Annotated in this window: 50 protein-coding genes and 1 pseudogene (2 of these 51 running past the window's edge); 27 read left to right on the plus strand and 24 right to left on the minus strand. The window is 57.7% G+C overall.

Going from position 1 to position 57,671, the window contains the following annotated elements:
- A protein-coding gene (gene dapD / locus ACP8J1_RS04470) for a 2,3,4,5-tetrahydropyridine-2,6-dicarboxylate N-succinyltransferase (protein WP_023021842.1) crosses the window boundary here: on the minus strand, positions 1 to 744 show its 5' portion. It extends 228 nt beyond the left edge of the window; the window shows 744 of its 972 coding nt (coding positions 1–744); the start codon lies at positions 742 to 744; its stop codon lies beyond the left edge, outside the window.
- Positions 745 to 761: 17 nt separating this feature from the next.
- Positions 762 to 2,120 carry an amino acid permease gene (locus tag ACP8J1_RS04475; RefSeq protein WP_023021841.1) on the minus strand — a complete coding sequence of 453 codons (1,359 nt, stop codon included), beginning with the start codon at positions 2,118 to 2,120 and terminating at the stop codon, positions 762 to 764.
- 89 nt (positions 2,121 to 2,209) lie between these two features.
- Here ACP8J1_RS04475 and dapE point away from each other — a divergent pair, with 89 nt between their 5' ends.
- The 7 genes from dapE to ACP8J1_RS04510 are packed head-to-tail and all read left to right on the plus strand — an operon-like array spanning position 2,210 to position 6,965.
- On the plus strand, positions 2,210 to 3,298 hold the full coding sequence (dapE, locus tag ACP8J1_RS04480) for a succinyl-diaminopimelate desuccinylase (RefSeq protein ID WP_034656440.1): 1,089 nt from the start codon (positions 2,210 to 2,212) through the stop codon (positions 3,296 to 3,298).
- Between the two features lie 3 nt (positions 3,299 to 3,301).
- The gene (locus ACP8J1_RS04485) at positions 3,302 to 4,066 is read left to right on the plus strand and encodes an LOG family protein (RefSeq protein WP_023021839.1); all 765 of its coding nucleotides are present in this window, start codon (positions 3,302 to 3,304) and stop codon (positions 4,064 to 4,066) included.
- A gap of 14 nt (positions 4,067 to 4,080) precedes the next feature.
- Complete coding sequence (gene folP, locus ACP8J1_RS04490) at positions 4,081 to 4,893, plus strand: dihydropteroate synthase (RefSeq protein WP_034656441.1); 813 nt, start codon at positions 4,081 to 4,083, stop codon at positions 4,891 to 4,893.
- On the plus strand, positions 4,890 to 5,612 hold the full coding sequence (locus ACP8J1_RS04495; protein ID WP_023021837.1) for a glucosyl-3-phosphoglycerate synthase: 723 nt from the start codon (positions 4,890 to 4,892) through the stop codon (positions 5,610 to 5,612). The genes folP and ACP8J1_RS04495 overlap by 4 nt, the downstream gene beginning before the upstream one ends.
- Before the next feature lie 3 nt (positions 5,613 to 5,615).
- Positions 5,616 to 5,909 (plus strand): DivIVA domain-containing protein, encoded by a 294-nt coding sequence (locus ACP8J1_RS04500; RefSeq protein ID WP_023021836.1) that lies wholly within the window; start codon positions 5,616 to 5,618, stop codon positions 5,907 to 5,909.
- Between the two features lie 12 nt (positions 5,910 to 5,921).
- Entirely contained in the window at positions 5,922 to 6,089 is a 168-nt protein-coding gene (locus ACP8J1_RS04505; RefSeq protein ID WP_005323535.1) for a DUF3117 domain-containing protein, read from the plus strand.
- A 9-nt stretch (positions 6,090 to 6,098) separates the two neighbouring features.
- Positions 6,099 to 6,965 carry a methyltransferase domain-containing protein gene (locus tag ACP8J1_RS04510; RefSeq protein ID WP_023021835.1) on the plus strand — a complete coding sequence of 289 codons (867 nt, stop codon included), beginning with the start codon at positions 6,099 to 6,101 and terminating at the stop codon, positions 6,963 to 6,965.
- 328 nt (positions 6,966 to 7,293) lie between these two features.
- On the opposite strand, the gene ACP8J1_RS04515 is transcribed toward ACP8J1_RS04510, so the two are convergent.
- Both ACP8J1_RS04515 and glgA read right to left on the minus strand, forming a co-directional pair.
- Complete coding sequence (locus tag ACP8J1_RS04515; protein ID WP_023021834.1) at positions 7,294 to 8,736, minus strand: GH32 C-terminal domain-containing protein; 1,443 nt, start codon at positions 8,734 to 8,736, stop codon at positions 7,294 to 7,296.
- 12 nt (positions 8,737 to 8,748) lie between these two features.
- Positions 8,749 to 9,903, minus strand: coding sequence for a glycogen synthase (glgA, locus tag ACP8J1_RS04520; protein ID WP_486697196.1), 1,155 nt, complete (start codon positions 9,901 to 9,903; stop codon positions 8,749 to 8,751).
- 109 nt (positions 9,904 to 10,012) lie between these two features.
- On the opposite strand from glgA, the gene glgC reads away from it, so the two are divergent.
- On the plus strand, positions 10,013 to 11,230 hold the full coding sequence (glgC, locus tag ACP8J1_RS04525; RefSeq protein WP_034659827.1) for a glucose-1-phosphate adenylyltransferase: 1,218 nt from the start codon (positions 10,013 to 10,015) through the stop codon (positions 11,228 to 11,230).
- Here the strand turns inward: glgC and ACP8J1_RS04530 are convergent.
- Positions 11,227 to 11,874 carry an O-methyltransferase gene (locus tag ACP8J1_RS04530; protein WP_084279157.1) on the minus strand — a complete coding sequence of 216 codons (648 nt, stop codon included), beginning with the start codon at positions 11,872 to 11,874 and terminating at the stop codon, positions 11,227 to 11,229. The genes glgC and ACP8J1_RS04530 overlap by 4 nt on opposite strands.
- A 151-nt stretch (positions 11,875 to 12,025) precedes the next feature.
- On the opposite strand from ACP8J1_RS04530, the gene sigE reads away from it, so the two are divergent.
- The 3 genes from sigE to ACP8J1_RS04545 all read left to right on the plus strand — a co-directional run bounded on the left by sigE (position 12,026) and on the right by ACP8J1_RS04545 (position 13,764).
- The gene (gene sigE, locus ACP8J1_RS04535; RefSeq protein ID WP_034656442.1) at positions 12,026 to 12,655 is read left to right on the plus strand and encodes an RNA polymerase sigma factor SigE; all 630 of its coding nucleotides are present in this window, start codon (positions 12,026 to 12,028) and stop codon (positions 12,653 to 12,655) included.
- Positions 12,656 to 12,739: 84 nt separating this feature from the next.
- Positions 12,740 to 13,189, plus strand: coding sequence for an anti-sigma factor family protein (locus tag ACP8J1_RS04540; protein WP_023021829.1), 450 nt, complete (start codon positions 12,740 to 12,742; stop codon positions 13,187 to 13,189).
- A 23-nt stretch (positions 13,190 to 13,212) separates the two neighbouring features.
- Positions 13,213 to 13,764 (plus strand): twin-arginine translocase TatA/TatE family subunit, encoded by a 552-nt coding sequence (locus ACP8J1_RS04545; RefSeq protein ID WP_023021828.1) that lies wholly within the window; start codon positions 13,213 to 13,215, stop codon positions 13,762 to 13,764.
- Positions 13,765 to 13,767: 3 nt separating this feature from the next.
- Here the strand turns inward: ACP8J1_RS04545 and ACP8J1_RS04550 are convergent, their stop codons facing one another.
- Positions 13,768 to 14,898 (minus strand): Mrp/NBP35 family ATP-binding protein, encoded by a 1,131-nt coding sequence (locus tag ACP8J1_RS04550; RefSeq protein ID WP_023021827.1) that lies wholly within the window; start codon positions 14,896 to 14,898, stop codon positions 13,768 to 13,770.
- A 105-nt stretch (positions 14,899 to 15,003) separates the two neighbouring features.
- On the opposite strand from ACP8J1_RS04550, the gene ACP8J1_RS04555 reads away from it, so the two are divergent.
- On the plus strand, positions 15,004 to 15,747 hold the full coding sequence (locus tag ACP8J1_RS04555; RefSeq protein ID WP_023021826.1) for a hypothetical protein: 744 nt from the start codon (positions 15,004 to 15,006) through the stop codon (positions 15,745 to 15,747).
- A gap of 440 nt (positions 15,748 to 16,187) precedes the next feature.
- On the opposite strand, the gene ACP8J1_RS04560 is transcribed toward ACP8J1_RS04555, so the two are convergent.
- Together ACP8J1_RS04560 and ACP8J1_RS04565 are read right to left on the minus strand one after the other, a co-directional pair.
- Positions 16,188 to 19,907, minus strand: coding sequence for a multifunctional oxoglutarate decarboxylase/oxoglutarate dehydrogenase thiamine pyrophosphate-binding subunit/dihydrolipoyllysine-residue succinyltransferase subunit (locus tag ACP8J1_RS04560; protein ID WP_023021825.1), 3,720 nt, complete (start codon positions 19,905 to 19,907; stop codon positions 16,188 to 16,190).
- Positions 19,908 to 20,090: 183 nt separating this feature from the next.
- Positions 20,091 to 20,819, minus strand: a complete 729-nt coding sequence (locus ACP8J1_RS04565) for a hypothetical protein (RefSeq protein WP_023021824.1) — start codon at positions 20,817 to 20,819, stop codon at positions 20,091 to 20,093.
- Between the two features lie 116 nt (positions 20,820 to 20,935).
- Here ACP8J1_RS04565 and ACP8J1_RS04570 point away from each other — a divergent pair, with 116 nt between their 5' ends.
- The 3 genes from ACP8J1_RS04570 (at position 20,936) to ACP8J1_RS04580 (ending at position 24,618) form a co-directional block, all read left to right on the plus strand.
- Entirely contained in the window at positions 20,936 to 22,639 is a 1,704-nt protein-coding gene (locus ACP8J1_RS04570; RefSeq protein WP_034656444.1) for a carboxylesterase/lipase family protein, read from the plus strand.
- Between the two features lie 81 nt (positions 22,640 to 22,720).
- Entirely contained in the window at positions 22,721 to 23,569 is an 849-nt protein-coding gene (locus ACP8J1_RS04575) for a hypothetical protein (protein WP_023021822.1), read from the plus strand.
- Positions 23,570 to 23,775: 206 nt separating this feature from the next.
- Positions 23,776 to 24,618 carry a hypothetical protein gene (locus ACP8J1_RS04580; RefSeq protein ID WP_023027839.1) on the plus strand — a complete coding sequence of 281 codons (843 nt, stop codon included), beginning with the start codon at positions 23,776 to 23,778 and terminating at the stop codon, positions 24,616 to 24,618.
- Here ACP8J1_RS04580 and ACP8J1_RS04585 read toward each other — a convergent pair.
- The gene (locus tag ACP8J1_RS04585) at positions 24,615 to 25,133 is read right to left on the minus strand and encodes a hypothetical protein (RefSeq protein ID WP_232212585.1); all 519 of its coding nucleotides are present in this window, start codon (positions 25,131 to 25,133) and stop codon (positions 24,615 to 24,617) included. The two genes, ACP8J1_RS04580 and ACP8J1_RS04585, sit on opposite strands and share 4 nt — an antisense overlap.
- Positions 25,134 to 25,245: 112 nt before the next feature.
- On the opposite strand from ACP8J1_RS04585, the gene ACP8J1_RS04590 reads away from it, so the two are divergent.
- Entirely contained in the window at positions 25,246 to 26,499 is a 1,254-nt protein-coding gene (locus ACP8J1_RS04590; protein WP_023021819.1) for an MFS transporter, read from the plus strand.
- On the opposite strand, the gene ACP8J1_RS04595 is transcribed toward ACP8J1_RS04590, so the two are convergent.
- A complete protein-coding gene (locus ACP8J1_RS04595) occupies positions 26,496 to 26,984 on the minus strand; it encodes a GntR family transcriptional regulator (protein WP_023021818.1) in 489 nt (162 codons plus the stop codon). The genes ACP8J1_RS04590 and ACP8J1_RS04595 overlap by 4 nt on opposite strands.
- A 131-nt stretch (positions 26,985 to 27,115) precedes the next feature.
- Between ACP8J1_RS04595 and ACP8J1_RS04600 the strand changes: the two are divergent.
- A pseudogene (locus tag ACP8J1_RS04600) lies at positions 27,116 to 27,382 on the plus strand (FAD-binding protein); the annotation flags it as partial.
- 740 nt (positions 27,383 to 28,122) lie between these two features.
- Positions 28,123 to 30,078 (plus strand): DNA cytosine methyltransferase, encoded by a 1,956-nt coding sequence (locus ACP8J1_RS04605; RefSeq protein WP_023021816.1) that lies wholly within the window; start codon positions 28,123 to 28,125, stop codon positions 30,076 to 30,078.
- Here ACP8J1_RS04605 and ACP8J1_RS04610 read toward each other — a convergent pair.
- The 7 genes from ACP8J1_RS04610 to ACP8J1_RS04640 form a co-directional block, all read right to left on the minus strand.
- Positions 30,075 to 31,355, minus strand: coding sequence for an ATP-binding protein (locus tag ACP8J1_RS04610; RefSeq protein ID WP_023021815.1), 1,281 nt, complete (start codon positions 31,353 to 31,355; stop codon positions 30,075 to 30,077). The genes ACP8J1_RS04605 and ACP8J1_RS04610 overlap by 4 nt on opposite strands.
- Positions 31,355 to 32,119, minus strand: coding sequence for a DUF6339 family protein (locus ACP8J1_RS04615; protein WP_023021814.1), 765 nt, complete (start codon positions 32,117 to 32,119; stop codon positions 31,355 to 31,357). Before ACP8J1_RS04615 ends, ACP8J1_RS04610 begins: the two co-directional genes overlap by 1 nt.
- On the minus strand, positions 32,120 to 33,025 hold the full coding sequence (locus ACP8J1_RS04620; RefSeq protein WP_023021813.1) for a hypothetical protein: 906 nt from the start codon (positions 33,023 to 33,025) through the stop codon (positions 32,120 to 32,122). It abuts the gene before it with no gap.
- Positions 33,018 to 34,997: a hypothetical protein gene (locus ACP8J1_RS04625; protein ID WP_023021812.1), complete on the minus strand. Its 1,980-nt coding sequence runs from the start codon at positions 34,995 to 34,997 to the stop codon at positions 33,018 to 33,020. The genes ACP8J1_RS04620 and ACP8J1_RS04625 overlap by 8 nt, the downstream gene beginning before the upstream one ends.
- 3 nt (positions 34,998 to 35,000) lie before the next feature.
- A complete protein-coding gene (locus ACP8J1_RS04630) occupies positions 35,001 to 35,993 on the minus strand; it encodes a PD-(D/E)XK motif protein (protein WP_023021811.1) in 993 nt (330 codons plus the stop codon).
- Positions 35,994 to 35,995: 2 nt separating this feature from the next.
- On the minus strand, positions 35,996 to 38,746 hold the full coding sequence (locus tag ACP8J1_RS04635; protein WP_023027840.1) for a Z1 domain-containing protein: 2,751 nt from the start codon (positions 38,744 to 38,746) through the stop codon (positions 35,996 to 35,998).
- Positions 38,747 to 38,875: 129 nt separating this feature from the next.
- On the minus strand, positions 38,876 to 39,307 hold the full coding sequence (locus ACP8J1_RS04640) for a (deoxy)nucleoside triphosphate pyrophosphohydrolase (protein ID WP_023021809.1): 432 nt from the start codon (positions 39,305 to 39,307) through the stop codon (positions 38,876 to 38,878).
- A 133-nt stretch (positions 39,308 to 39,440) separates the two neighbouring features.
- On the opposite strand from ACP8J1_RS04640, the gene ACP8J1_RS04645 reads away from it, so the two are divergent.
- Entirely contained in the window at positions 39,441 to 40,787 is a 1,347-nt protein-coding gene (locus ACP8J1_RS04645) for a YjiH family protein (RefSeq protein ID WP_023021808.1), read from the plus strand.
- Between the two features lie 8 nt (positions 40,788 to 40,795).
- Here the strand turns inward: ACP8J1_RS04645 and hutG are convergent, their stop codons facing one another.
- Together hutG and ACP8J1_RS04655 are read right to left on the minus strand one after the other, a co-directional pair.
- Positions 40,796 to 41,728 (minus strand): formimidoylglutamase, encoded by a 933-nt coding sequence (gene hutG, locus ACP8J1_RS04650; protein ID WP_023021807.1) that lies wholly within the window; start codon positions 41,726 to 41,728, stop codon positions 40,796 to 40,798.
- Positions 41,729 to 41,739: 11 nt separating this feature from the next.
- A complete protein-coding gene (locus ACP8J1_RS04655) occupies positions 41,740 to 43,125 on the minus strand; it encodes an amino acid permease (protein ID WP_023021806.1) in 1,386 nt (461 codons plus the stop codon).
- Between the two features lie 186 nt (positions 43,126 to 43,311).
- On the opposite strand from ACP8J1_RS04655, the gene ACP8J1_RS04660 reads away from it, so the two are divergent.
- The 3 genes from ACP8J1_RS04660 to ACP8J1_RS04670 all read left to right on the plus strand — a co-directional run bounded on the left by ACP8J1_RS04660 (position 43,312) and on the right by ACP8J1_RS04670 (position 46,315).
- On the plus strand, positions 43,312 to 44,019 hold the full coding sequence (locus tag ACP8J1_RS04660; protein ID WP_023021805.1) for an IclR family transcriptional regulator: 708 nt from the start codon (positions 43,312 to 43,314) through the stop codon (positions 44,017 to 44,019).
- A 78-nt stretch (positions 44,020 to 44,097) separates the two neighbouring features.
- Complete coding sequence (gene hutH / locus ACP8J1_RS04665; RefSeq protein WP_023021804.1) at positions 44,098 to 45,651, plus strand: histidine ammonia-lyase; 1,554 nt, start codon at positions 44,098 to 44,100, stop codon at positions 45,649 to 45,651.
- A gap of 73 nt (positions 45,652 to 45,724) precedes the next feature.
- Positions 45,725 to 46,315 carry a flavin reductase family protein gene (locus ACP8J1_RS04670; RefSeq protein ID WP_232212586.1) on the plus strand — a complete coding sequence of 197 codons (591 nt, stop codon included), beginning with the start codon at positions 45,725 to 45,727 and terminating at the stop codon, positions 46,313 to 46,315.
- Here ACP8J1_RS04670 and ACP8J1_RS04675 read toward each other — a convergent pair.
- Complete coding sequence (locus tag ACP8J1_RS04675) at positions 46,298 to 47,083, minus strand: SGNH/GDSL hydrolase family protein (protein WP_232212587.1); 786 nt, start codon at positions 47,081 to 47,083, stop codon at positions 46,298 to 46,300. The genes ACP8J1_RS04670 and ACP8J1_RS04675 overlap by 18 nt on opposite strands.
- Before the next feature lie 188 nt (positions 47,084 to 47,271).
- Here ACP8J1_RS04675 and hutU point away from each other — a divergent pair, with 188 nt between their 5' ends.
- Complete coding sequence (hutU, locus tag ACP8J1_RS04680; protein WP_023021801.1) at positions 47,272 to 48,948, plus strand: urocanate hydratase; 1,677 nt, start codon at positions 47,272 to 47,274, stop codon at positions 48,946 to 48,948.
- On the plus strand, positions 48,949 to 50,118 hold the full coding sequence (hutI, locus tag ACP8J1_RS04685) for an imidazolonepropionase (protein WP_023021800.1): 1,170 nt from the start codon (positions 48,949 to 48,951) through the stop codon (positions 50,116 to 50,118). It begins immediately after the preceding gene.
- Here hutI and ACP8J1_RS04690 read toward each other — a convergent pair.
- A complete protein-coding gene (locus tag ACP8J1_RS04690; protein WP_023021799.1) occupies positions 50,115 to 50,729 on the minus strand; it encodes a hypothetical protein in 615 nt (204 codons plus the stop codon). The two genes, hutI and ACP8J1_RS04690, sit on opposite strands and share 4 nt — an antisense overlap.
- 373 nt (positions 50,730 to 51,102) lie before the next feature.
- Between ACP8J1_RS04690 and ACP8J1_RS04695 the strand changes: the two genes are divergently transcribed.
- Together ACP8J1_RS04695 and ACP8J1_RS04700 are read left to right on the plus strand one after the other, a co-directional pair.
- Complete coding sequence (locus ACP8J1_RS04695) at positions 51,103 to 52,962, plus strand: DEAD/DEAH box helicase (RefSeq protein WP_023021798.1); 1,860 nt, start codon at positions 51,103 to 51,105, stop codon at positions 52,960 to 52,962.
- A 148-nt stretch (positions 52,963 to 53,110) separates the two neighbouring features.
- Positions 53,111 to 54,337 (plus strand): HNH endonuclease signature motif containing protein, encoded by a 1,227-nt coding sequence (locus ACP8J1_RS04700; protein WP_023021797.1) that lies wholly within the window; start codon positions 53,111 to 53,113, stop codon positions 54,335 to 54,337.
- A gap of 20 nt (positions 54,338 to 54,357) precedes the next feature.
- Here ACP8J1_RS04700 and ACP8J1_RS04705 read toward each other — a convergent pair whose 3' ends face one another.
- From ACP8J1_RS04705 to putP, 3 genes are read right to left on the minus strand one after another with little or no spacing between them, the layout of a single operon-like run.
- On the minus strand, positions 54,358 to 54,807 hold the full coding sequence (locus ACP8J1_RS04705; protein WP_023021796.1) for a hypothetical protein: 450 nt from the start codon (positions 54,805 to 54,807) through the stop codon (positions 54,358 to 54,360).
- A 44-nt stretch (positions 54,808 to 54,851) separates the two neighbouring features.
- Entirely contained in the window at positions 54,852 to 55,430 is a 579-nt protein-coding gene (locus ACP8J1_RS04710) for an HNH endonuclease family protein (RefSeq protein ID WP_023021795.1), read from the minus strand.
- Positions 55,431 to 55,467: 37 nt separating this feature from the next.
- Positions 55,468 to 57,033 carry a sodium/proline symporter PutP gene (gene putP / locus ACP8J1_RS04715; protein WP_023021794.1) on the minus strand — a complete coding sequence of 522 codons (1,566 nt, stop codon included), beginning with the start codon at positions 57,031 to 57,033 and terminating at the stop codon, positions 55,468 to 55,470.
- A gap of 167 nt (positions 57,034 to 57,200) precedes the next feature.
- On the opposite strand from putP, the gene ACP8J1_RS04720 reads away from it, so the two are divergent.
- A protein-coding gene (locus ACP8J1_RS04720; protein WP_023021793.1) for a DEAD/DEAH box helicase crosses the window boundary here: on the plus strand, positions 57,201 to 57,671 show its 5' end (the start). Its footprint extends 2,565 nt past the window's final position; 471 of the gene's 3,036 nt are visible here — the first part of the coding sequence; its start codon is at positions 57,201 to 57,203; the stop codon falls past the right edge of the window.

Below are 57,671 nucleotides of genomic sequence, written 5' to 3' on the forward strand. Positions count from 1 at the left end.
GTCGCCAAGCGAAATGCCGATGCCGGAATTGGCGCCGAGCAGGCAGCGCTCGCCGATGGAGATGACCTCCTTGCCGCCGCCGGACAAGGTGCCCATGATGGACGCGCCGCCGCCGATATCGGAGCCATCGCCCACGACGACGCCCGCGGAGATGCGGCCCTCCACCATGGAGGCGCCCAAGGTGCCGGCGTTGAAGTTCACAAAGCCCTCATGCATGACAGTGGTTCCCTCAGCAAGGTGGGCGCCCAAGCGCACGCGGTCCGCGTCGCCAATGCGAACGCCGGACGGTACAACGTAGTCCACCATGCGGGGGAATTTGTCAACGGAGTAGACAACGACCGGGCCGCGGGAGGCAAGGCGGCCGCGCACCATCTGGAAATCGGAGACGGCGCAGGGGCCGTAGTTAGTCCAGACCACGTTATTGAGGTGGCCGAAGATGCCATCCATATTCAGGCCGTGCGGCTTGACCGCGCGGTGAGAAAGGAGGTGCAGGCGCAGGTAAGCATCGTAGGTATCGACGGGGGCGTCATCCAGATCTTTGATGGAGGTCTCGACGGCAACGCGGGCCACGCCGCGCTCCTCGTCCGGGCCTGCCAGCGCGGAGAACTGCTGAGGGACCTCCTCCAAGCGCTTGGTCTCGGTGGTCTCTACGGTCTTATCGGTATAAACGGCTGGGAACCAGACGTCCAAGACGGTGCCGTCATGGGTAATGGTTGCCAGGCCACGTGCGGATGCAGAAGTCATGCCCGCTAGCTTAGCAACTACCTCCGCGTCTCTGCGCGCTGGCCGGTGGGTAGTACGAAGGACAAGACGACGAGTATCGCAGCGAGGATGAGTACCGAGATGACCTGGTTGCGTGCATCTGGGTCAAAGAGCATGAGCAGGGTGAGCCCGCCCAGCGCCGCGGCCGTGACCCACGGCAGCCAGGGAAAGCCGGGCACACGCAGATCGGTCAACTCGCCATTGCCGCGCATTTGGGGATGCAGCTTGATAAAGGAAGCCACGATGAAGGACCAGATGACCAGCAGACACCCGCCCACTGCATTGAAGAGAAATGCTAGGAGCCCCGGAGGGTTCCAAAACTGCAGGCCTACCGAAGCGAAGGCGAAGACCATGGACAAAATGACCGCGTTGATGGGGGAGCCAGCGCGATTTTGCTTGAGGAAGAATCCTGGGGCGCAGTGATCCTTAGCCATGTCAAAGACCAAGCGGGAAGTGGCGTAGATCTGCGCGTTGAAGGCGGAGAGCAGCGCCAAGGCGATAATCGCTTCCATGAAACCGGACGCGAAGGGAATCTTGGCGGCCCCAAGCACGAGGGTGAAGGGGGAATCGGCGGCTACGTCGGCGTCCTGGATGGAGCTAAAGGGCAGCGCCATGGTGATAACCACGATGGAGCCGATGTAGAAGATCATGATGCGCACGATAATGGCGCGGACCGCGGTGGCCACGTTATGTGCTGGGTCCTCGGATTCGGCCGCCGCGATAGTAACCAATTCGATACCGCCGAAGGCAAAGGCCACGGCTAGCAATCCGGCGGCGAAGCCGGGCATGCCATTGGGCAGGAAATTAGCGGTGAAATTGGTCCCGGCCAAGGAGAGATCCATGCCGGGCAGGATGCCCAGCGCCATGAGCACGCCTATGGCAAGGAAGGCGACAATGACGCCGACCTTGATGATGGCGAACCAGAACTCAAACTCGCCAAATCCGCCCACGGCCGCGAAATTGACCACTGCGAAGAATGCCACGGCGATAAGTGCCGGAATCCACGGGTCGATATCGAACCAGCTGGAGATGATGGCGGCCGCCCCGGTGATTTCGGCGCCCATGACCATGATTAGCATGAACCAATAAATCCATCCCATGGTAAAGCGTGCCCAGTGTCCGAAGGCCTGACCGGCGTAGGTGGAAAATGACCCCAAAGAGGGGCGGGCGGCGGCCATCTCACCGAGCATCCACATCACTAGCGCAATGAGCGCGCCGGCCACGGCATAGGAAATGAGCACGGAGGTGCCGGAAATCTGGATGCCGAGGCCTACGCCGAGGAAGAGGCCGGCGCCCACGGCAGAGCCAAGGCCCATCATCGTGAGATGACGGGATTTCAATTGAGCGGTTTCGGCCATTGTTATCACCTTAGGGAGGACGAAATATTTACAGTGAAGTGAACTTTACACAATGCGGGGAGCTACGCGGGGCGCTAGCATGGCGCTTTGTGACTTTAGATCTATATGCAGACCCCATCGAACTAACCAAGGCGCTCGTTGATATTCCGAGCCCCTCCCACCATGAGGAGGCCATCGCAGACGCCGTCGAAGAAGCGCTGCGCGGTTTGGACGTCGAGGTTGCCCGCTACGGCAATACCGTGTGCGCCCGCACGAACCGTGGGCTAGATTCCCGCGTGGTGCTCGCCGGACACATTGATACCGTTCCGTTGGCAGAAAATGTACCGCATCACATGGAAACCACTAAAGACGGGGTGGAGATTATGTGGGGCTGTGGCACCGTGGACATGAAGTCAGGCATGGCCATCTACCTTAATGCCTTTGCCCAGCTGCACGAGTCGGAGGAGCTGAAACATGATCTTACTGTCATCGCCTATGAGGGTGAAGAAGTAGCTACTGAATTTAATGGCTTGGGCCATCTGCAAAAGGACCACCCGGAGTGGCTCGAGGGGGACTTCGCGCTTCTGGGCGAGCCCTCCGGCGCCATGGTGGAGGCCGGTTGTCAGGGCTCCATCCGCCTGCGCGTGACCGCGCACGGCACCCGCGCGCACTCGGCCCGCGCCTGGCTCGGCTCCAATGCCGCGCACAAGCTCGCACCGATTATGAGCCGCATCGCCGCCTATGAGTCCCGCGACGTCACCATTGACGGCTGTACTTACCGCGAGGGCCTCAATATCGTTCACCTCGAGTCCGGCGTGGCCACAAATACGCTGCCGGATGAGGCTTGGATGTTTGTGAACTTCCGCTTCGCCCCGGACCGCACGAGCGAGGAGGCGCTGGAGTACATGAAATCCATCATCGGCGAGGAAGAAGATGTCACCATCGACATCGACGACATTGCCCCGGCCGCCCAGCCTGGGTTGGGCCAGCCTGCAGCCAAAGCTCTTATCGACGCCGTCGGGGGCAACGTCCGCGCCAAGTTTGGCTGGACCGACGTCGCCCGCTTCTCCGAAATGGGCACCCCGGCCGTGAACTTCGGCGCCGGTGACCCAGGGTTTGCGCATAAAAAGGACGAGCAGGTCCCCACCGCGCAGATTAGTGAAGTATCCACCGCCCTCCTGAAATACCTGAAGGGATAGACCATGACTCCTGAGCAGATGCGCACTCTGCGCGGCCCGATGCTGCTGCGCACCGAAGGCGAACAGGCCTCCACCTTTGACCAGCGGCTCTTGGAGTCCGGTGCAGACCACGAGTGGCAGCATGCCGATCCGTGGCGCGTGCTGCGCATCCAAGGCGAATTCGTCGCCGGCTTCGATGCGTTATCCAAGTTGCCGAAGGCCGTCACCGTCTTCGGCTCCGCACGCACCACGCCCGAGGACGCGAGCTACCAGCTGGGCGTCGAGGTCGGCCGCAAGCTGGCCGAGCACTCCTATGCCGTCATCACCGGTGGCGGCCCCGGCATCATGGAGGCAGCCAACCGTGGCGCCCACGAAGCCGGCGGGCTGTCCGTGGGCTTGGGCATCGAGCTTCCCCATGAGCAGGGCCTCAACGAGTACGTCGACCTGGGCCTGAATTTCCGCTACTTCTTCGCCCGCAAGACGATGTTCTTGAAGTACTCGCAGGCCTTCATTTGCCTACCTGGCGGCATGGGCACGATGGATGAGTTCTTCGAAGTCATGTGCATGGTGCAGACCGGCAAGGTGACCAATTACCCCATCGTGCTCATGGGCACCGAGTACTGGACCGGCCTTTTGGAATGGATGGACAAGACGCTAGCAGCGGGTGGATTTATCAACGAAAGCGACCGGGAGCTTTTCCTGCTTACCGACGACCCCGATGAAGCCGTCTCCCACATCATTAAGCGTCACGAGGTTATGAGCGATAAGCGCATCAGGGAGCCGCGTTGAGCCTCGCGCGTGTGATGGCGATTGTCAATCGCACCCCGGATTCTTTCTATGACAAGGGGGCAACCTTTGACCTCGACCCGGCGCTGCGCCGCTGCGATGAGGTGATCGCAGCCGGTGCTTCGATCGTCGATATTGGTGGCGTGAAGGCTGGCCCCGGCAAAGCTGTGGACGCGGCGGAGGAAATCGACCGCGTGGTGCCGACCATTGAGAAGGTGCATCAGCGCCACCCGGATGTCCTCATTTCCGTCGATACGTGGCGCAGCGAGGTGGCAGAGGCAGCCATTGCAGCCGGTGCCGGGCTCATAAATGACACCTGGGCGGGTTGGGATCCCGAGCTCATCGAGGTCGCCGGACACTACCGCGTGGGCTATGTCTGCTCTCACACCGGTGGTATCACCCCGCGCACCCGGCCGCACCGTGTCCATTTTGATGACGTGGTGGCCGATGTCATCGCGGAAACCACCCAGCTGGCCGAGCGCGCTGCCGCTCTCGGTTGCCCGGAGGACCTGACCTTCATCGATCCGACCCATGACTTTGGCAAGAACACCTTCCACGGTCTCGAGCTTTTGCGGCGCATAGACGAGGTCGTGGCCACCGGCTGGCCGGTGCTCATGGCGCTATCAAACAAAGATTTTGTGGGCGAGACGCTAGACCGCGGGGTAGGAGAGCGCGTTGCGGGTACCCTAGCCGCCACCGCGTGGTCCGCTGCCCGCGGAGTGGCCGCTTTCCGCGTCCACGAGGTGGCAGAAACCGCTGATGTCATCCGTATGACTGCCGCCATCCAAGGCGAGGTCGCCCCGCTAGCAACCACGCGAGGCCTTGCATGAGCGTCTCCGTTATCATTCCAGCGCTCAACGAGGAGGGCACCGTCGCAGACGTCGTGCGCGCCTGCCTTGCCGATAATCCGCTTGAGGTGCTGGTAATCGACGCCGACTCCTCAGACGCCACCGCGTCTCGCGCTGCGGCAGCTGGAGCCGACGTGCACAATTGGCGCGATATCCTGCCAGAAGAACCGCGCCCCGGCAAGGGCGAATCCCTCTGGCGCGGGGTCGCCGCGGCGAAGGGAGACATAGTCGTCTTCGTCGATGCGGATCTTGAATCCGCTGCGCCCGGCATGGTAGCTGCCCTAGCCGCTCCTTTTTCCGACCCCGCGGTAGAAATGGTCAAGGCCCGCTACCGCCGCAGCCTCAACGGACAGCCCACCGGCGGCGGCCGCGTCACCGAGCTGACAGCCAAACCGCTCATTAAGCAATTTTTCCCAGAGCTCGCTCATATCGACCAGCCGCTCGGAGGCGAATACTCTCTGCGCCGCGCCACCGCCGTCGAGCTGCCCTTTGTAGAAGGCTACGGGGTGGAAGCGGGGCTATTGGTGGACGTCGGCAAGCGGGGCACAATAGCGCAGGTGGACTTGGGAACTCGGGTGCACCGCAACCGGCCGCTACATGAACTCGCGCCGATGGCCGAGGTAGTCGCGCGCACACTGCTCTCCCGCGCCGGGGTTACTGCGCCCGTTGCTCAACGCCCGCCGCTAAAAGGTAAGGTTTAAGCCATGCTGTCTTGGATTATGCTCCTCCTCGTCCTTTTCTCCCTGACCGTCATCGGGACCTGGGTATGGGGGTCGATTTTTGGCCGCGGCGAGGTTATGCACCCGCTCGATGAGCCGGAGAAGGTGCGCGAAAATAACCGCGCCGCTGCCCGCGAAGGGCGCCTTGACCAGGTGAAATTCGAGGTTGTGCCCCGCGGGTACCGCCAGGACCAAGTAGATGATCTCCTCGCACAACTAGAAGAGCAACTATCTTCCGCGCCGAAAAGGTCTAAGCTGGAAGGAAAAGAAGTTAACTAAAGGAGACTCACTATGGCAGCAATGAAGCCGCGCACCACGGGCGGAGAAATGGAAGCAGTAGAGGAGTCCCGCAAAATTGTCATGCGCATCCCCTCCGATGGCGGCGGGCGCATCGTCATCGAGCTGAGCAAGGACGAGGCCGCCGAGCTTGGTTCTCTGTTGACCGAGGTTTCTAGCTAGTCTAGATACATGCTTTCTCATATCGTCGACATTCTGGCTGATCCCAATGATGGCACCGCGCTTTCTGGTGCCGATGATTTCTCTCGCTTGGTCTCGGAATCCGGCCACTCTTTTGATGTGGCCAAGCAGGGCTACGTCACCCTCGCGGCCGGCGCCGGACTCAAGCACAAGGGCGATGACATGGACATGGTCAACGCCCGCGAGACCTATTTGGCCATGGGGCACTTCGCGCCCTTCGTGGAGGCCGTGACTGGGGCAGTCCAAGGTGCGCTGGATTCCGCATCGTTGGCCGAATCTACGCCCGCCTCTCTGCTTGAGGTGGGCGCTGGTACGGGCTACTACTTGGCCCACACCCTCGACTCCATCGCTGAGGCCCGCGGCGTCGGGCTCGATATTTCCCCGCACGCCGCGAAGCACTTGGCTAAGTGCCACCCGCGCGTCGGTGCCGTCGTGGCCGATGTGTGGGAGCGCCTGCCCATTCGTGATGAGTCCGTCGACGCTATTTCCGTCGTCTTCGCCCCACGCAATCCGGCCGAATTCCAGCGCGTGCTCGTCCCAGGCGGCCAGGTCATCGTCTTGACCCCTGATGCCGGCCACTTGGACGAGCTGCGGGAGCCTTTGGGCATCCTCGGCGTGGAAGACGGCAAGGTGGAGCGCATGTACGAGCAGGCCGAGGGATACCTCGAGCAGGCGGCCGATCCGGTGGATATTTCGTTCCCCATTGAGCTCGATAAGGCCTCCGTTGCCGCGCAGGTTGGGATGAGCCCGTCCGCGCGTCACATTAGCGCCGGAGAACTCGCCGAGCGCATGGCAGCGTTGCCCCCGACGCTCACGGTTACCGCCCGCGCTCGACTGGACCGCCTCCGCGTAGTTTAGCCTCGGCCCTTCTGCCTCATCTCCGCCCTTCGCGCTCACTAGCAGCGCGTGGGGCGGTTCTTTTCGTTGTTCCGGTGAGCGCGAGGGGTGGTTCCTCGCCCTTGCCGCTCACCAGCACACGCTTTCCGACGCCCCATCGCCTCCCCGTGAGCGCGAAGGGCGCGCGGCGTGACATCGCCCCGTACCGCGGGTGGCGCGGGTGCCACGGGTCCGGAAACACACAACCCCGCCCTTGCCGCTCACCGGGAGCAGCGCAACCGCAGTGGGCGGCTGTGCCGGTGAGCGCGAAGGGCGGGGTGGAGAACCGAGCGGGGGCGTCGGGTGATGTTTAGAGCTTGGAGCCGGAGCGCTGCCAGTCCTGCTCGATGACGGCATCGCCGGAGGTTTCGACGCGCAGCCCAGAGCAACCGCCCTCGAAGTAGACGCGGGAGGCCATGGCGATGAGGCCACCATCGACGAATACCTCGACGGTGGAACCGTCTTGGATAATGGTGAGGGTGTCGGAGTCACCCTCGGCAAGCGTGGCGGTGGCGGGCTCAGAATCGGCAAAGCAATGATTGAAAGCCTTGTTCATTGAGCGATCGAGGCTGATGTCATCGCCGGAGTGGCGGATGGTGGCGGCGGGGTCACCGGCGCCGTCGAGAAGCGTGACGGTGACGCAGGAACCGGAAGGCACCTCCATGACGCCGGTCCACGAGCGGGCGTAATCGGAAAGCTTGACGGCATCGGGCAAGCCCCGGGCGGGGGCTTGGTAGAGGACGCCGCCCTCGAGGGTGACTCGGCGGGGTAAGGAAAGGGCATTGGCCCAGCCTTCGGCTTCCCACGAGGCGTGCTTGGTGGCGTCATCGCCGCGGCCGTTGCCGTTGAGGAGGCCAACGATAACGGCGCGCTCATAGCGCTGCTCGGGGGTGAGCGTGCCGGTGGTGGTGTTGGTACTGCGTGGGCGGGAGAAATCGTGGCCGAAGTCTACGCGGCGGAAGCCGGAGACCACGGTAAAGGTGGTGCCCTCCAGCCGGCCGACGAGGTAGCCGGAGACGTCGCGGCCGCCACGCTCCAAGGTGACAAAGAGGACGTCGTAGACATTGCCGTCAACCTCATCGCGCAGTCGGACTAGGCGCGGGGAGACGACCGGCGGAATGGGCGAGGTAGCGGGGACCTCGCCCTCTAGGAAGCCAGGGTCGCCGTCGAACTTGAGGCTGCCGCGCAGGCGCCAAGACACGCCGTCGGCGGATTCGAGGATAACGGGAACCGGGGCGTCGGAGTGGCCGGTGAGAGCCAACATGAGCCAGCCGTCGTGGCCGTCATCGCGGTCCTCTGAGGCCCAGTCGGGCACCACGGAGGGGGAGCGGAAATGATCGAAGTTGCGGGTATTGCCCACGACTTCGCCAAAACGAACGACATTGGGGTCGAGCGCCTGAGGGTCATCGGAGACCTCGCAGATCTCGTCCACGTCAGCGTAGCGGGCGAGGTGAACGGCGATTCCGGCGGCGGTCACGGAGGTGAAGTAGAGATGGATATCGTCTGGGCCTTGGGCTACGGAACCTGCGCGCAGGGAGAGCTCGCCGCCGACGGGGGCGAGGACATCGTCACAGTCCAACCAGTCAAAGGGAGACTCTTCGGAGTATGTGTGTCCCCAGCGCGCCGGGGAGTCCGCGGTGGGGCGGTACTGGTAGAACAGATGCCAAGTATCACCATCGCGCAGGATACCGGCGGGGGCGTCGAGGACGCCGTCTTCAGGGACAAAATGCAGTTCGGGGCGGTGGGTTGTCACGGCTATCCTTCCTTAAATCAGACTGCGGTAAATATCGACGGTCTGGGCGGCAATCGTAGCCCAAGAAAAATCACGAATGGCACGCTCGCGGCCGGCGCGCCCAAATTCGGCAGCGCGCTTTTTATCGGCGGCGACGTCATTGACTGCAGCGGCGAGATCGGCCTCGAAGGCTGCGGTATCGGTGGCGTCGTAATGCACTAGCACGCCGGTCTCACCATCGACTACTACCTCGGGAATGCCGCCCACGTTGGAGGCAACAACGGCCGTGCCACAGGCCATTGCTTCCAAGTTCACGATGCCCAGCGGTTCGTAGATGGATGGGCAGACAAAAACATCGGCACCGGTGTAAATCTGCTGGACCTCGTTGCGCGGGAGCATATCCTTGACCCAGAAAATGCCATCGCGCTGGGCGCGCAACTCATCGACCAGTGCCTCGGTCTCGGCCGCGATTTCGGGCGTATCAGGGGCGCCGGCACACAAGACCAGCTGGATGTCTGGATCGAATTTCTGTGCCGCCTGCAGCAGGTGCTTTACGCCCTTTTGCCGGGTGATGCGTCCGACGAAGGCAGCGATGGGGCGCTGCTTATCGACGCCCAGCTTGTCCAAAACATCGCCCTCTCGCGGCTGCCATAGCTCGGTATCGATGCCGTTGAGGACGACGTGGACCTTGGAGGCATCGATGCGCGGATAGGCATCGAGGATGGAGTCCTTCATACCGGCGGAGACGGCGATTACGGCATCGGCATATTCCATGGCGTTCTTCTCGGACCATGAGGAGATGTCATAGCCGCCGCCAAGCTGCTCGCGCTTCCAAGGGCGGTGCGGCTCGAGAGAGTGGGCGGTGACCACATGCGGAATATCACAAAGCCGGGCGGAGAGGTGGCCAGCAAGGCCCGTATACCACGTGTGGGAGTGGGCGATGTTGATATCGGAGGCGGCATCGGCCATGCGCAGCCCAGTGGACAAGGTCTGCAGCGCACCGTTGGCACCCTCGAGTGCGGGGTCTACGCCGTGGACAAAGACGTCTTTTTCTTCGCGCGGGGAGCCCATGCAGTGCACGGAGACATCGATGATATCGCGCATGAAACGGGTGAGTTCAGCTACGTGAACTCCGGCTCCGCCGTATATTTCCGGCGGGTATTCTTTGGAAAAGATTCCGGCTCTCATGCCCACCCAGAATACGTATCTCTGCTGTCATGTGCAGAATTCCGATATGGGGGTAAAAATGTGCAAAGTTCTGCTGCGGAATGTGGGATTTGCGGATAGGTTTGAAAACGTGAGAAGCCTGCCGAATGTCCTAGCCATTGTCCTCGCCGGCGGTGAGGGAAAGCGCCTTTTCCCCCTGACCGAAGACCGCGCAAAGCCCGCCGTGCCCTTCGGTGGTTCCTACCGCCTCGTTGATTTCGTTTTGTCCAATCTGGTCAATGCCGGTTATCTCAAGATTGCGGTGCTGACCCAGTACAAGTCCCATTCTCTGGACCGCCACATTTCCCAGGCGTGGAACTTGGCGGGTCCGACTCCGCAGTATATTGCCTCGGTGCCCGCCCAGCAGCGCCGCGGCAAGCGCTGGTACAACGGCTCGGCAGATGCAATTGTGCAGTCGCTGAACCTCATCTATGACGAGAATCCGGATTATGTCATCGTCTTTGGCGCAGACCACGTATACCGCATGGATCCGGCACAGATGGTAGAAGAGCATATCGCCACCGGATTGGATTGTTCGGTAGCTGGAATTCGCGTACCGCGCTCGGAAGCGACGGCCTTTGGCTGCATCCAAGCCGATGGCATGGGCACGATCACGCAATTCGTGGAAAAGCCCGCGGACCCGCCGGCTACTCCGGATGATCCGAATATGAGTTATGCCTCGATGGGCAATTATGTCTTTACAGCGCAGGCGCTTATCGACGCCCTTTTGGAGGACGAAAAGAACGAGGACTCCGCCCACGATATGGGCGGCGATATTATCCCGTACTTTGTGGAGCGGGGACAGGCGCATGTGTACGATTTCATGGCCAATGAGGTACCCGGTTCTACTGAGCGTGACCACGGCTACTGGCGCGATGTCGGCACCATCGATTCCTTCTACGAGGCGCACATGGACATGATTTCGGTGCACCCGATTTTCAACCTTTATAACCAGAATTGGCCGATCCACTCCACGGATGATTCCAATTTCCCGCCGGCCAAGTTCGTGCAAAACGGCATCGCACAGTCGTCGATGGTGGCCCCAGGCTGCATCGTCTCTGGTGGCACCGTGCGCAATTCAGTGCTGGCGTCCGATGTCCATGTGGCCGACGGAGCTACGGTTGAGGGATCAGTGATCCTGCCTGGCGTGCGTATCGGGCGCGGTGCAGTGGTGCGCCGCGCGATCCTAGATAAGAACGTCGTTGTTAGCGATGGCGCGATTATCGGAGTGGACCGCGAGCGTGATGAGGAGCGCTTTAAGGTTTCTGACGGCGGCGTGGTCGTCGTCGGCAAAAACCAGAAGGTCTAGAGCTTCGTCACGAGGGTGAGCCCAGAACCCAGCGGCAAGCGGGTTACGCTTGCCCCCTCGAGCTCGCGCAGGTACTCGTCTGCTTCGCGGGCGGCGGCGGTGTCGCGGTCGGTCCGGGAGGCGTCGGCAAGCGTGCCATCGAGCAAAGAATTAGCCAAGACTAGGGTGCCGCGCTGGTGCAGCAGTGGCCACGCGGCCTTGATGATGGCAGGTAACTCGAGCGCGGCGACGTCGGCGTAGATGACCTGATAAGCATCGTTGGCGAGGCGACCCATGACCTCGAGCGGGCGCGATGGCAAAAAACGGCCGCGGGATGGCGCGTAGCCGGCCTCGCGGAATGCGGTCTTGGCGCTGCGCTGGTGCTCTGCCTCGGGGTCGATGCAGGTCAAAATGCCGTTATCGGGCATGCCGGCGAGCACATAGAGGCCCACTACATTGGCGGCCGGGGTAATGGCCACAGCTTGGGGACGCTCGGTGGAACCAGTAGAGGCGGCCGTCAGGGTGGTGAGCAGCTGGCCGGTGGATTCATCCGGGACTGGCAAGCCGTACTCTGCGGCGTGGTCGCGTGCGCCACTTAGGGCCTGGGATGCTTCGCTGGTGGTCTCGATATAAGAACGCAGTGCTTCGTATGCGGTATTAGTCACGTAATAAACCATAGGGAAAAGTGTCCGCCAATGTGGCAAAAACGCGCTTAGCCAGCAAGGTTGTGGTCGGTGGGGATAATGTGACGGGTTCACAGGATATTATCAGCACTATGGCTGGAGTTTCTGTGTTGAGTGTAGAAAGATGACATGCATGACAAAGATGAAGCGCGATGCCGAATCCCTTCAACCTGCAACCTCTGAGGCAGAGTTGACCGGTACCGCAGCATTCGATGCTGGCACGGGCGACATGCCCGCTTGGGGTGACCTCGTGGCCGAGCACGCCGATGGGGTCTACCGCTTGGCTTATCGCCTGTCTGGCAATCAGCATGACGCCGAGGATCTCACCCAGGAAACCTTCATGCGCGTCTTCCGCTCCTTGGACAAGTATCAAGCCGGAACGTTTGAAGGCTGGTTGCACCGTATTACCACTAACCTCTTTTTGGATATGGTGCGTCACCGTTCCAAGATCCGCATGGAGGCCCTGCCAGAGGATTATGAACGCGTTCCTGGTACGGATATGACCCCGGAGCAGGCTTATTCCGTGGCTAACCTGGATCCAGCTTTGCAGTCCGCGCTCGACGGGCTGGCTCCCGATTTCCGCGTGGCCGTGGTCCTGTGCGATGTCGTTGGGATGAGCTATGACGAGATTGCAGAGACCCTTGGTGTCAAGATGGGTACGGTGCGCTCACGCATCCACCGCGGCCGCTCCCAGCTACGTGCGGCGCTAGAAAAAGAGGCGCAAACCAATGCGGAAACGCGCATGCTGCTGCGTACGCGCTAAACTTTAGAGAAACTGCATAGTCCCCGCTGCCGGCGGGGACTTTCCGCGTCAATGAAGGCCGAGCAACTAGTGGAGGAGGGATCGATGGACTCGCTGCGGGGACGCCGAACCTTGTCCACGCTGAGCGTGCACGGCGGATTTGATGCCGCCCAAGCTAAGGCTCGCGATAGGGCGAAGGCCAAGGCGCGGCGTAGCGATACCATCGGGCATTTGGGCCCAGAGGCGGTTGTTGCCTTTGTGGACGGCGAGATGGAGCCAAAATTTATGCACCGTGTGCGCATTCACCTGGTGCACTGCGCTGAATGCCGCGCGGATGTGCATCAGCAGCGTCGTGCCTCGGAATGGGTGCGCCACTGCGCGGAGTCCGCAACGGTCAAGGCGCCGCAGTCCTTGCTCGCGAAGCTCGCAGGCATTGCCACGGAGGGGGTAGCGCCCGGGCCTGATGCAGCAACGCCGGCGCACCGGCCCCAGCAGGACTTCTTGGACAAGGTGGAGATGGTGGTTCGCGCAATCAAGCACAATCAGCGCGGCTAAGAGCGAGGGACTAGTATTTAAGCGTGTTTTCTTCCATTGGTTGGCCCGAGATTTTCGTCATTGTGCTCTTGGGCATCATAGTCATCGGCCCAGAACGCATGCCTGAGGTGATTAAGGACGTGCGCGCAGCCATCTATGCGGCGCGGAAGGCCATCAATAATGCCAAGGCGGAGCTCAATGGGGAGATGGGCTCTATTACCTCGGAATTTGATGATATCCGTGGCCCGCTTACCCAAGCCGCGCAGTGGACGCGTCTGGGGCCGAAGGGCGCAATCACCAAGGCGCTTTTTGACGGCGACGAATCCGCCTGGGATGACTTCAATCCCCAGAAGATGGCAGAAGATATTAAGAGCAATACCGCTCCCAAGGAGCCGGAACAGCAGAAACCGCAACAGCGCCCAAGCTTCGACTATTCCCAGGTTTATGCCGAGCAGCCGCAGCAGCCACAGCCACAGCCGCAGCAGCGCGCCGCAGCTTCGCAACCGCAATCGACGGAGCAGCCTGCGCCCGAGAAGAAACCGCCGCGCGGTGGGGAAGAATCCACCGGCGGCGGCATGTGGGAAGATGTAACCTAGGGGCTAGTTCACGCCCAAGTTCAGGTTTTTGCCCACTAGGGAATCGGAGCGGATGGCCAGTTTATCGGCCACCGCCTGGATCTGTTGGGCGGCGGGGGACTCGGGGGCGTCTATAACGATCGGCGTGCCGGCATCGCCACCGCTGCGTAGGGTGGGATCCAGAGGCACCGAAGCCAGCAGTGGAACCTCATGGCCAAGAATGACGCCGAGGCGATCGGCCACAATCTGTCCGCCGCCGGTACCAAAGACATCCATGGTGGAACCATCCGGCATGACCATAGCGCCCATATTCTCAATCACACCGGCCACGCGCTGGCGCGTCTGCTGGGAGATGGACCCGGCACGCTCTGCCACCTCGGCAGCTGCGGCTTGCGGGGTGGTAACGATGAGCAACTCCGCATTAGGAATGAGCTGGGCCACGGATAGGGCGATATCGCCAGTGCCTGGAGGCAGATCCAGCAGGAGAACGTCTAGGTCACCCCAGAAAACGTCGGCCAAGAACTGCTGCAATGCACGGTGGAGCATAGGTCCGCGCCAGACCACAGGGGCGTTGCCTTCGACGAATTGCCCGATGGAGATGTGCTTAATGCCATGGGAAATCGGGGGCAAAAGCATCTCATCATCGAGAACGGTCGGGCCATCGGTGCAGCCCAGCAGATTAGGAACAGAGTGGCCGTAAATATCGGCATCGACGATGCCGACTTTAAGCCCCTTGTGCACCAGCGCTGCGGCGAGATTTACCGTCATCGAGGACTTGCCGACGCCGCCCTTGCCAGAAGCCACCGCAAAGACTCGCGTGGTGGATTCTGGCTTGGCAAACGGGATTTCCGGCTCAGCTTGGCCGCCACGGAGCTTCTTTTTCAGCTCTCGGCGCTGCTCATCACTCATGGCTTCCATCGTCACGGTGACGTTTCCTACGCCCTCAATATCCTCTACTGCTGCGCGAGTATTGGACTCGATGGTGGACTTCATGGGGCAGCCGGCGATGGTGAGGTAAATTTCTACGGCTACATCGTTTCCGGTGACAGAAACTGATTTCACCATGTTGAGCTCGGTGATGGGGCGCCCGATTTCGGGATCTTCAACGCGGGAAAGTGCCTCGCGTACGGCGGATTCAGTAATAACGCTAGACATAACCCTTGCCATCTTAGTCGGGCCGCAACAGGAGGTAAACACGCCCTCGGTGTAGAATCATCTAGACGCTCGAGCGCCGCCTAACTGAAGGAGAATAGTATCGCCATGCGCAGCTGTGCCCGCCCTGCCCACGCCATTGCTGGCGTGGTGCTCTCTGCCATGCTGCTTACCGGCTGCTCCTCCCAGTTTGATGGAGATCCTTATGCGGATAATGCTAAGCGTGCGCCCGTTGGCATCATGGTAGATGCTGGTGAGACCGACCAAGTAGTGCTGGCGGAGATCTTTCGCCAAGAGCTGATCAGTCAGGGGCGTGAGGCCTCCCTTGTTAGGGAGGATATTTTCCAAGAGTCTAAGTCCGGTCGCTATTTGAACCCCAATGGTAATTTTTATGTCGGCTGCACGGGGGCTTTTCTCAGCGTTCTCAATCCCGGTGAGGCGCGGGAAATCTCCAAGGACTATAGAAAAGCTCAGCACTCCTCCCAACCAGGCGGTGAGGACTACCTAGCGCGTACTCACATCGCTTTAATGTCTGCACTTCCAGGCGACCTAGCCGCGGTGGAACCATCCAGCGCCACTGGCTGTGAGGACGCGGAGCCAAAGCTCCCCGAGAATTTTGTGGCGCTATACCAGGATGATCTCTTGGACCGCGAGGAACGCCAATCTATAGCTTCATTGACGAAGTTCATCACGCGAAAAGACATCTCTGAATTGGCGCAAGAAGCAGAGCAAAAAGGCGACGTGGCAAAAGTGGTTCGCACGTGGCTGCACGGCTCCGGCACGAAAATGCTCGATGAGGAAGGCGACTCAGATTCTTCCGGTGGGTCTGATCTCACCGGAGGCTCCAAATAGTTTTTCTTTGGCGGGTAGGCGGAAGTTTCCAGGCGTCGACAACTCGGAAACCACCAAGTCAAGTAAAACCAACGGGCCCGACAGCTCGTGGTTATCTGAACGGCGCCCAAAGCCTTCAAGCTTGACGTAGATGCCAATTCCCGAACAATTCAGCAGGTCCGATCAACGGTGCTGTTGCGAACGCGGTCGGCCATAGCACAGCAATACCCTCACTCCCTCCCTTCGCGCTCACCGGCAGCGCACCTTTCTCGCAGCAGTCACTCCCCGTGAGCGTGAACGGAGTGAATTCTGCGCTAAGAACGTGAGAGGCAAGGAGAATCGAGTGAGAAGAGAGTTCTAGTTGAGAAGCGAGCCGAGTCCGTAGTTCCTGAGGAACGTTGGCCCGCATGAGTAAACCCCAGTGAGGAGTCCTCACTGGGGTTTAAACATTTCGAAGGGCTCTAGATGTCAAAAGCCTCTTCCAGCAGGTTCTTCTGCTCAATCTGGTGCACCTTGGCATTGCCGGTAGCAGTCGAGGACTGGGCACGGCGGGAAACGCGAACCATCTCAGGCATATCTGGGATCAGGGTGCGCAGGTGCTCATTGTAGAACGGCCATGGACCCTGGTTGGCCGGCTCGTCCTGTACGAAGCGAATCTGGGTGGCATTCGGGTAAGCCTCAAATGCCTCGCGCAGGCGGTTGAACGGAATCGGGTGGAGCATCTCCACGCGGACGATGGCGATGTCATCGCGGCCGTCGGCCTCGCGCTTCTTCTCCAGATCCCAGTACAGCTTGCCGGAGACCAGCATGATGGTCTTGACCTTATCGGTATCGCCGACCTTCTTACCGTCAACGTCAACGTAGTTCGGATCATTGATAACGGACTGGAAGCGCTTGACCTCGGTGAAGTCCTCCACGGCGGAGGTGGCCGCCTTGTTGCGCAGCATGGACTTCGGGGTGAAGACGACCAATGGACGCTTCATTTCACCGAGTGCCTGGCGGCGCAGCAGGTGGAAGTGGTTAGCCGGGGTGGAAGGCTGAGCCACGGTCATCGAGCCCTCAGCGCACAGCTGGAGGTAGCGCTCGATGCGGGCGGAGGAGTGATCCGGACCCTGGCCCTCGTAGCCGTGCGGCAGGAGGAGTACCAGGCTGGACAGCTGGCCCCACTTGGCCTCACCAGAGGAGATGTACTCATCGATAATGGTCTGGGCGCCGTTGGCGAAGTCACCGAACTGTGCCTCCCACGCCACGAGGGCGTCTGGGTTGCCCACGGTGTAGCCGTATTCGAAGCCCATGCCAGCGTATTCGGTCAGCGCGGAGTTGTAGACCATGAATTTGCCACCGTTGCCCTTAGAGGCGGCGATGGCGTGCATCGGGTTGTACTCATTGCCGTTGCGTGGGTCGAATGCGACTGCGTGGCGCTGGGTGAAGGTGCCGCGGCGGGAATCCTCGCCGGCCAGGCGGACGACCTTGCCCTCGCCGGCCAGGGAACCGAAGGCGATGAGTTCGCCCCAGCCCCAGTCGATGCCGCCCTCACGAGAGGACTTCTCGCGATCCTTGGCTACCTTGCCCACACGTTTGTGGTACTCGAAGTCCTCTGGTGGGTTGCCATAGGCGGCACCCAGCTCGGAGAGTTCCTCGGCGGTGATGGAGGTATCCAGGCCGCGGGTGAGCTCCTGGGAGGAGGTGATGCCAGTCTGCTCCTTCGGGCGAGCCTTGCCAGCTTCCTTGTGCTCGGCAAAGACGGACTCCATCTGATCGTGGAAGTCGCGTGCGGCTGCTTCGGCGTCTTCGGCGGAGAGGTCACCACGGCCGATGAGGTCGTTGGTGTAGCGCTCGCGCACTGCCTTGTGCTCGTCGATGACAGAGTAAAGCTCTGGCTGGGTCATGGATGGGTCATCGGCCTCGTTGTGACCGCGCAGGCGGTAGACCATGAGGTCGATGAAGACATCCTTGCCAAACTGGCGGCGGTACTCGGCAGCCATCTGGCCCACCCAGACAACTGCTTCTGGGTCGTCGCCGTTGACGTGGAAGACCGGGCAGTCGAAGCCCTTGGCCAAATCGGTGGCGTAGTGGGTGGAACGGCCGGAATCCGGGGTGGTGGTGAAGCCCACCTGGTTGTTGACCACGATGTGGACGGTGCCACCGTTGGTATAACCGCGCAGCTGGGACAGGTTGATGGTCTCCTGGACAATGCCCAGACCGGTGAAGGATGCATCGCCGTGGAGCATGACCGGAACAACGGTGTGGCCCTCTGGGCCTTTGTCCAAAATGTCCTGCTTAGCGCGCGCGATGCCTTCCATGACTGGGTCCACGGCCTCGAGGTGGGACGGGTTGGCGGCAAGGGTGACCTTGATTTCGCCATCGCCGAACATCTGGAGGTGGTGGCCCTCGGAACCCAAGTGGTACTTAACGTCACCGGAGCCGCCGAGCTGGCCGCCCTTGTAGTTACCGTCGAACTCGCCGAAGATATCGGCCAGCGGCTTGCCCACGATATTGAAGAGAACGTTCAGGCGGCCGCGGTGCGGCATACCGATGACGACCTCGTCCAAATCCTGGCCAGCGGCAGTATCGATGATGGAATCCAGCAGCGGAATGAGGGTCTCAGCGCCCTCGAGGGAGAAGCGCTTCTGGCCCACGTACTTGGTCTGCAGGAAGTTCTCGAATGCCTCGGCGGCATTGACCTTCTGCAGGATGTACTTCTGCTCCGCGTTGGTGGGCTTAGGCATGCCAGCCTCAAGGCGGTCCTGCAGCCAGCTGCGCTCATCGCGGTCCAAGATGTGGGTGTACTCGGAGCCGACCTTCAAGGTATAGGCGGCGCGCAGGCGAGACAGCACCTCGCGCAGAGTCATCTGCTCCTTGCCGCCAAAGCCACCGACGTTGAAGGTGCGGTCCAGATCCCAAATGGTCAGGCCGTGGGTCGCGATATCGAGGTCGCGGTGATCCGGATTAGGCAGGCCCGGCTGTACCCAGCCCAGCGGGTTGGTATCGGCCAGCAGGTGGCCGCGGGAGCGGTAGGACTCGATGAGCTGCATGACGCGGGTGTTCTTGTCCACGCCGGAGTTCGGCACGTCCTGTGCCCAACGGAATGGCTCATAAGGCACGCCCATGGAGGAGAAGAGGTCATCCCAGAACGCGCCGTCGACAAGCAGCTGGCCAATGGTGCGCAAGAATTCGCCGGACTCTGCACCCTGGATAACGCGGTGGTCATAGGTGGAGGTCAAGGTAACCAGGCGGCCTACGCCTAGGTCAGCCAAGCGATCTGCGGAAGCACCGGCAAACTCGGCCGGGTAATCCATAGAGCCCACGCCGATGATGGAGCCTGCGCCCTTAGTCAGGCGGGCGATGGAGTGGCGGGTGCCGATGCCGCCCGGGTTGGTGAGGTTAATGGTCACACCAGAGAAGTCATCCATGGTGAGCTTGTTCTTGCGGGAACGGGTAACAATGTCCTCATATGCCGCAACAAACTCGGAGAAGGACTTGGTCTCGCACTCCTTAATGGCGGCAACGACCAGCGCGCGGGAGCCATCCTTCTGCGGGAGGTCAATGGCTAGGCCCAGGTTGATGTGCTCGGGCTGGATGACATAAGGCTTGCCATCCTTGAGCTCGTAGCGCACGTTCATATCTGGGTGCAGCTGCACGGCCTTGACCATGGCATAGCCGATGATGTGGGTAAAGGAGATCTTGCCACCGCGGGTGCGCTTGAGGTGGTCATTGATCATGGAGCGGTTTTCCCACATGAGCTTGACCGGCATATCGCGCACGGTGGTAGCGGTAGGAATTTCCAGGGATTCTTCCATGTTCTTAGCAATGGCCTTGAACATGCCCTTGAGCTGGCGCTCTTCGCCGCCCTTGTAGTCCGCAATATGGTCCAGCGGGGACTCAGACTTCTTTACGGACTGCTGTGCCTTAGCGGACTTCTCCTGTGCCTTGGACACGGACTTATCCACGTTGGTCTCGCGGACCTCCTGCTTGCGGGCGGTAGTAGTACCCTCAGTCTTCTTCGCGGCTGGCTTAGACGGCTTCGCGGCCTCCTTGGCTGGGGCCTTAGACTTAGGCGCGCCGTTTGCCTCGAAGTAGTCGCGCCACTCCTTATCTACGGAGCTCGGGTCCTTGGAGTACTGCTGGAACTGCTCGTCTATCAGCCACGCATTGGGGCCGAAGATATTCGATGTGCTCACGGCAGGTATTCGCCTCATTTCTCTGCTTTAAAATGGTCGTTTATTCGACTTTAGTGCGGCCTTTGTACGAGCGCATACGTCACCCGCCAAAGAGTCTGCCTACATGATACGGGGCATACCCCTAAACTCACTATGTTAGGGGTATCAATAGCCCCACTTTCCGGTTTCTGGCTACCCCTAGCCTTAGGTAAGGGGCGAAAGCTGCTCGCCGGCGTGCTCGATGACCTGCTTGGCCAGCTTGCGATTGGCGGTGGTGCCTAATACCGCGCCAATGCCCATGGGCATCAGTTTGCTTACCCACGCCCACTTGAGGCGTTTGGTGACTTGTTTGGTAAAAAGCTTGGTCAGGCGGCCGTTGATGCCAGATAGAGTGGGGCCGGAGAATCGGGACAGGCTAGCGGCCGAGCGCATACCGGCAACGCTATTGAGGTCCCCGACAAACGTATCGACCAAAGCGGACCCCTTCGAGCCGGTGAGCACGACGAGTACAAGGGCGCGGCGGCGCTCGGGGGACTTGATGTCATCGCCACGCAGGTAGGCAGAAGCCAAGATGTACCAAGCTGCGGCCTCTAAGAAAACCACGGACTCGCCAGCGATGGTGGCAGCGCCGGTCACCAAACCAACACCCGGGATGGCGGCGGACGCACCTGCGGCCGCACCGGTACCGGAGGTGATATTAAGGAAGTGCTTGTCAATGAGCTCCTGCAACTTCTGTGGGCTTGCGCCCTTATTGCGCTTTTTCAGGCTCTCGACATACTTGATGATGACGCCAGATTGTATCGATACCGCGCGGTCCAAAGAGTTGAGCAGGGCAGAGGTAAAGCGGTTGCTGTCCTCCGGATCGATGTCATAGGTATCGACGGTATCCACCTCGGTGGAGTTGTCCTTTTTATCTTTAGTGAATAAACCCATGTGTCCTTCTCTTTCGCTAAAACTTATCCGTGCCCAGCATAGTAAAGGCTGTATTAATGTGCCGCCGCGCCGCAATCAGATCGCCCTGGGCGTGCAGGCCACCTAAGCTAGTGGACATGGTTAGGCCGCACGAGAATTACCGCGATTCCGGGGATGTCTTCCCGGAGGAGTCCTCCGCGGCGGCGCGACTGAAGGCGGAGCAGGCGCACGAACGTGCCCGCCGCGCCTACGAGGAAGCTCAAAACGCCCTGGCAGATGAGCTTACGGTGCGCACCACCTCTGGTTGGGTGCGCGGTGTTATTGAAGAGGATCTGCGCCCCGATCGCCCCATTAGCGCCGGGCCGGTGTTGACGTGGCGCGGTATCCCGTTTGGAGATACCACCGCTGGGGACAACCGCTTCCGCGCCCCGCAGCCCGCGCCGGCGTGGGAGGGCGTGCGCGATTGCAGTCAATTCGGCCCGCCGGCCCCGCAGCCCACGTATTCCTGGACCGACCGAATTATTGGATCTGAGGATTGCCTGCACCTAGATATTGTGCGCCCGCGCACCGAAAAGAAGCTTCCCGTGGTGGTCTATTTACACGGCGGCAGCTTCATTATGGGTTCGTCTCATATGCTCATGCTTCGTGGTTTCGAGCTAGCCACCCGCATGGACGTGGTCTACGTATCCATCAATTTCCGCCTTAACTCTTTGGGCTATTTGGACCTGCGCAGCCTAGGCGGCGACTGCAGTGCCAACCCGGCGGTGGCTGACCAGATCTTGGCATTGCAGTGGGTGCGCGAAAATATCGCTGCCTTTGGCGGTGACCCTGACTCTGTTACCCTCATGGGCGAGTCTGCCGGCGGTGCGGCCGTATTGACCTTGATGACGAGCCCGCCCGCGGAGGGCCTATTCCACCGCGCCATCGCCCAGTCCCCGCCGATCGCCATGATTCACTCCCGGGCTCAATCCACGTTGTGGGCGCGCGAGCTGGTTCACCGGTTGGCCTTGCCGCGCCGCACCTCGGTAGAGGATTTGCGGCAGGAAAATTTTGCTGATTTGGTGCGCTCCGGCCAGTCCATGATGTGGCGGGCTGGCGAGCTCATTCACCTTAATTCTTGCTATGCGCCCACAGTGGATGAGGAGCTTATTCCGGAACACCCCATCGCCGCCTTTGAAAACGGCCACCAGCATCAAGTTCCGCTGCTCATCGGTACGAACTCGGACGAGGCTAGCTTTGGCAAATTCCTCTTCCAGCGCCAAAGCTCCCGTGAGCGCGCCGCCCTGCGCCTATTGGCCTCCTTCGATCCCCAGCATGCCCCTGAGGTGGTTGCCGCTTATGACGGCGCAGTGGCCCGCGAGGACTTTGCGCACCTGCTTGCCGACGCCCTCTTTTGGGCACCCTCCACCCGCATCGCCGCCGCCCACGCGCAGGTGGCACCGACGTGGATGTACCGCTTTGACTTCGCCTCTGCCGTACTCAAGTGGTTGGGCCTAGGGGCCATGCACTCGATGGAGCTGGGCAACGTCTTTGGTGACCCACATTCTTCGCGCGCGTCCTTCCTTACTAATTGGGGCTCGCGCGCGGAGATGGAAGAACTTACCGCCACCATGCAGCAGCACTGGTCCGCCTTTATCCACGGTGGCCGCCCGAAGATGAGCTGGCCGCGCTACGGGCTCAAGCAGCGGGCCACCATGATCTTTGATGCGGAAGCCTATATTGAAAACGCCCCGCACGAGCTCAAGCGGCAAGCGTGGGAGGGATACCACATGTTGGAGTGGGGAAGTGGGCGCCCAGAGCTGGTGAAATCTTTGGGCTTCCAACCATCCGGGTGGGAATAGCGGTAGACTCCACAGTGACCGCGGGCGGCGGCTTGCCTACCGTGGGGACCTCTGCTTCCGAAGGATGGATTTTAAACCACCATGAGCTTTTTCGAAGATATTGCTTCTGCATTGGATGCCGAGGGCATCGAGTCCCGCGTCAATGATGACGTCATGTTCGTTCCGATCACCTCTGATCTGGAAATCCAATTTATTGAAATCGATCCGCTCCTGCCTGCAGCAAATGTCTATATCGCTGCGGCAGACGTTGATGAAGACGATGAGGAATTTGAGGCAGTGTTGGTCTCCGTCGCCTTCTCTGTAGATGACGCCGTGGAGGCGGTTTCTCGCCACATCGCTACCGACCAGGTGGTCACCGTCCTGCGCGACCTGCTGGAGGGCACCGATGAACGCATTGCGGAATTAGAATTTTCCCAAGATGAGCTCAACCCGCACCTTGTCGTGGCTGAAGTGGCCAATGACTCGGAGCTGCGTGTGCTTGTGGAAACCATTGACGGTGTCCCTTCTGCCATCGTCCGCTTCCTCGCTTTCGACTTCGACGAAGACGATCTAGATGACATGGAAGATGAGGCCGTCACCCTCGCCTGGGAAGTTGATGAAGAGGATGAGGATCTCGATGAGGCCGACCGCCTCGCCCTCTTTGATAACGCCGACTTTGATGATGTCCCCATCGTGGAGGTTCCTGCCGAGGCCCTCGAGCTTGGTACCTACACCGATTTCGATCGCCTCTTCGACGTCCTAGGTCTTGTCTCTGAGCAAGCTTTGGACTGGGAAGCGCAGCTCGTATCCTTCGATGACGAAGACTATGAAGAACCGGACGTCTACGACATCTTCGGTGAGGATGACGGGGACGAAGAGGAGGACTACTTCGACACCGATGATGCCGACGTGGACGATGAATCCGAGGCCGAAGCAGCTGAAGATAAGTAAACCCTAACTCCCATAGCCCAGCTCACCGCCTTCTTGCGGTGGGGCTGGGCCTTTCTCATTTTCAAAGCATCATTGCAGGTAGGGGTATAGATTATATATTCCTTATTGTCTTGCTACTTTCACGCGCCGACAACTAGGCTTTAGAAGGTTCCCGGCCTGTGGTGGGAGTTTCGCCCCAGGCCAAGCCTTGTGAGGAGTGGAAAACCATGGCATTGAACCGCGATACTACGTGGCGATACGTCCTTGTCGTTGTCGCCGTAGCACTCTCGCTCGCCGCGTGGTTTTGCACCGTCCTTGGTGTGTACTCCACGGTGACCGTGACTTTTGAATCTTATCTGACCGCCAGCGTCTGGGTGCTGCTCTTGGTGGCCGCGGTGCTGTTATACACCTCGCAGTATGGGTTGGTGCCCAATTGCATTCTCTTGTATCCCATCTTCGGTGCCTCGATAAATTTATTGCTGGGCTCATTGACGGTGCGCTCGCAAGTGCCGTTGTTCTTCGATGCCGTGGGCACCTCCATCGTGGCAATCATCGCCGGTCCTGTGCTGGGCATGGCCACGGGCTTGACCACCACGGTGTTGGGAGGAGTGTACTTTGCCTATGATCTCGCCTTTGCTCCTGTGGGTATCTTTATCGGCGCCGCCGTGGGTTTGATGGCCCGCCGCGGGGTATTTAATAGGCTCTCGTCGATCATTTTTTCCGGCCTCGGTATGGGCATCGGCTCCGGCGTGATGAGCGTATATGTCCTGATCTTTTCGTTCAGCGGGCGTCCACGCCAGGAACCGCAAAACCTTACCAAGTTCTATGAGCTGATCTTTCAAGATGAGCGCCTGGCCATCATCCTGCAAGGCCTTACCTCTGACATCTTGGACAAGGTCTTTACCGTTCTCATCGCCTGCTTGGTTTTGCGTTTTATGCCCAAGGCAATCGCTCGACACTACACGGTGACCTTTAACCGCGAAGTATTGAAAAAGATCCTGCACGCGCCTGACCCGCATGCAGCACCGGATGTGCCGGGGCAGCAGACAAAACAGCCCGCGACCGCTTAGGCGGCTTGGGTCAAGCCGACGAATAGCGACTCGGGGGAGCGGACCGGCTGATAAGAGCTATCCACTAGCCACACATAGGTGGCATTGGGGCCGCGAGAGACCTCGTGAACAGCATCCACCATCTCCGCCGGCACAAGCGTGCGTACCCAGCCTTCGGCCACGGCAGGTTCCACCGTTTGGCCAAAGTTCTCGGTTATGCGGATGGTGATGAGGTATGCGGGAATGCGGTCTTGCCCAAAGCCGCGCACTCGGGCCTTTACGCGTGAACCCACGCGGTGGCGGGTAATGCTCATGCAGTAGTCTCCGCCCGGTCCACCCGCGGCCGTCGGCAGCTGCTTGAGTGGTGGGCGCCAGGTGGGAGTAGGGCGGGCCAGGGAACGTGGGTGGTGCAGGATAGCGGTAATGGACTCGATGGTGTCGTATTCGTGGTAGAGCAAATCTGCGGCAATCTCGCTGGCGGAACGTGGGAGGAACATCGGGGTGGACTGGGGAAAGTTCTTTTGTGCTTTGTACATGGCCATCACCTTAGGGTCCCGTGCGGACACAAGCCCGCATCATTAGAACGCACGTGCGACGGGCGATCGAAAATGGCTTTCCCGTAACTGAAGGATTAGAGTTGCAGCCGATATGATGAATACGAAGAGTGGGGAAATAAACCCAGAACAAAAACCGCACATTCCACGCGAGATCTGGGTTATGGTCACCGCCGCATTCATCATCGCGTTGGGATACGGTCTCATCGCTCCGCTCTTGCCGCAGTTTGTGGTGAGCTTCGATGTCTCCATGGCCGCCGCGGGCTTGGTGGTTTCCATCTTCGCTGCCTCGCGCCTCCTATTTGCGCCGATGTCCGGTTCATTGGTGGATCGCGTTGGCTCACGCCGTGTTTACCTCATCGGGCTCATGACAGTCGCGGTAACCACAGGACTCGTTTCCATTGCCCAAAGCTACTGGCATATCGTGGCCCTGCGTGCGCTTGCCGGCATTGGTTCGACCATGTTCACGGTCTCGGCCATGGGGCTAATTGTGCGCATGTCTCCGCCGTCGATTCGCGGCAAGTGTTCTGCCACCTATGCCACAGCCTTCCTGCTAGGTAATGTTGCTGGCCCGGTTCTTGGCGCCAGCCTGTCCTTCCTGGGCTTTCGTTGGCCATTTTTCATCTACGGCGTGGGCGTCGCGCTCGCCGCATTCGTTGTCTGGTGGCAAATGCCCCGCGTCAACCACAAACAGGCCAATAAGGATAAATTGCCGCCCATGCGCCTGCAGGAAGCCTGGGGCGATACCGCCTACCGCGCGGTGCTGACCTCCAACTTTGCCCATAGCTGGATCAATATGGGCGTGCGAGTTTCCGTGCTGCCGTTGTTTGCCGTCTCGGTCTTTCATAACGGCGCCGCTGCCTCCGGCTTTGCTCTAGCTGTATTCGCTACGGGTAACGCTGCAGTTTTACAATTTTCTGGAAGATGGGCCGATACTTATGGTCGACGCCCTATGATTCTCATCGGCCTCGTGGGAACTGGTCTTTTTGTGGGCCTTATGGGCTTGGCCGATACTATTCCAACGCTGCTTGTGGTTTCGGCTTTTGCCGGCGCCGCCTCCGGGATTATCAATCCGGCGCAGACCGCTGCCATTGGCGACGTCGTGGGCAACAAGCGCTCCGGCGGTCAGGTGCTTTCCACCTTCCAGATGGCCGGTGACTTTGGCCAGATTCTTGGCCCCATCGTGGTTGGTGGCCTGGCGGATTACTTCGGCTTCGCCAAAGCTTTCTCGGTATGCGCGGGCGTTGCCGCCATGGGCGTTGTGGCCTGGCTGTGCGGACGTGAGACGCTACAAGAGCGTCGCGCTATCGTCCGCCGAATCCCGCTGCGCAAGAAGAAGCGCCTTTAAAACTCACCAGTGTGAGCCTCCCAGATTTCCTCGACTCGTGCGTCGAGAAGGGCGGCGTTGGCAAGCGCGGCGGCATCGCCATCCGCGATGGCCTCGACGATGTGCAAGTGTTGTGCGTTGACCTCTGTCAGAGAGCGCTCGCTACGGACCGTTGAATGGGTAAGTATTCGGGTATGCATGCGCAGTCTTGCCAAAGTATCTTGCGCTCGGGTGCTGCCTCCGGCTTCTAAGATGACGTCATGCAGGCGCTTGTCCCACGAGAAGAAGACTGCTTCATCGCCTGCCTGCGCATGGGTTTGCATGGCTTGCAGGATTTCGCGCATCTGCTCAATTTGTGCTGGAGTGCGAAACTTGGCGGCGCGTGCGGCAATTCGTGGCTCTAATGCCAGGCGCATGTCGAAGGTTTGCGCGACGTCAGAAAGCTTGGTCTCCACAATTTGGAACCCGCGGTTGCGGGAGAACTCAATGAGGTCTGCTTCTTCCAAACGGAGCAACCCGTCGCGAACAGGGGAGCGGGAAATCTCTAGCTCCTCTGAAAGTTAGTACACGCTGTAACACGTACCCGGTGTCATTTCCCCGGCTTGGGCTTGGTCGCGAACATAGTCCATGACCTCGCGTGCGAGGTTCTTCTGTGGTTTTGCGGGAGGGCGTGGCATGGCCGGCTGGGTATACAGCGGGTGCGTCAATTTTTCGACGCGTTCCAGCGGCGGTGCTGAAGCCGCACACGGTGGAGGAAATCTGGGACGGTATCGACGTGGCCAAGGTGCGTGGGTGGAGCGTGGTCGGCCGCGGTGGTGGCACTTCGGTGGCCGGCAACGCTATTGGTGATGGGGTGGTTATCGATACCTCCCGCTACTTCAACCGAAGCCTCGAAATAGATGTCTAGGGCCGGACGGTCACCATCGAGCCTGGCGTCATCGCAGATGGCTTTTCCTGCCGCACTCAGATTGAGCAGGGAACAGGAAGCGATGCCAAGCATATCGCGGAATTAGTCCGCGGAATCTTGGATGACGCGACCTATTACGATTAAAGGATGGTGACGCACAGATGGTGTTCTCAAGCTAGTTCACCATCCAACGAAGATTATAAGTTTTTAATTAGAAACGAGGTGTTTCCGAGCCATAAGGTTCGTGCGGACGACGGCGCTTGAAACCGGTGCAGCGGACCCAAAGATGTTTCGGTGCGATACGCGAAGGGCGGAACCCGATTTCGCGAAAAGGCGTGTAAGCACGCTTAGATGAATGAGTCTCTTTCCTCGACGGTGAGAGAGATTGTCATTTAGGTGGCATATCTCAAATCACGGAAACCGCTAAGTTCTCCAACACTGCCAGCCACAAGAACACATTAAGTTTTCCCAGAAATACGATTGGAGTGACACAACCGACATTCGGATAAAACTATTCATCCTTCTGGTGGGATCCATCAGTGGAATTGAAAGCGTCGGAAGTTGAAGTATTAACGAGGTATTGATCTGTGGTTTGCAAAGATTGCGGGCTACTGATGGGGGTATTGCACAAGCGCTCGCGTGACAAAGCGCCAGGTCTTCGCTCTGTTGTCTGGATATGGGTGTAGATATTGAATCTAGATTGGTGGGAGAGGCCTTTGACTAGCTAAATTATTCATGTGAAAACTGTCGACGAGTACGCCGTCAAACAAATCCGCGGCCCTTATGTGAAGCTTCCGAAGCATCCGGATCACTGCGAGACAGTCGAGCAGCTTTTGGAATACGCCAAGAGGAGGAAAGCAGAGGGAGCAGTCCTCGGCGTCGATCTTTTTGCTGGCGCCGGAGGCTTGAGCCAAGGGCTAACTAACGCGGGCATAGAAGTTGTGCTCGGAGTCGATCACTACGACTACGCAGTCGAGACTCACGCTGCTAGATTCCCCGGAATTTCAGCAAGTTGGGATTTATCAACTCCTGAAAGCCTTGAACGAGTTGCTTCTTTGATGAAAGAAGCTGACATCGATGTCTTAGCGGGCGGACCGCCATGTCAGCCTTTTTCTAAAGCTGGGCGTAATGGCATTCGCTATCTTGTTGAGAAAGGTATGCGTGATCCTGACGATCAGCGTCGAAACCTTTGGCGTGCGTATTTGGAAGTAGCCCTCCTTGCTCGTCCGAAAGCTGTTGTCATGGAAAACGTTCCAGATATGGCTTTGGACGATGAAATGTTCATCATGCGAAGCATGATTGAGGAACTGGAACAAGCCGGTTACAGCGTTGAAAGCCGTGTTATTGATACATGGCGTTACGGGGTTCCTCAATTCCGCCAGCGCTATATTCTTGTAGCTCTTAGAGACAGCGTAAAATTCGATTGGCCAGAGGAAGTGACGAAAAAGGTTACTGTCTGGAATGCAATTGGCGATATGCCTGAAGTAGAAGGTGGTTGGCGTCCTGAGGGAGGCGCTGATGGATGGATTACATATTCAGGTCCGAAGACTGAGTTCCAGAAGTATATTCGCCGAGGTGTTTCGAACGCGGACGCTAGTAGGCTCTACGACCACATCACACGACCTGTGCGTGAGGATGACAAGCTCGCTTTTGAGATGATGACATCAGATACGAAGTACTCAGATCTTCCAGCTCATCTTCAGCGCTATCGATCAGACATCTTCAACGATAAGTACAAGCGGCTAGACGAAAATGATCTTTCAAGGACGATCACTGCGCATATCGCTAAAGATGGCTATGGGTTCATCCACCCACGCCAGTCTCGGACTTTAACCGTACGTGAGGCTGCGCGACTGCAGACCTTCCCAGACGACTTCCGCTTCAGCGGTCCACCGAGTGCTGCTTTCAAACAAATTGGTAACGCCGTCCCAGTTCGATTGGGCGAAAATATCGGAAAGTCTGTACTCGATTCTCTAGAGCGAAATACGAGTAAGCCCTATGACTCAATCGCGACCTCGGAAACCCTTTCTAAGTGGTACAACGAACAGTCCGAAGCTAACCTCGTGTGGCCGTGGATTCGAGAAGGAAATCGTTGGCACGTTCTGGTCTGTGAAATCTTCCTGGAACGAGCAACGCGCGGTCAAGTCCAAATGTTGTGGCCATTGATTCAAAATTTGGAAGGACCAACGCGGGAATCTGGCGTCCCAGAAAGTTCTTTTAGGACGGTCTTGGGTGTGTTCCAAGGCGAGCGTTTTGAGAAACGTCGTGAGAAGTTCTCACAAATCGTAGAGAAAATTAACGAAAAACCTGCAGAGTTTTGGAAGCCAAGCATCGATCCTGACGTATTTCCTGCGACTAATCCTGCGCTACGAAATATCCTTGAGCTTTCCTCGCCTGAAACCGGTGTGGAAGGTAAGAGCGAAGAACCGGTTATCGTCGCGAAGGGTATTTTGCGTGTTACGTCGCGTTTTCAGGGAACTGATACAGAGTCACGTAACAAACAATCCGATGGGCGAATCAGCATCGCAAGATTGCTTGGCCTAAATGAAAATTCTCGCAGTGCTCATTTGGCTCTGTTCGAATTAGGTAGAACCGTGTGCGTAAGCGAAGGTCCGCGGTGCAGCTCGTGTCCGTTGCAGCGGTGGTGCGAATACGCACACACTGCATCGGGCTCAGCTGACGTTCTCTTTTAATCGAAACCGAGGTGCTTCGCTAGTTCCGGCATTTCAGCCTTGAGGAGCTCAGAGATTGCTTCCAAAGCCTTGAAGTTACCGGTTCTAGCTGCCGCGGTTCGGAGAGCTAGGCCGATAGATTCACCGGATTCACTTCCACCAAAGTCAGGTTTGAATTCAGGCAGTTTTTCCTCGTCTACAAGTTTCCGCGCGTTCTCACGACGGTAAGCAGCGTCTGCTGCAATGCAAAGCTCATTGACTGGCCTTGCAAGCATTTTGCGTAACTGGCCTGGAAGATTCACCCGCATTTTGGCGACATTGATGTTGAATGCGTCGTCAAGGGTGGTGCCGAAATCGACAGATGCCCGAGCCAACTTGGTGTGCTCATCAATCGTGCGGATTTTGGACCATCCGCCCCATTGGACCAAGCGGTCAGCTCGATAGATATATAGACCTTGCTGTTTGTTCCATTTGTCAATACCGGAGGCAGCATCGAAAGCTTCGCGAGAACTAAATTCGCTTCGCTGGGGTAGAAGGAATCGCCTGACCGTGACGGTGCCTGTGATGTCACCGTGTTCGATTTCAAATTCGTCTGAATCGAGCTCCTGAGTGTGAGGCTCGGAGCGTGCAAAAGGATCCCAAGGATTCAGCGATTCTCCGTTAACTTGAATGTCCACCTTTGCGTAGGCTTCGCCGGAAAGGAATCGGTGGAAAACCATCGACAAGTAGGAAGAAAGTTTTGGAGCAAGGTTTTCGATACGGCGCCTTGCCCAACCACTGTCAGGAGACTTGGCTGGCAGCAGTCGGTCTAGTTTGTTCCAAATGACTAACGTTCCGCTTTCATCGAAGTGCTCCGCGGCGAGAGCAATTACTTCTTCCTCTTCACTGTGATCAAGTGTGACCCAGTCGTCGACTGTCTGGATGAAATCCAGATCAAGAATCCTTGCTTGGAGTGGAGCGGCGCTCGACTTACTGATGACTGAAAGACGCTTGCATTGCGAGAGCGATGCTGTCTTCAGGCCAAGGCCGTAACGGCCTAGTTCCTGGTCGGCATAGCTACGTCGGCTACCAAATCGCATAGCTTCGTCGATTGCTTGCGCAGTCATTCCATCACCGTCGTCTTTAATGATGACTGAGGAATCTTTGCCATCGAATTCGATATCGATTGCTATCTTTGTGGCGCCGGCAGCAATTGAGTTATCGACAATATCTGCAACTGCAGATTCAAAGCTGTATCCGATATCTCTCAGGGAGGTAGTCAATCGGCGTGCAGAGGGAGCGATAGAAATCTGATTCATTAGTCCTTTGTCCGCCTTTCGTTTTCGTATTCAACGCAGGAATTTTCGATCACTGGAATTAGTAACTCTCGCAGTTCGTCTTCCTTGTAAAAATCGAAGTCTATCAATGGCACTAGGCGCCGGACGTGTAGAGTGGCCAGACGCATGACCTCGGAGCGAGCAAGTTGCGTGTGGTGCTTGTAAACCTCATCGAAAGCCGAAATGATTGCGCGCGCAATAATCGGATTGGCAGACAAGCTCGGACGCTCCATGACGCCTACGGCTTCGTCTTCACCGATCTTTTCGTTAAGGGTTTTCCCTAGCGTGGCTTGTCGCCACCAGAGTTTACGGAAAACATTTCGATCACCGCCGAGCCATCGCTCGAAATCATACTTTGCATCGATATTTGGGTAGCGCCAAGCAGCGATGTCAGGGAGCAGCACTAGAGTTAGAAAGTTCCAGATCTCTCCGTTCGCTGCTTCGGCTGGAACCAGGTCAATACTGTTGTAGAGAATGTCAGCCGCTGGTTGGTCGAAGTTTCTTACCGCCTGACGCCCCAATTGCTCTGGAAAACCAAGTTCGTTTGCGAGCGCAACAATTTTCTTTCTTACCTCCGACAGCTCCGACTCTTCGACGAGCAGGGTCGCAAGTGGATCGTGATACTGCATTTCATGTCGCGTGGCGGCAAATTGCGTAAGTTCACTCGGGTCGCTAAAACGAGAGAAATCCCCGATTAACGAAATGGCGACCGAGTTGGTGAGTCGCGGGAAATACGTGATTGCCATTTATTTGGATTCCTTGAAAGTAAACGCTTGAACAGTCGCGAAAAGGGTGGATGGATCGTTGACGATGTCGGCGTATGGTTTCTCGGGGAATAGTGCTTGGGCGAGATTGAAAATACTTTCTGCTAGCGAGCCAGAAAACAGGCTATGGCTTTCTAAGTTTTCGATTTCGTCCAAGCTTGGAGCGCGTAGGAGAAGCTGCGTAACAATGTCGGTTTGGAGATAACGCTCCCACATCTGTTTTTCTTTGCCAGAACCCTTTTCAAGCATTCTGCGGCTAGTGGGGTGAGCTGTGTTGATGAGGATCCTCAGACCTGCTTGAACAGGCAGGAGAACGTCAGGAGAAACCTGTACTTTCCACATTGCCAGTTGCGGGCGAATTCCGGTTTCTTTGAAATCCAGGGGAGTGATGGACATTTGTGACCCATCGCCCTCTAACCGAATCCGAAGTGGATAGCTGGCCCATAGACGCGCCCCAGGACGCTCTGGCGGAATTAAGTCCTCGTAAGCTACGCCTGGAGTCTCGAGGTCTACGTTGATTGCAATCTGAAGCTCTCCGCCGAGCAACAAACTGTCCAGCTCAATGTGCAACGTATTCTTGCCATCATGAAGCGATTGGCGAGGGCTTGCACCGCGTTGCCTAGTCTTGTTGCAGGACCAAGAGATCAGCCCCGAATATTCCGGTAAGTCTTCATCGGCAGCGAAAGAAATGAACCCCGATTCCTTGGTAAACCGCTCGAAGTCGAAATCTAATTCTGCGAAGACTTCCACTTTGGATTCATAATTCCAAGTCGGGAGCTCTTCCGTTTTGCTGTCGAATGCTTCTCCGTCGATTACGACCTTGAAATCAATTATTTCGATGGAGTCTTGGGAAGGACGGTTGTAGCCAAAACTGACTGCGTTACTCATCTGAATTTTCTCCAATCACAGACGAATTAGGTTTTAGGTTGTACTCGAACTCAAATTGAAGTGAGACGGCGGTGTCGTTTGGTTGCCAAACGTCGACTAGTAACGAAGCCTCTGGCGATTCGTGCAGGATCGGTTCATCAGCGGAAGCTAATGCATTTGATGCTGTATTTTCTTCGTCTGCGGTAAAGGTGATCTTTTCAATCTTCGGAACAGGTACGCCTAGTTTCGACAACTGTTCGTAAAGGTCACCTTTATCGGAGTTTACTGCGGGTCGAATCGTCAATCCCGCGGGCAGTTTATTAGACGGAATTTGTACATCGACGCTGAACGTTGTGCGCTTTCCGCCTTCTGCCTTTCGAATGGAATCGATTTTAGAGTTTGCAGTCGCGCGCGAGGAGGATTTCTTGCGTTGAACAGTTTTCGGCTTTGGCTTGATATAGCGGTTGCTGGTACCGCCTTCTGCGTTAGAAATTAGCGTGCCTAGGGAACTAGACAGTTCCGCCGCCGAGCGGAAATGTTGGCTTCGAGTGGGACGGGCATTCTCAAGTCCGACTGATTGAAGCATTTCTCGCAGTCTCGTGAAGAAGACACTGACAGGGTTGTTTGTGCTTCCCCAAAACTCTTTTAGAAGCTCTACATCGTGGGCAATCGTCTCACGGTTCCACTGGTGGTGCGCAGCCGGCTCGCTTCGGGCAAATACGCGGTCAGCCTCGGGGTCTGCCAAAAAGACTCCACAATACGGTTTTCCGTTTGCAGCTTCTGGAGCTTGGTAATATTCGACGATCATTCGGGGATTTCGCAGCGTGGCAACGTGGTTGGAAATATCTTGCCCGATGACAGTTTGCTCAGAGGAGATTGCATCGTTCAAATTCACGATCGACAACGTGCCTAGATCCTTCTTAGGGCGCTTGCCGGAAATCGTCGTTAGACGACCAAAGTAGCTGTTATTCCAGACATTTGACGGCGGCTTTGGATTAGAAACTGCCTCTGAGTAGGCCATTACGAAAGGACGGAGGCCTTGATCCTTCTTTGGGTCGGGAATCTTCATTTGCTCACGCTTGTAGGAAACACTGAATTCGATCGGATCCATACCCGTGTCGATATCAATCATGTGTGGCCAAGCCCAACGAGTTAGGGAACTTGCGATTTGTTGAAGAACAATGCGGCCGCTGTCTAGGCCGGATTCAACCTGGTCTTCTTGGACAGAGAGATTAGGATTCAAAATCATGATTGAAGTACCGGTCTGCCGATCTTCAGTGAAGTAGCTGTCGAGCCCCAAAACTGCTGCAATTGCATCGGCAACTTGGCCTGTATAGGGTTCAGCAAACTCGGTGCGGTCCGTGCCGGTTTCCTCAACGGCGTGCTCTCCCCACCAGTGCCGGCCGGTGTAAGCGATATTGTCAGCTTGGAAGTCATCGGCATTAGACATGGCGATGAGTCGATTAACACGCTGACCATTTTCATCGCTGGTTCGCGTGTAGATGACGATAGTCTTAACCTCGCTGGCGATGAAGAAGACGCCTTTGCCGAAGCCGTAAGTACCTCCGGCTACTTTCTTGGTGTCGCTTCGACCGATGTTCCTAACGAATGAGTTGAAATCGGTAGGTCCGTCTACCGCAGCTGTGGCAATACTCGGGCCGCGAAGCCCGTACGTTCCAGAATCGCTAACAGTCAGTGCGGACAGACCGCCAGACTCAAGCGCGGATTCAAGCTGCGGAATTCCGACAAAGTCGTTGCCAAAGACATCGTTCTTTAAACAATCGATTTGATGTTGGTTCAGCTCTACAAAGTCGATCGCGAAAGTGACGCCGTCATCGTGGGATGCACGATCGCGGGCATCCCAACTGTTTTGCAAAGTCTCGCGGGTGAACATGTCCCAAGCAGAGAGAGCCTGGCTTTTCATCGTTCGAGTCACCGAGTTTGCGTAGACATCGCCGGAAGGATCGAACGGCTTTTTGTGGTGAAAAGGCATGAGTTACTTAATGAAGGAGGGGATTGGTCGGTACCCAGGGATAGAACTTGGGCCGGCTAGGTCAATTTTGTATTGGAGGTCGGAGATTCGGTTCGCGGGGTCTTTGACCTCCACTCGTGGGAACTCCTCAGTGATTTCAAATTCATGGACGTCAACCGCGAAATAGCTATTGAAGGCTTTTGAATGTGCTTCATCGAAAACATCTATCCCGAGGAGATGCATCTTTTCAGTGAAGCTTTCAATATTGAAAGCAGGGTATGTTTGAAGCTCCTCAACGAGGGACGGAATCGATAGCGCTCCGTCAGGATGGCGATTGTATCGACGAAATACGAGGTATAGCGGTTTATTGTTAGGGGTTTCCAGCTGGTTTCTGCCGTGGATAGATAACAACATTCTGTCCGCAGATGCCGTTCCCTTGCACTCAATCGCGCAGTCGTTAAGCAGGAAGTCGTGACGCGTCTTTTCTGGGCCGTACCAAGATTCGACGGCATTGGGCACTTCATCACGAAGCAAACCGAGCAGCACTTCTAGTTCGCAGAGGAGCCCAACTTCAACCTGCGGATCGATAACGAACTGCTTATCGCTGGAGAAGAAGTGACGCCACTTCGCAAGAAAAGCCGACACGTCAGTGATTGATGCGTTTTCTTTCCCGTCGAGGAAACCTAGAAGCTCATCTACAAAGAAATAGAAGATGCTTCGTTGATTCAAATCTCGAAGAATCAGTCGTGCTTGGAAGTCGGTGTCGATTCCATTGTTGACGACCTTTCGACGAGTCAGATGAATTGCCTTGCTCTTCCTGTCATCGACGAAGGTGTCGAATTCCTCCTGGGAAGTAGGTATAATCAGGCCAATTTTTCCTGCGTAACCGGAAAAGCATTGAACGGCGCCGGCAGGAATTTCTACACCAGTACTTAGTGCCCATTCCTCGCCATTGTTGAGATTCTGATCCTTCGAAACCGCCTGAAATAGAAATTCTGATTTGCTCAAAACTGACATTTCTAGACCTCCTCACTTTCGATAGCCTGGAGAACTTCGCTTTCAGCTTCGGCGACTTGTTCCATGGTTTCGGCATCGAGGAAGTCTTGGGCGCTTACATATTCAGCGTCAGGATCTGGGTTGCTCGAAGTCGGGAAGAAGAGACCGATGCCGATCATTACGTCCTCAGCATTCAAATCCTTACGTCGATTTCTCGGAGTGATGAGTTTTCCAACGTTTTTGCCGGACTTGTGTACGAAGTCGGACGACTGACTTGTCTTTGAATCTGGATCGATGGCATAGATGCCTAAATGGGCGACGTCAGTGCCTACAGCTGCTTCGTACGCTTTCAGGAGTTTAGTTTCAGCCTTGGTCGACTGTGTTTCAAACTCGCCGATTAGTTCCTGCAACGCCGGCTTATCCAGATCGGCACTATTCAAGCGATCCAGCGAACCGACGAGGGTCTTAATGTTAGCGACATCTGGGCTTGCTGAAACCACCATCTGGGAACGATTAAGCAAGTTGAGTTCGCTGGTCAGTCCTAAATCGATGGATTTAAGACTGTCTGAGCCAGACCTACCGAAGAAGGAAATATCCCATGCTCGGATAGAGCCTGTTGAGTGTTCCTTCTTGATATATGCCTTGAGCAGCTCCGCATTGTTTCGTCCAAGAGTGGATTCCTCGTAGATGACATATTCGTCGAGGAATTTTTCAACGACGCTTGCAGGGACTTGTTTGAAGAACTTAGTACCGTTCTTCTTTTGATGCTCTTTTAGACCCTTGCCTTGAATGTCCTGGACCAAGGATTCCGTCGCTTGAATATTTTGGGATAACCAGTCTTTATTCTTGTGGCGGAAGAGAATCGTCTGGACTTTCTGGCCGGAATAACTGACTACTGCTGGGCGACTATTCTGCTGCTTTGCACGAGCCGTAACTTCCATCGACGGATGCGTGCGGATTCGCGCTTGGAATGTAAGCGGGGTTTCGCCGTCATCGGCGTAACGTGCTAGGTCTTTTCGCAAGTCCGCTTCCACCAAAGCAAGGTCATGGAACCAATTCTCGAGATCTTCGGTCATCCAAATTCGTGGAAGGTCACCGTATCCGTTTCTGAAACCGAACCAGCGTCCCATCTGAAGAAGGGTGTCGTAGGCAGTAGCGTTTCGAACGAAATAGCTGCAGACGAGGCCTTCTAGAGTCAGACCTCGGGACAAAGTATTGCCGCCGACTGCAATAACAGTCTTCGGCTTCCCGTCTTCGTATTGAAGTCGTTGCTCGGACACACCATTGTCCATTACTACTTCAATTGCTTTGAGGACGTCTGAAATATGTGGCTTGATTTCCTCAAATGTCAGAGTCTCGTATCCCAGTGCTTCTGCGGAAACTTGCTCGGTCTCGTAAACCCATTGTGCTTCGAGAAGCTTAAGCATCTCTGGGGCGTCCTGCTTGCGCGCGAGGAACTTCACTTGTTCTTGAACTAATTCGTGCAAGATCTCATGGGCAGCGGTGCGTACTGCAGTGTGAATCAGCATCGATGAATGCGCATCTTTTTGCCCACGCGCACGGCGAGCTGCAGTGGCGAGGATAAACCAGCGAATTGCTTCATCGAGGGACTTAGGAATTTCAGGCTCCCAGTTTTCGAAGCCTTTCTTTCCACTTGGAGGTCGTGTCGCGCCAATTTCATCTTCGTCGATCGTCCGCACCATAGACAGACCATCCAGCTCTTCGGCGTCTTCGCCATTTAGTGGCTCACGGCCAAAGATAGTCTCTGTGCCGAAATATCCTTCCGGTTTGGGGAGGACATGGATGAAGTCTTTTGGATAGAGATCTGTGGTGTCATTTGGATCGATAAGGATATTTGCAAAAGGAGTCGCTGTATACGCGACGTATGCCGTCTTAGGATTCCGCAGAAGCGTTTTGATCTGGGCGTTGATTTTTGAGGTTTCGGCTTTGGCTTTGGGGGATACATTGATAGAAGCCTGATCAGATTCGTCGTCGATGACGAGAATAGGAAGATCTTTAGTAGCAATTGTTGCGCCCTGGAGGAAATTGTTCAGAGCAGTAAGAATATGGCCGTTCTTCTTCACAACTGCGATATGTCGGTTCGCCGGAGCCCCAAGAAGGGTATCCGAATTCCGATTGTTCGCGTTGAACTGCGAAGCATTGAAGTCGCTATCGATATCGGTGAGTTTTACCCAGTTCGGTGTTTCATCGATGAGTTGTTCATTGATACGTTTCTGAGTCTGAATACGGAGATTATCCGTCATACCTGCCAGGACAATGATGAGCCTGTATCCGATATCTGCGGCTTTAGAAATCAAAGATATGAAGTTCGTAGTTTTACCGCTTTGAACGAAACCGAGTACTAGGCCACGGACATCGAATGCATCTTCAGCGGGCGGTCGAAGTGAGCAAAGCACTTTGCTCGACGCTTTGTCGACGTCGTCGAGCGCGCTGCCGAGTTTGGGTTGAAGCACTTCCTTTACATGAGGCCAATAAATGTGGTTGTCGTAGTCTGGGCCGTCATACCAATCACCGGAATCCACTTCATCCTGAATTAGGGAGTCGACAGCCTTAAACTTTGAGATTTGCCCGGCATTCTGGAGAAAGATGATTCGTGCTTCGTTGAGGAGGTCTTCTGGGGGCTTGACGAAAGGATTGTTGGAAATCCTTTCTACTGCCGCATCTACAGAAACTCCCGTACGGACGGCATTTCGAATTTCTTCTAAAAGCCATTCGATTTTGAGGTTACGGGTAGTAGTCGAATTATCAGTCATTTTTTCTCCAGGGAATTGGGGAGCAAATTTAGCAAACTTGGTTTAAGACTATTCAAGAATAGCGATGGTTTAAATTGCCCACCGGCAATTATTCAAAGTATTTTGTGGCCTTTCCTACATAATTATTTGCTAAATAAACACTGTTTGCCTGGGCGGCGTTGCCGAGAGCTGCTCTACCGCAGGCACGTCTGCCGGAGCCCACTCGAGCTCGAGGGCGTCAGCGATGTTGACCCAGCGGGTGGCGTCGTGGTCGGTGAGACTGAGGTCGTCGGCTAGCAGGGAGGCGGTGGTGGTGCAATAGAAGGTGGTGAGCTCAATGGTGGCGAAATCGTAATGGTGAACGGTTGTCGTTACCTTTTCGCCGACGGTGGCTGAAATGCCGAGTTCTTCCTTAAGTTCGCGCGCGAGTGCTTGCTCTGGTGTTTCGCCGGGTTCGATCTTGCCGCCGGGAAATTCCCACATGCCGGCAAGGGGAGTGCCGGGCTTCTTGCGGAAGGCTAAATGCTGTGTGCGATCTTCATCGACGAAAACGGCGCCGACGACGCGAATGGGTTTAGACATGACTCTATTGTGCCTTGGATCTCGAAAACGTCTAGACAGTGAGCTGTTACTTAGATAACATGTCCCCAATGTTCGCGTAAGGCTGTCACGCGGGCTTGATTTTTGTAGGCAAGCTTGAGGGGACGGTTTTACTGTGACTTCTACCGAATCGGTTTACTCCTCCATCCAGAGCCATGACGGGGAAATCCCGCAGCCTGGGGGACGGTGGAAACTCTTTTTATATAGCGCGATTGGCGCGTTCGTATTCTTCCTGCCGGTGACGTATCAGGATAAGCGCTCCATTCCTTTGGACCACATGGTCACGATGGTGCGTGAAGGGATTCCTGCGGCGGTGCCGTGGATTATCTTTGCCCTGGCCGTGTACGGAACCGTGCGCAGTTTTACTACCGGCGCATTTAAAGAAAGCGTGCTGCAGGCAGTCTTTGCGGTGCTCAACATTGTGGGTGCAGTGATTTCATTCCTTATGGTCATTGATGCGCTGCCGTGGGTGCTCGGTGACGAGGACCTAGTGCCATTCTTGTGGAACTCCATTGCCACTCCGGTAGGCCTTATCGTGCCGATTGGCGGTGCTTTCCTCGCATTTCTCATTGGCTTTGGTTTGCTGGAATTTGTCGGCGTGCTCATGCAACCCATCATGCGGCCGCTGTGGAAGACGCCGGGGCGCTCAGCAATTGACGCGGTGGCCTCGTTTGTAGGCTCGTATTCCCTCGGAATTTTGGTCACGGACCGCGTCTACCAAAAGGGCAGCTATACCGGCCGCGAGGCAGCGATTATTGCCACCGGCTTTTCGACGGTCTCTGCGGCCTTCATGGTCATCGTGGCTAAGCAGCTTGACCTGATGAAGGTCTGGGGTACCTACTTCATTGTCACGCTCATTGTGACCTTCGTGGTTACCGCCATTACCGTGCGGATTCCGCCGCTGCGGACCATTCCGGACGAGTATTTTGCGGATGCGCACCCAGATCCGGAAAAGCCGGTAGAAGGCTCGCGCATCAAAAACGCGTGGCGCGAGGCCATGCTGGCGCTACAGCGCGCGCCGTCGTTGTGGGAATCCATCTGGGAGAACCTGCGCGATGGTGTCCGCATGGCGGCGGCCATTGTGCCTTCCATTATGTCGGTGGGTCTCATTGGCCTGCTGCTGGCGCGTTTTACGCCCATCTTTGAGTGGATTGGTTACCTGTTCTACCCATTCGCTTGGGTAGTGCGGCTGCCGGAGCCGGTACAAGCCGGCAAGGGTGCGGCCATGGGAATTGCGGAGATGTTCCTGCCCGCCACCGCAGTGGCAGGCAGCGACAGCATGGTGCTCAAGTTCGTCATCGGCGTGGTGGCAGTCTCTGCCATTATCTTCTTCTCCGCGCTGGTGCCCTGCATCCTGGCTACCAAGATTCCGGTGAAGCTGAGTCACCTGGTCATCATTTGGTTCGAGCGCGTGGCGCTGACCATTCTTATCGCCACGCCGATTGCTCACCTGCTGTTTTGATTTAAGAGCTAGGCCCCGAGGTGGGCCGTGACGATGTCATCGATAAGCCGCGCCGCCGCTTTGGCGGTGCGGTTATCTATGTCAAAGGTGGGATTGAGCTCGACGACGTCCACCAGGGCCAGCTTGCCCGTCCGCGCGATTGCTACGGCCATGGCGCGGATGCGCTCATAGCTCACACCCAGGGAAGCTGGGGCAGATACGCCCGGCGCGGTAGAAGCCGGTAGGACATCGAGGTCGATGGACAAGTGGACCTTGTCCTTGCCCTCGGTAGCCTTGGCGGCTAGCTCAGCGCACTCGGCTGGGGTGAGATTGACTAGTTCCTCGTCCAGGGTGATGGCGACGTTCAGGCTCTCTGCCTCGTCGAAAAGCACAGCGGTGTTATTGGGGCGGGAGATTCCCAACACGGTGTAGTCGAAGTCGTCGGAAAGCTCCGAAATCTGCTTGAACGGGGTGCCGGAGGTGGCTTGGTTCGCGCGGCGCAGATCGAAGTGAGCATCCAGGTTGATGATCTTGGTGGCGCCTACCGCGCGGTAGAGGCCGCGGTGCGAGCCGAAGGCGGTCTCGTGACCGCCGCCCAAAATGATGGGGAGGGTGCCGGCTTCGACGAGTTCCTGCACTTTATCGGAGAGCGCGTCGTGGGAGCCGTCGAGGTCGTCGGCCTGGGTGGTGATCGTGCCGGCGTCGGCAAGCGCATGCTCATGGTGCACCGCCAAGGAGCCAAGCGCGGAACGCAGCGCGGCTGGGCCTGCGGCTGCACCCTGGCGGCCGCCGTTGCGCAGCACGCCCTCATCGGAGGCAAACCCCAGGAGGGTTACTGGGGCGGGGGATTCGGTGGACTGATTGATAACGCTATGCCAACGGGCATGCTCTGGGCCAGGGCCATCGGAGCGGCCGGACCATTCGGGGGCGGGGGTGAAAAGTTCAGCTTTTTCAGTGTTCATGGTTTTCGATGTTAGGCGGAAACGACGAGTTCTTCTGGCTCTTCGGTGGGTTCATTCTCATGTGTTACCTCGTGCCGGTTGGTGAGGAAATAAACCGCCGTCATAATGGCGATGAAGGCCACACCCACAACGAGGGAAATGCGGTATTCCTCTTGCCAGACCATGATGCCGAAGGTCATGAGGATAAATGCGATGGACAGGTACTGACCATAGGGCCAGAAGGGAACTTTGTATTTGAGGTTCGCTACGTCTTGTGTGCTCATTCCGCGTCGGGAGTATAGGTGAGCCAGCAGAATCATGAGCCAGACAAACACGGTGGCAAAGGTAGCTAGCGAGGCGATGACCTCGAAGATATTTTCCGGCAGGAGGGCATTGAGTATGGTGCCAATGATCATGGTGGCGATGAGGATGATGGTGGTCATTACGGGTACGCCACGCACTACCTTGGACATGAACTTAGGGGCGTGCTTTTGGTGGGCAAGGCCAGTGATGACGCGTCCTGCACCGAAGAGGTCGGCGTTGATGGCCGATAAAGCTGCGGTAATGACCACGAAGTTGAGCAAACCTGCGGCCCAGGAAACGCCAAGGGTATTAAAGATTTGGACGAAGGGGGATTGCTCGCCGGTAATCTCGCGCCATGGGGTGATCATGAGGATGACGGCGATGGCAAGGACATAGAAAAGCAGGATGCGCATGGGCACCGTATTGATTGCTTTGGGTACGGATTTTTCTGGGTGCTGGGCGGCGCTGCCGGCAACACCGATGATTTCGGTGCCGCCGAAGGCGAAGAGGACGAGGATGAAAGAAGCGATCATGCCTGTGGGACCGTTGGGGAAGAAGCCACCGTCGTTGACGAGGTTGACGGGGCCGGTGGTGTGGGCATCAGAAAGCCCAAAGGCTAATACCGCAAGGCCGCCGGCAATCATGGCGAGTACGGCGCCGACCTTGATGATGGTAAAGGCAAATTCCAGTTCACCGAAGGCCTTGACGGTGGCGAGGTTTGCGCCGCCCACGATGAGCAAGGTGGCTGCAACCCAAACCCACTGCGAGACGTCTGGGAACCAAAATCGCATATAAACGCCGATGGCGGTGAGGTCCGCAAGCGCTACGATGACCATCTCAAAGGCGAACATCCAGCCGGTGATGTATCCGGCCCATCCGCCCATGAACATGCGGGCGTAGCCGGCGAAGGAGCCGGTGATGGGGTGGCGCACGGCCATTTCACCTAGGGCGCGGAGCATGAAATACACCACCGCGCCGGCGAGGAGATAGACGACGAGGACAGAGGGGCCAGCGGCTTGGATGGCACCGGCTGAACCATAAAACAGTCCGGTGCCGATCGCGGATCCGAGGGCGATGAAGTGCAGGTGCCTGTGTTTAAGGCCGTGTTGGGACATGGCATCTCCTAGCGTATGAAAAGTTGTATGTAGTCTAAGTCTCTATTTGTCCAAGGTGTGTCGTGGAACATATTTATTTGTCTGGAATTTCAGACTTGGTGCCGTGTGCTGCACTGATAAGCGCCACAGTGGTGCTTAAAATTGCCCTCCGTGAGTACCAACAGAGTCCCAGCGGCGCGTCATGCGATGGAGATCCTCAAGCTTTTATCCACTATCGACGTCCCTATATCTGCTGCCCGCATCCAAGGTGAGCTCAACCTGCCGCGCTCGTCTACATACCACCTGCTGGCGGAGATGGTTGATGCTGGTTTTGTAGCCCATTTGCCGGAGCACAAGACGTATGGACTGGGCCTGGCGGCGTATTCCATGGCTTCGGCCTATGTAACGCAGCAGCCCTTGGTGCGCATGGCCACTCGGGACTTGGAGCAGTGCGCGGCGCTGGTGGGGGGATCGGGGCACCTGTCACGTATGGCTGGATCGGAAATTTTGTATCTGCAGGAGGTGCGTGCGGCGGGTGCTACCTCCTTGGTCACTGAGGTGGGTGTGCGCCTGCAGGCACATAAAACGGCGTCTGGGCGCGTGATGCTGGCGCATCTGCCTGATGCGGAGGTGCGCGCCGCCTTTGATACCGCAGGAGGTAGCGGCTTTACCGCGTTGAAAGAACGCTTGAGTTTGGTAACTGCACGCGGGTGGGACCAAGAGATTGAAGAAATTACTCGCGGTCAGGCCTCTGTAGCGGCGCCCATCCTGGATCACTTGGACCGCCCAGCGGCGGCGGTGGCGGTGACGTATCCGGTAGGGACGCCGGATACGAAGGTAGACGCCGCCATTCGAGCTTTGCTGGAGGTATCGGACAAGGTCGCGGCCAAAATGTACCGCAATCGCAAAAAGTGAGGTAGCATACATTCATCGCGTTAGGCTGTCGCGCGACACATCACAATTGTTGATCCCTTATTTAGAGGAGTATTTGCCATGCCTAACGCCTACCCAACCACCGTGACCGTAAACGTCGGCGCGCTGAGCATCGAGGATGTTGTTGCCGTTGCCCGCTATGGCGCGCAGGTGGAGATTGCGCCTGCAGCCCTAGAAGAGGTAGCCGCTACCCGCGAGCGCGTGGAAGAACTAGCACAAGATCCCACCCCGGTCTATGGCATTTCCACCGGCTTTGGCGCGCTCGCTCGCCGCCATATCCCAGAGGAGATGCGTGCCCAGCTGCAGCTTTCCCTGGTGCGTTCGCACGCTGCGGGTACCGGCCCGGAAGTGGAAGAAGAAGTCATCCGCGCACTGATGCTGCTGCGCCTGTCCACCTTGTGCACTGGCCGCACCGGCGTGCGCCCCGTAGTGGTGGAAACGTATGCCAAGGCCCTTAACGCCGGCATTGTGCCGGTGGTCCGCGAGTATGGCTCGCTGGGCTGCTCCGGCGATTTGGCGCCGCTTGCTCACTGTGCGCTGGCCCTGTTGGGCGAAGGTGAGGTGCGCGTGAACGGCGAGCTGCAGGATGCGGGCGAAGCCTTGGCCGCAGCTGGCATCGAGCCGCTGCAGCTGCGCGAGAAGGAAGGCCTAGCGCTTATCAACGGCACCGATGGCATGCTGGGACAGCTCTGCCTGGCCATCACTGACCTGCGCGCAGCCGCAAAGACCGCCGATATTGCCACCGCCATGACCGTGGAAGGCCTGCTGGGTACCCTCGTGGTCTTCGCGGATGACCTGCAGCAGCTGCGGCCGCATCCGGGCCAGGCCGATGCTGCGGCTAATATCCTCCAAGTGGCCGAAGGCTCTGAGATCTTGGAGGCCGCGCTCGAGGAGTTTAAGAAGAACCAAGTGCAGGATGCCTACTCCGTGCGCTGCGCCCCTCAGGTAGCTGGCGGATTCCGCGATACGTTGACCCACACCGCCCAGGTGGCCGAGCGCGAGCTGGCTGCCGCGGTGGACAACCCGGTGGTGACCAAGGATGGCCGCGTGGTCTCTAACGGCAACTTCCACGGCGCGCCGGTGGCCTATGCTCTCGACTTCCTAGCTATTGTCACCGCGGACTTGGCCTCCATTTCTGAGCGTCGCACCGACCGCTTCCTGGACCCGGCGCGCAACCGCGGGCTGAACGCCTTTCTTGCCGACGACCCCGGTGTTGACTCCGGCCACATGATCGCCCAGTACGCCCAAGCCGGCATCGTGAGCGAAATGAAGCGCCTAGCCAACCCCTCTTCGGCCGATTCCATTCCTTCTTCGGCCATGCAGGAAGACCATGTATCCATGGGCTGGTCCGCTGCCCGCAAGCTACGCAAGGCCGTCGATGGCCTGCAGCGCGTGCTTGCCGTAGAAATCCTCACCGCCGCCCGCGCTATCGACATGCGCGAGGGCACCCCGGCCAAGGGAACCGGCGCGGTCATCGCCAAGCTGCGCGAGACCGTCAAGGGTCCAGGTGTGGACCGCTACCTGTCGCCGGAAATCGAGGAGACCGTGCGCCTGGTTAAGGAGGGTGCGCTCGTCGAAGCCGTTGAGAATGCTACTGGAAAGCTGCGTGATTAATATGTCGACCATTTCTTGGCACCCACAATCTGAGCCCAACCCCTTGCCGTTTTCCCCTTTTAAAGCGAGCACAGTGCCGCGCCCCATTGGCTGGCTTTCCAGCGTGGATGGTGAGGGCCGCGAAAACATCGCGCCCTATAGCCAGTGGCAAAACCTCACTTTCGATCCACCCATGGTGATGTTTTCGGCCAACCAATACCCGGATGGTCGCCGCAAGGACACGGTGCTTAACGCGGAGGAAACCGGCTGGTTCGTGTGGAATATGGCCACCTATGATCTGCGCGAGGAAGTCAATAAATCCGCCCAGGTGCTTGACTATGGCGACAGCGAGTGGGACCGCCTTTCCGTTACCAAGGAATATGCGGACAATTACCGCATTCCCATGGTGAAAGAATCCCCGGTGAAGTTCGAGTGCCAGTACAAGACCACGCTGCGCGTGCCCGGTAATTCCAAGGTGGGCAGCATCGACCTCGTGGTAGCGGATGTAAAGACTATCCATATCGATGAATCCGTCATCGATGAGGAAGGCAAGCTCGACATCCTTAAGATTAAGCCCATCGCGCGCATGGGCTACTTTGACTACACCGTGGTCACAGAAAAATTCGAGATGCGCGTTCCCGGCTCCGACGACGCCGCACGCGCCGGGTTAGAGGGCAGCGCGTAGTGCATCGGCCATAGCCCGCTGACCCGCGTGGGTGGGGTGCATGGGAAAGGAATTAGTCTCCTGGCCCGTGAAATCCACCCACGGTGAGGGGGAGCAGGCGGTGTGGTCTAAGGCGGCGTCGGCAAGCACGTATATAGCCCCATTGCGCTCGGCGGCCTCGCGCACCGCCTGGTTGATGCGCTCGATAGAGCGTGCCAACCAATCCCGGTCACTGGCCGGGATTTTTTCAATGTAGGGGCAGGTCTCGCCACGCTTAATTAGCGGAAGATAACCAGTAGCCAGGACTTTCGCGTCAGGGGAGCGGCGGTGGATCTCCTCGTAGACCTTGTCTAGGCGGCGGGGTAGATCGCGGATTTCCAGGTCTATCTGCGGGCCGGATTCCGCCTGGCAGATATCATCCGTGGCGCATTGGGTAAGCCGAATAAAACTAGCATCATTGCCGCCGATGGACAGGCTTACCAGGTCGGTGTCTTCCCGCAGGGCGTCGACCTGGGCGGGGTGCTCGCCGGCCGAGGAAAGTACGTCGAGCGTGCTAGCGCCCTGGCAGGCTACATTGGTGAGCTCCGCGTCCATTTCCTTGGCTGCAAGCTCGGGGTAGGAATCCTGAGCGCGCACGCAGGTATTGGGCGGATCGAGCGGCAGCGTGGTTGAGCCCATGGCCGCATAGGAATCCCCCAGCGCGACATAGTGGGGTGGCTGCGGCTCCTCGGCGGGGGTGGAACAAGCGGCGACGAGGGCCGCGGAAAGGAAGGGGATGAACCGGCGCATGCAGGCCATCGTAGATCATCCCGCCTGTGTCTCATATACGAGACAGTTAGGGTTCATGTGGCATGGTACACAGAGCTGGGTCACAGTACTTTATGACATGTGACGCTGAACAAGTCCTCGGGGACAGCCCCGGGACACCGGCCTAGGGGACTTGGGAGGGCGTCGAAAAAGCACGAAGAAAGGAAGCCATGTCTCAACCACGCGAAGTACGCGCGCCGCGCGGAACCGAACTGTCCGCCAAGTCTTGGCAGACCGAAGCGCCCTTGCGCATGCTCATGAATAACCTCGACCCCGAGGTTGCCGAGCGCCCCGAGGACCTCGTGGTCTACGGCGGCACCGGTCGTGCAGCGCGCAGCTGGGAAGCCTTTGACGCCATCGTAGAATCCCTCAAGGACCTCGAATCCGATGAAACCCTGCTGGTGCAGTCCGGCAAGCCGGTGGGCATCTGGAAGACCAATGAGTGGGCACCGCGCGTGCTTATTGCTAACTCCAACCTGGTGGGAGACTGGGCTAACTGGGAGCACTTCCGCAAGCTCGAGGACGAGGGACTCATGATGTACGGCCAGATGACGGCCGGCTCCTGGATTTACATCGCTACCCAGGGCATCCTGCAGGGCACCTTCGAGACCTTCGCAGCCGTGGCCAAGAAGCGCTTCAACGGCACCCTGGCCGGCACCTTCACCCTGACCGGCGGTTGCGGCGGCATGGGCGGCGCACAGCCGCTGTCTGTCACCCTTAACGGTGGCGCCTGCCTCATTGTCGACGTTGATGAAACCCGCCTGAAGCGCCGCCAGCATAAGCGCTACCTCGATGAGGTTGTCACCGACCTAGATGAAGCACTCAAGCTGGTTCTTGACGCTAAGGAAAACAAGAAGCCGCTCTCCGTAGGCCTGGTAGGCAACGCTGCCGAGGTATTCCCAGAGGTCCTGCGCCGCCAGCGCGCCGGGGAATTTACCGTGGACATCGTCACCGACCAGACCTCGGCCCACGATCCATTGTCTTACCTGCCCTCTGAAATCACCATGGAGGACTGGCATAACGAGGCCAAGGCAGACCCGACCACCTTTACCAAGAAGGCTCGCGAGTCCATGGCCGCCCAGGTTAAGGCTATGGTCGAATTCCAGGATGAGGGTGCCGAGGTCTTTGACTATGGCAACTCCATTCGCGATGAGGCTCGCAAGGCCGGTTACCAGCGCGCTTTCGAGTTCCCAGGCTTCGTCCCGGCTTATATCCGCCCACTCTTCTGCGAGGGCCTAGGCCCGTTCCGCTGGGCCGCCCTGTCCGGTGACCCAGAGGATATCAAGGTCACCGACCAAGCGCTCAAGGAGCTCTTCCCGGATAACGAGCACCTGCACAACTGGCTCGATGCCGCCGAGGAGTACGTCGAATTCGAGGGCCTGCCGGCACGCATTTGCTGGCTCGGCTATAACGAGCGCCACAAGGCCGGCCTGCTCTTCAATGACCTCGTGCGCGAGGGCAAGATCAAGGCTCCTATTGTCATCGGCCGCGACCACTTGGACTCCGGCTCCGTGGCCTCCCCATACCGTGAGACCGAAGCCATGCTCGATGGCACCGACGCTGTAGCTGACTGGCCGCTGCTCAACGCCATGACTGCAGTTTCTTCCGGTGCTACCTGGGTTTCCCTTCACCACGGCGGCGGCGTAGGCATGGGCCGTTCCATCCATGCCGGCCAGGTTACCGTTGCCGATGGCACCGAGTTGGCCGCTGCCAAGCTGCGCGCCGTGCTGACCAATGACCCGGGCATGGGCGTTATCCGCCACGTTGATTCCGGCTACACTCGCGCAAAGGAAGTCGCCGATGAGCGCGGCGTCCGCATTCCAATGGAATTCAAGGCAAGGGACTAGATGAGCACACTTTTTACCGGCATTTCAGAACTCCGTACGGTCAGCGAGCGCGGCACGCTTAACGACGCCGCCCTGGTAGCCGAATCCGGCACCATCTCCTGGATTGGCCCGGCATCCGAAGCGCCGGCCGCCGATGAGAAGGTGGACCTGGGTGGCCGCGCCGTCCTGCCGGGATGGGTCGATTCGCATACCCACATGGTCTTCGACGGTGACCGCTCCGCTGAGTTTGAGGCCCGCATCTCCGGCGGCTCCTATGAGGCTGGCGGCATCGCCGTAACCATGGACGCCACCCGCCAGGCCGGCACCGACCGCCTGGACAAGCTGGTGGCAGATCGCGTGGCTGCTGGCCGTCGCGGCGGCACCACCACCTTCGAGACCAAGACGGGCTACGGCCTCAACACCGAGTCCGAGGTAGAGGCCGCAAAGGTCGCGTCCCGCCACGTAGATGACGTGACCTTCCTGGGCGCCCACTTGGTGCCGCCAGGGGCAGACGCGGAAGACTACCTCGACGAAGTCGTTGGCCCGATGCTCGAGGGCGTCGCTCCCTATGTGCAGTGGATCGACGTCTTCTGCGAGCGCGGAGCCTTCAACGAGGAACAATCCCGGCGCGTACTGGAAGCCGGTAAGAAGCTAGGCCTTGGCCTGCGTGTGCATGGCAACCAGCTGGGCGAAGGCCCAGGCGTGGCCCTAGCTGTGGAGTTGGGTGCGGCCTCGGTAGACCACGTCAATCACTTGAGCGACGAGGACGTAGAACTGCTGGCTAATTCCGATACAGTGGCCACCATGCTGCCGGCTTGCGATCTGTCCACTCGCGAGCCGCTAGCCCCAGGCCGCAAGCTTCTCGACGCCGGCGCAACCCTCGCCATCGCCTCCAACCTCAACCCCGGCACGTCCTATACCTCCTCGATGAACTACTGCGTGACCACCGCGGTCCTCCAGCAGTACCTGTCCGTTGATGAGGCCATCCACGCGGCGACCACCGGTGGGGCTACCGCCCTGCGTCGCCACAACGTGGGCAATGGTCTCGACCCGCAGGGCCGACCCGCTAAGGGCACCATCGTGGAAGGCGCCGCCGCCGACCTGCACGTGCTCGACGCCCCCAGCGCCGTGCATTTGGCCTACCGCCCAGGCATGCCGCTGAGCTATCGCACCTTTATCGCCGGAGCCTAGCGCTCTTCTAGAAAGGTCGCCGCTATCTGATATAGCCGGCGGCCTTTTTCTTTTGTCATATGTAGCCACGCGTCCTTCTTGCCGATAAAGACTGCGCGTGATCCATCCGGATCTTCCACCATAAAGAGGGTTTCTTCGTCTTGTGAACCGTGGACAGTCCACGACTCTGGGTCGTAGAGGCGACGAAAGCGCCCTAGCTCTATCTCTACGTCCCTGCGGGTGATAGCCGGTGGCCGGTAGGGGAGGTTGTCGGGCCCATAGTCCTTTCGCGGTCCTTTTCTTTCTCCGCGTCCAAAATCGCTATAGACCTCGCTCACTTGGGCACGCACCAGCCCATTGTCGTCCTCCGTGGATTCTATGCGCAGGCATAAAGGGTGCCGAGGCCGTGAAGTAAAGCAGGAGTATAGGTGGCCTATCTTCGGCTTATCGACGGCACTAAAGGTCACAAACTTGCCACGGGATGCGAAATCAAACTCCACCGGAAAGTAGGTTGTGTTCTCGTTGTCCACCACGCTGCCGAGGCTAAGAAGCTTTGGGCGTGCGGCGTATTCCGTGCGGTGAAAGCGCACTGGATCTAGCTCCACCACATAAAATTCAAAATTATCCTCCACCCCGGTTATGCGAAAGACGGGGTTTAGATGAAAACGCCGGTCTGTAATGTGTACATACCCTCCGCTCTGTGGCCGACGGCTGCGCCTAGTGGGATAGATCAGGCCCGTAGACAGCGAGGACAGATAAAGGTCTACCGGCGGGTCCAGTTCCGTGCTGAACCCTGGATAAGAACTTAGCTTGGCACGGATACGTGCTTGGTCGTCAAGGAATCGTGGGCGTGGATGACTCATAGGCTGCACAGTAGAAGACCGCCCCGACACCATACTTCGGTGTTTTCGAACTGCTTCGAACAGGGCAGGAAATCTGGGCTAGGAAAGTCTAGGAGCTGCGCAATGGAGTTTATAGCCGCAATCGCGTAGGGTTGGTGAAGCAATGAGCATTACCGATAACGCCACCGGCGGCGTCAACGAGCCGGAAGATTTTAAAAAGTCGGAATCTCAGGACAACTCGCAAGGTGTCACCAAAGACACCAGGGCTGCGAATACTTCTGAGGACACCGGCGCTGAGTCTCAAGACTCGGCCAACGACAATTCCCAGGGGTTCGCGCATCTTGGCCTGCCAGAGAAGATTCTGGAAGCCGTTGCGAAAGTAGGCTTTACCAAGCCGTCCCCCATTCAAGAAGAAACCATCCCGATCTTGATGGAAGGCCGCGACGTAGTCGGCCTTGCCCAGACCGGTACCGGCAAAACCGCGGCCTTCGCGCTGCCGGTTCTGTCGCAAATTGATGCCAAGGCCTGTCACCCGCAGGCACTTGTGCTCGCGCCAACCCGTGAGCTGGCCCTGCAGGTGGCAGACTCCTTCCAGTCCTTCGCCGAGTCCCTCAAGGGCGTCGAGGTACTGCCTATCTATGGCGGTCAGGCCTACGGCATTCAGCTATCCGGTCTGCGCCGCGGTGCACAGGTCATCGTGGGTACTCCAGGTCGCGTCATCGACCACTTGGAGAAGGGCTCGCTGGACCTATCTCAGCTGCAGTTCCTTGTCCTTGATGAGGCCGATGAAATGCTGAACATGGGCTTCCAGGAAGACGTTGAGCGTATCTTGGAGGACACCCCGGATCGCAAGCAGGTGGCGCTTTTCTCGGCTACCATGCCGAACGCTATCCGTCGCCTGTCTAAGCGCTACCTCGACAACCCTGCCGAGGTCACGGTGAAGTCCGAGCGCCGCACCAATGACAACATTACGCAGCGCTTCCTCCTCATCCCGCATCGCGCGAAGATGGATGCCTTCACCCGCATCCTTGAGGTCATTAATTATGATGCCATCATCGTCTTTTGCCGCACGAAGCACGAGACCGAAGAGGTAGCCCAGACCCTGCGGGACCGCGGTTTTAGCGCCGCAGCCATCAACGGTGATATTGCGCAGGCGCAGCGCGAGCGTACCGTCGATCAGCTCAAGGATGGCCGTCTGGACATCCTCGTGGCTACCGATGTTGCCGCTCGTGGCCTCGACGTCGACCGCATCACCCACGTGGTTAACTTCGATATTCCTAACGACACCGAGTCCTACGTGCACCGCATCGGCCGCACCGGCCGCGCGGGGCGCTCTGGCGAAGCCATCCTGTTCGTCACTCCGCGCGAGCGACGCATGCTGCGTTCCATTGAGCGCGTAACCAATGCCCGCTTGGAAGAAATGGATTTGCCTTCCGTCGATGAGGTCAATGAAAAGCGCAAGGAAAAGTTCGCGCAGTCCATTACCAACTCCATGGACAATAAGCAGGCGGACTTTTTCCGCTCCTTGGTGCGCAAGTACTCCGAGGACAACAACGCGGCCATGGACGATATTGCTGCAGCCCTCGCCGTTATGCTGCAAGGCGGAAAGAACTTCCTCATGGAGGATAAGCCGCTACCAAAGCCCAAGCGTGATCGCCGGGACGATCGTAAGCGCGACCGTGATTTCAAGGGTGGCGGCAAGGGCCGTGGGCCAAAGCGGCCGGATGGTGACTTTGAGACGTACCGATTGGACGTCGGCAAGCGGCAAAATGTGCGCCCGGGAGCCATCGTGGGTGCCATCGCCAATGAGGGTGGCTTGTCCGCCAAGGACTTTGGTCGCATCACCATCGCGGTAGGCCACACCTTGGTGGACCTGCCGAAGAATTTGGATCCAGCTGTGCTCAAGCGCCTAAAAGATACGCGCATTTCCGGCCAGCTCATCAATATTCAAAAGGACACCGGCCGACCACCACGCCGTGATCACGGCGGTGGACGCAAGCGCGGTGGACGCTGGCGCGACTAAATTTTTCGACTCAATGGGCCTCTTCGGAGGCCCATTTTTTCATGCGCTGTGACCAGCAGTTTTACTATAAACGGGGGTAGCGTGTCGGGGCGATTTTATATACTAAAAGCGCAAACATGTTCTAGGGAAACTTCTGCGGGGGAAGTCTATGAATGCGCCCTACTTTGCCAATACCAATTCGCAAAATTCAACCTCACGAGCAGCTACAACCATACGCAAGGCCGAATACTTGTTATGGAGGCGCCTGCATCCAGATCCGGATGAGGATATCGAAATCATCAGCCAATCGTTGTCGGACCTTACTGGTACGCGGCAGTCTCGAATTAGAAATATTATCTTCGCCTTTGAGCGCTTAAAGGAGCTACCACACCTTCAAGCGCGGCAGGAAGAGCTCTACCACCTAGATTTAGACCGCTTAATTACTATCGACCAGACACTTTCCAAGCTAGGGGAGATTGACGCCGATAAACGGCTGCTTATCGACGCCGAATTAACCACCTACCTCACCCCCAAGCGCCCCAACCAAAAATTGCCGTCCCATCGCAACCTGCGGCGTAAGTTGCGGGAGCTTATTGTCCGCCTCGATCCCACTATCGCCGCGCGCGATCCACGTCGGAAGGAGTCCTATAATCTCGAGCCCACGGGAGGGGAGTGGGCCGCAGTATGCCTCGACGTGGGCCTAGAAACCGCCGAAATCATTGACCGAAATATCCGCAGCGTGGCTACGGAGAAGGACATTTCCTTGGCCCAAGCGGCAGTTGCTCTGCTCACCGGCAAGGCTGAAGCCAAGGCGAAGGTGGTGCTCAATATGTACCGCTGCGATCTTCCTGATGCGCCAGCCTTCGTTCAAAGTTTGGGTTGGGTCTCGCCAGAGGTTGCCGACGACATGCAAAAGCGGGCGACAACCGTCCGCGATATGGAAAAGGCAGCACAGGACGAAAGTGGAAACTACGTAACGCCGCCCCATATCCGTGCCTTTGTGGAAGGACTCGACGGAACCTGCCGATGGCCCGGCTGCACGCGGCCAGCAATGGCTTCCCAGATGGACCATCGACACGACTTTGCCGAAGGAGGGCCTACGGCGGCGGCCAATCTTGCGTGCCTATGCCAACATCACCACAACATCAAGACTGATGGGCGGGCCTTTTATATAAAGGATCCGATTAGTGGGGACATAGTCTGGCTTTTTGAGGATTCCACGTGGGTCTATGACGAAGCTAGCGGGCCACTCGCAGCGAAAAATCGGAGGTGGGCGCAGACGGTGGCGCAGGCGACACAGCGGCGTCGGCACAATGCGCACGAGGATGCACAGAGATTGAAAGAAGAGCTGGAAAACGAGAAACGGGACAGCGAAGAAACTGTCCCGGAAGAGTAGATGGCCTTCTAGAAGACCAATTAGAAGTGGACGTACATCAGGATTAGGCAGATGATCCATAGGAGGTTAAATACGCCACCGAACGCGGACAGTGGCTTCTTTGCCGCCGCGTAGTCAAAGGTTTCGTTTGACTCGAGGGAGGCCATTGCCTTCTTCTGCTTAGGGATGATGACGAAGAAGAGCAAGCACCACGCGACGATGGCAACCAAGATGGCGATGTGGAAGTTTACCTCGGACTTGTAGGCGCTGATATCGGAGAGAAATACGCCGAGCCCGAGGATAGGCACAATAGCGGAAATGTAGCCATAGGTATTGGTTATGTTATGCAAAACGCGGGCGGAGCCTAGTGCTGCGTGCTCACCTTGTGCTGCCTTTGCCATCTGCGTCTGGAAGCTGGAGGTAGATACGCAGACTGGACCGATTAAGAGAATAGCTGCAGCCACGTGGAGGAATACAAGGAAAGTAGTCATTGAAAGAACCCTTCAATCGCGGAAAGTTGCCACATTTACCCTAATCAATTTCCGGTGAGTAGGGCTATCCGACATTGCCTTTGCATGGCGCGCACGTCCGCGGAAGGGAGCGGAAGCGAGTACTTGCGGGCGATGTCTGCGAGGCGGCGAGAATATTCGCAGCGGTTGGTCGGCGGAAGCCATTCGGCAGGAAGAGCATCTGACTTTTCTTGGTTGAGCTTGCGGCTGGTGGCTACGAGATTGAGCGGATCGTTGCCAAAGCGCACTTTGGTCTCGCGGTCCCACTCGGAAGCGCCCATGTCATAGGCCGCGGAGAGCGGAAAGATGTGGTCGATCTCTATGGGTGAAGTGGCAGGAATGGTGGTGCCACTATAAGGGTCATAGACAGTCCCACTGCGGGCATGGCAATCGTGGAGGGGATCGCTGGCCTGGCTTTCCAGAATGGCCTCGCGGGTGCTACAGGCACCGTGGGGCTGCCAGATGCCGAAATCATCGCGATTGTAACCAGCGGCGTTAGGGCGTGCAGCTACGGTATCGACCTCAAAACGTGGAAAAGGCCACGCATACCATGCGCCGATAAGGACGGTGACGCATGATAGCGCGGCCAGATAATAGGACTTCATGTCCTATTGGACTGCGTGGAGTCCGTGATGGTTCCGATTATTTATCGGTGACCTTTTCTGCGGCCTCCTCGAAGTCGAGGCTGGAGTCATTTTCCACGAGCTTGGCCAGCTTGGTGGCCTCTTCAAACTCGCTAACAACTTCCGGTGCTGGCTCCTTGGTGAGCTTGGTGACGATGACCGCCACAATGAGGGCCAGGAAGAAGCCAGGAACCATCTCGTAGAGGGTATCGGAAAGCGGAGACATGCCCCAGCCGATGGCTACGATGGCGCCGGTGAGCATGCCGGCAATCGCGCCGGTGGCGTTGAAACGCTTCCAGTACAGGGACAGCAAGATGATTGGGCCGAAAGCGGAACCGAAGCCTGCCCACGCAAAGCCCACAAGGCCAAGGATGGAGTCAGACGGGTTGATCGCCAAGAGGGCAGCAATGACCGCGATGGCAACGATTGCGGTGCGGGAGAGATTGATGAGGACCTGTTCGCCTGGCTTCTTCTTGGCAAAGATGAGGAAGAGGTCCTCGATGAGGGAAGTAGAGACGACGAGCATCTGGGAAGACATGGTGGACATGATGGCGGCAAGAACCGCGGTCAGGACGAAGCCTGCGGGCAACGGGTGCATCATGGCCTGTGCCATGTCCAGGAAGATGGTTTCGAAATTGTCCTGGTCGGTGATGCTGTGGCCGGTTTGGGTGAAGTAAACGGTGCCAGAGAGCGCGACGAAGATTGCGCCGATGACGGACAGGCCCATCCAAGTCACGCCGTAGAAGCGGCCTTGGCTGGCGTCGGAAGGCTTACGCAGCGCCATGAAACGGACAACGATGTGCGGCTGGCCAAAGTAGCCCAAGCCCCAGGCCAGGTTGCCGATGATAACGCCGGCGGATACGCCTGCGAACATGGAGAAGTAGCTGTCATTTTCTACTACGCCATCGGTGCCATAGGGATTATTGGCGGCAAACGAGAAGATCGAGGATGGATCGCTGAGAGAGACAATGGCCATGATCGGCACGATCATCAGGGCGACGAACATAAGAACGCCCTGGACGACGTCCGTGTAAGACACCGCCAAAAAGCCGCCGACGAAAGTGTAGAAGATGGTCACCGCAGCGATGACGAGCATGCCGGTGAGGTAGTCGCCACCGAAGGTGGACTCGAAGTAGCGGCCACCGGAAACCATGCCGGAGGAGACGTAGAAGGTAAAGAAGAAAATAATGATGGCTGCGGAGATGATGCGCAGCAGGCGGGACTTATCGTGCAGGCGGTTTTCAAAGAAGGACGGCACGGTAATGGAGTTGGCCGCGATTTCCGAGTAAGAACGCAGGCGCGGTGCGACCCACTTCCAGTTAGCCCAGCAGCCGACGAGCAGGCCGATGGCCATCCACAGCTCGGACATGCCGGAAAGGAATAGAGCTCCGGGCAGGCCCATGAGTAGCCAGCCGGACATATCGGATGCGCCAGCGGAAAGAGCCGCTACGAATGGGTGCAGGCCACGGCCGCCCAAAACATAATCGTCATATTGGTCGGTTTGTTTGTAGCTCCAGTAGCCAATGGCTGCCATCGCGAGGAGATACACGATCATCGCAATGACGTACCAAGTTGAATCTTGCACATTTTACTCCTTGTAGTGATATGTAGGACATATTCACGTTAACGGGGTCACAAGGTTAACCCAAGCGAAAATACAGGTGTGACGCATGTCTCCGTTTGGATTTTCTATCGTTCAACTGGGAAAAGGAGAGAACATAACGAGCGTGTAACAAAATTGGCAGGGCTGCTATGCTGGCGGTTATGGCTTCTTACCTCGTGCATGGACTGTGGCTCCCCGTTACGGGGCTTGGTCTGTGGATTGAACAGGTAGAAGGGCACAAGATTGTCATGCCCAATGCCGTTCCTGAAGGCACCTTCCCGCCGGCGGTAGAGTCCATCCTGGGGAAGAAATCTTTCCGCAACCGGGCGCGGGTCTCGCTGCGCACGCCCAAGGGCAAGGACGTGTCCTTGATGGTGCCGATGGCAATGTTCGGCCCAGAAGAGGCCGTCGCGGCGCTTGCTCAGATGGAACACCTGAATCACAAGCCGCCTGCCACCATCGCTCCAGACCTTCAGTGGCTGCTCCATGCCTACAGTGGCCTATGCAAATTCGTGCGCGCCGGGCGCGTGACGTTCCGGCTGGCTTACCAGGCCAATGAGTGGTTCCCCATGTGGCAGCTGGCCTCCGGCTTGGGGGAGCGCGGGTGGCTTGCAGAGATG

It is taken from the genome of Corynebacterium sp. LaCa_205 (genome assembly GCF_057458085.1).

Coding starts and splice junctions, on each gene's coding strand:
- ACP8J1_RS04640 (WP_023021809.1), bottom strand. CDS start 39,307: ATGTCTAAACCCATTCGCGTCGTCGGCGCCGTTTTCGTCGATGAAGAT.
- ACP8J1_RS04495 (WP_023021837.1), top strand. CDS start 4,890: ATGAGCGTCTCCGTTATCATTCCAGCGCTCAACGAGGAGGGCACCGTC.
- ACP8J1_RS04580 (WP_023027839.1), top strand. CDS start 23,776: ATGGCATTGAACCGCGATACTACGTGGCGATACGTCCTTGTCGTTGTC.
- ACP8J1_RS04705 (WP_023021796.1), bottom strand. CDS start 54,807: ATGACTACTTTCCTTGTATTCCTCCACGTGGCTGCAGCTATTCTCTTA.
- sigE (WP_034656442.1), top strand. CDS start 12,026: ATGACAAAGATGAAGCGCGATGCCGAATCCCTTCAACCTGCAACCTCT.
- ACP8J1_RS04660 (WP_023021805.1), top strand. CDS start 43,312: ATGGAGATCCTCAAGCTTTTATCCACTATCGACGTCCCTATATCTGCT.
- ACP8J1_RS04610 (WP_023021815.1), bottom strand. CDS start 31,355: ATGAATCAGATTTCTATCGCTCCCTCTGCACGCCGATTGACTACCTCC.
- ACP8J1_RS04500 (WP_023021836.1), top strand. CDS start 5,616: ATGCTGTCTTGGATTATGCTCCTCCTCGTCCTTTTCTCCCTGACCGTC.
- ACP8J1_RS04620 (WP_023021813.1), bottom strand. CDS start 33,025: ATGAGTAACGCAGTCAGTTTTGGCTACAACCGTCCTTCCCAAGACTCC.
- ACP8J1_RS04540 (WP_023021829.1), top strand. CDS start 12,740: ATGGACTCGCTGCGGGGACGCCGAACCTTGTCCACGCTGAGCGTGCAC.
- glgA (WP_486697196.1), bottom strand. CDS start 9,903: ATGAGAGCCGGAATCTTTTCCAAAGAATACCCGCCGGAAATATACGGC.
- ACP8J1_RS04615 (WP_023021814.1), bottom strand. CDS start 32,119: ATGGCAATCACGTATTTCCCGCGACTCACCAACTCGGTCGCCATTTCG.
- ACP8J1_RS04505 (WP_005323535.1), top strand. CDS start 5,922: ATGGCAGCAATGAAGCCGCGCACCACGGGCGGAGAAATGGAAGCAGTA.
- ACP8J1_RS04695 (WP_023021798.1), top strand. CDS start 51,103: ATGAGCATTACCGATAACGCCACCGGCGGCGTCAACGAGCCGGAAGAT.
- ACP8J1_RS04485 (WP_023021839.1), top strand. CDS start 3,302: ATGACTCCTGAGCAGATGCGCACTCTGCGCGGCCCGATGCTGCTGCGC.
- ACP8J1_RS04550 (WP_023021827.1), bottom strand. CDS start 14,898: ATGTCTAGCGTTATTACTGAATCCGCCGTACGCGAGGCACTTTCCCGC.
- ACP8J1_RS04555 (WP_023021826.1), top strand. CDS start 15,004: ATGCGCAGCTGTGCCCGCCCTGCCCACGCCATTGCTGGCGTGGTGCTC.
- ACP8J1_RS04635 (WP_023027840.1), bottom strand. CDS start 38,746: ATGACTGATAATTCGACTACTACCCGTAACCTCAAAATCGAATGGCTT.
- hutU (WP_023021801.1), top strand. CDS start 47,272: ATGTCTCAACCACGCGAAGTACGCGCGCCGCGCGGAACCGAACTGTCC.
- folP (WP_034656441.1), top strand. CDS start 4,081: ATGGCGATTGTCAATCGCACCCCGGATTCTTTCTATGACAAGGGGGCA.
- ACP8J1_RS04585 (WP_232212585.1), bottom strand. CDS start 25,133: ATGTACAAAGCACAAAAGAACTTTCCCCAGTCCACCCCGATGTTCCTC.
- ACP8J1_RS04700 (WP_023021797.1), top strand. CDS start 53,111: ATGAATGCGCCCTACTTTGCCAATACCAATTCGCAAAATTCAACCTCA.
- hutI (WP_023021800.1), top strand. CDS start 48,949: ATGAGCACACTTTTTACCGGCATTTCAGAACTCCGTACGGTCAGCGAG.
- ACP8J1_RS04510 (WP_023021835.1), top strand. CDS start 6,099: ATGCTTTCTCATATCGTCGACATTCTGGCTGATCCCAATGATGGCACC.
- hutG (WP_023021807.1), bottom strand. CDS start 41,728: ATGAACACTGAAAAAGCTGAACTTTTCACCCCCGCCCCCGAATGGTCC.
- ACP8J1_RS04475 (WP_023021841.1), bottom strand. CDS start 2,120: ATGGCCGAAACCGCTCAATTGAAATCCCGTCATCTCACGATGATGGGC.
- ACP8J1_RS04590 (WP_023021819.1), top strand. CDS start 25,246: ATGATGAATACGAAGAGTGGGGAAATAAACCCAGAACAAAAACCGCAC.
- ACP8J1_RS04575 (WP_023021822.1), top strand. CDS start 22,721: ATGAGCTTTTTCGAAGATATTGCTTCTGCATTGGATGCCGAGGGCATC.
- ACP8J1_RS04570 (WP_034656444.1), top strand. CDS start 20,936: ATGGTTAGGCCGCACGAGAATTACCGCGATTCCGGGGATGTCTTCCCG.
- ACP8J1_RS04655 (WP_023021806.1), bottom strand. CDS start 43,125: ATGTCCCAACACGGCCTTAAACACAGGCACCTGCACTTCATCGCCCTC.
- ACP8J1_RS04630 (WP_023021811.1), bottom strand. CDS start 35,993: ATGTCAGTTTTGAGCAAATCAGAATTTCTATTTCAGGCGGTTTCGAAG.
- hutH (WP_023021804.1), top strand. CDS start 44,098: ATGCCTAACGCCTACCCAACCACCGTGACCGTAAACGTCGGCGCGCTG.
- ACP8J1_RS04565 (WP_023021824.1), bottom strand. CDS start 20,819: ATGGGTTTATTCACTAAAGATAAAAAGGACAACTCCACCGAGGTGGAT.
- ACP8J1_RS04625 (WP_023021812.1), bottom strand. CDS start 34,997: ATGCCTTTTCACCACAAAAAGCCGTTCGATCCTTCCGGCGATGTCTAC.
- ACP8J1_RS04675 (WP_232212587.1), bottom strand. CDS start 47,083: ATGCGCCGGTTCATCCCCTTCCTTTCCGCGGCCCTCGTCGCCGCTTGT.
- ACP8J1_RS04710 (WP_023021795.1), bottom strand. CDS start 55,430: ATGAAGTCCTATTATCTGGCCGCGCTATCATGCGTCACCGTCCTTATC.